General features: G+C 67.1%; 51 protein-coding genes and 1 tRNA gene. 25 read left to right on the plus strand and 27 right to left on the minus strand.

Going from position 1 to position 55,330, the window contains the following annotated elements; all coding sequences use genetic code 11:
- The first annotated feature begins 158 nt into the window (after nucleotides 1–158).
- On the plus strand, nucleotides 159–875 hold the full coding sequence (locus ACE3SL_RS10570; RefSeq protein WP_374525700.1) for a hypothetical protein: 717 nt from the start codon (nucleotides 159–161) through the stop codon (nucleotides 873–875).
- A 157-nt stretch (nucleotides 876–1,032) separates the two neighbouring features.
- Nucleotides 1,033–2,199, plus strand: a complete 1,167-nt coding sequence (locus tag ACE3SL_RS10575; RefSeq protein WP_374525701.1) for an iron-containing alcohol dehydrogenase — start codon at nucleotides 1,033–1,035, stop codon at nucleotides 2,197–2,199.
- Nucleotides 2,200–2,400: 201 nt separating this feature from the next.
- On the opposite strand, the gene ACE3SL_RS10580 is transcribed toward ACE3SL_RS10575, so the two are convergent.
- The 3 genes from ACE3SL_RS10580 to ACE3SL_RS10590 all read right to left on the minus strand — a co-directional run bounded on the left by ACE3SL_RS10580 (nucleotide 2,401) and on the right by ACE3SL_RS10590 (nucleotide 4,697).
- Nucleotides 2,401–2,580 carry a hypothetical protein gene (locus tag ACE3SL_RS10580; protein WP_374525702.1) on the minus strand — a complete coding sequence of 60 codons (180 nt, stop codon included), beginning with the start codon at nucleotides 2,578–2,580 and terminating at the stop codon, nucleotides 2,401–2,403.
- Between the two features lie 186 nt (nucleotides 2,581–2,766).
- Entirely contained in the window at nucleotides 2,767–3,684 is a 918-nt protein-coding gene (locus ACE3SL_RS10585) for a formylglycine-generating enzyme family protein (protein ID WP_374525703.1), read from the minus strand.
- A gap of 248 nt (nucleotides 3,685–3,932) precedes the next feature.
- Nucleotides 3,933–4,697, minus strand: coding sequence for a helix-turn-helix domain-containing protein (locus ACE3SL_RS10590; protein ID WP_374525704.1), 765 nt, complete (start codon nucleotides 4,695–4,697; stop codon nucleotides 3,933–3,935).
- Nucleotides 4,698–4,793: 96 nt separating this feature from the next.
- Here ACE3SL_RS10590 and ACE3SL_RS10595 point away from each other — a divergent pair, with 96 nt between their 5' ends.
- Both ACE3SL_RS10595 and ACE3SL_RS10600 read left to right on the plus strand, forming a co-directional pair.
- A complete protein-coding gene (locus ACE3SL_RS10595) occupies nucleotides 4,794–6,032 on the plus strand; it encodes an MFS transporter (protein ID WP_374525705.1) in 1,239 nt (412 codons plus the stop codon).
- 110 nt (nucleotides 6,033–6,142) lie between these two features.
- On the plus strand, nucleotides 6,143–6,679 hold the full coding sequence (locus tag ACE3SL_RS10600; RefSeq protein WP_374525706.1) for a peroxiredoxin: 537 nt from the start codon (nucleotides 6,143–6,145) through the stop codon (nucleotides 6,677–6,679).
- Nucleotides 6,680–6,706: 27 nt separating this feature from the next.
- On the opposite strand, the gene ACE3SL_RS10605 is transcribed toward ACE3SL_RS10600, so the two are convergent.
- Nucleotides 6,707–7,339, minus strand: a complete 633-nt coding sequence (locus ACE3SL_RS10605; RefSeq protein WP_374525707.1) for a TetR/AcrR family transcriptional regulator — start codon at nucleotides 7,337–7,339, stop codon at nucleotides 6,707–6,709.
- 119 nt (nucleotides 7,340–7,458) lie between these two features.
- Here ACE3SL_RS10605 and ACE3SL_RS10610 point away from each other — a divergent pair, with 119 nt between their 5' ends.
- Together ACE3SL_RS10610 and ACE3SL_RS10615 are read left to right on the plus strand one after the other, a co-directional pair.
- Entirely contained in the window at nucleotides 7,459–9,705 is a 2,247-nt protein-coding gene (locus ACE3SL_RS10610) for a TonB-dependent receptor (RefSeq protein ID WP_374525708.1), read from the plus strand.
- 56 nt (nucleotides 9,706–9,761) lie between these two features.
- Nucleotides 9,762–10,619, plus strand: a complete 858-nt coding sequence (locus ACE3SL_RS10615; protein WP_374525709.1) for a tyrosine-protein phosphatase — start codon at nucleotides 9,762–9,764, stop codon at nucleotides 10,617–10,619.
- Between the two features lie 114 nt (nucleotides 10,620–10,733).
- Here the strand turns inward: ACE3SL_RS10615 and ACE3SL_RS10620 are convergent, their stop codons facing one another.
- Nucleotides 10,734–11,504, minus strand: a complete 771-nt coding sequence (locus tag ACE3SL_RS10620; RefSeq protein WP_374525710.1) for an SDR family oxidoreductase — start codon at nucleotides 11,502–11,504, stop codon at nucleotides 10,734–10,736.
- A gap of 151 nt (nucleotides 11,505–11,655) precedes the next feature.
- Between ACE3SL_RS10620 and ACE3SL_RS10625 the strand changes: the two genes are divergently transcribed.
- The 13 genes from ACE3SL_RS10625 to ACE3SL_RS10685 are packed head-to-tail and all read left to right on the plus strand — an operon-like array spanning nucleotide 11,656 to nucleotide 23,835.
- Nucleotides 11,656–12,531: a CoA transferase subunit A gene (locus tag ACE3SL_RS10625; protein ID WP_374525711.1), complete on the plus strand. Its 876-nt coding sequence runs from the start codon at nucleotides 11,656–11,658 to the stop codon at nucleotides 12,529–12,531.
- Nucleotides 12,532–12,541: 10 nt separating this feature from the next.
- Nucleotides 12,542–13,342, plus strand: coding sequence for a CoA-transferase subunit beta (locus ACE3SL_RS10630; protein WP_374525712.1), 801 nt, complete (start codon nucleotides 12,542–12,544; stop codon nucleotides 13,340–13,342).
- A gap of 3 nt (nucleotides 13,343–13,345) precedes the next feature.
- Nucleotides 13,346–14,254 carry an enoyl-CoA hydratase gene (locus ACE3SL_RS10635; RefSeq protein WP_374525713.1) on the plus strand — a complete coding sequence of 303 codons (909 nt, stop codon included), beginning with the start codon at nucleotides 13,346–13,348 and terminating at the stop codon, nucleotides 14,252–14,254.
- The gene (locus ACE3SL_RS10640) at nucleotides 14,254–15,333 is read left to right on the plus strand and encodes an NAD(P)H-dependent flavin oxidoreductase (RefSeq protein ID WP_374525714.1); all 1,080 of its coding nucleotides are present in this window, start codon (nucleotides 14,254–14,256) and stop codon (nucleotides 15,331–15,333) included. Before ACE3SL_RS10635 ends, ACE3SL_RS10640 begins: the two co-directional genes overlap by 1 nt.
- Before the next feature lie 3 nt (nucleotides 15,334–15,336).
- Complete coding sequence (locus tag ACE3SL_RS10645; protein WP_374525715.1) at nucleotides 15,337–16,092, plus strand: enoyl-CoA hydratase family protein; 756 nt, start codon at nucleotides 15,337–15,339, stop codon at nucleotides 16,090–16,092.
- Nucleotides 16,092–17,243 carry an acyl-CoA dehydrogenase family protein gene (locus ACE3SL_RS10650; RefSeq protein ID WP_374525716.1) on the plus strand — a complete coding sequence of 384 codons (1,152 nt, stop codon included), beginning with the start codon at nucleotides 16,092–16,094 and terminating at the stop codon, nucleotides 17,241–17,243. The genes ACE3SL_RS10645 and ACE3SL_RS10650 overlap by 1 nt, the downstream gene beginning before the upstream one ends.
- A 6-nt stretch (nucleotides 17,244–17,249) precedes the next feature.
- Nucleotides 17,250–18,263 carry an acyl-CoA dehydrogenase family protein gene (locus ACE3SL_RS10655; protein WP_374525717.1) on the plus strand — a complete coding sequence of 338 codons (1,014 nt, stop codon included), beginning with the start codon at nucleotides 17,250–17,252 and terminating at the stop codon, nucleotides 18,261–18,263.
- An 11-nt stretch (nucleotides 18,264–18,274) separates the two neighbouring features.
- Nucleotides 18,275–19,426, plus strand: coding sequence for an acetyl-CoA C-acetyltransferase (locus ACE3SL_RS10660; protein WP_374525718.1), 1,152 nt, complete (start codon nucleotides 18,275–18,277; stop codon nucleotides 19,424–19,426).
- 5 nt (nucleotides 19,427–19,431) lie between these two features.
- Complete coding sequence (locus ACE3SL_RS10665) at nucleotides 19,432–20,334, plus strand: SDR family oxidoreductase (RefSeq protein WP_374525719.1); 903 nt, start codon at nucleotides 19,432–19,434, stop codon at nucleotides 20,332–20,334.
- 1 nt (nucleotide 20,335) lies between these two features.
- A complete protein-coding gene (locus ACE3SL_RS10670) occupies nucleotides 20,336–21,400 on the plus strand; it encodes an acyl-CoA dehydrogenase family protein (protein WP_374525720.1) in 1,065 nt (354 codons plus the stop codon).
- Nucleotides 21,397–22,578: an acyl-CoA dehydrogenase family protein gene (locus ACE3SL_RS10675; RefSeq protein ID WP_374525721.1), complete on the plus strand. Its 1,182-nt coding sequence runs from the start codon at nucleotides 21,397–21,399 to the stop codon at nucleotides 22,576–22,578. The genes ACE3SL_RS10670 and ACE3SL_RS10675 overlap by 4 nt, the downstream gene beginning before the upstream one ends.
- Before the next feature lie 13 nt (nucleotides 22,579–22,591).
- Nucleotides 22,592–23,374, plus strand: coding sequence for an SDR family oxidoreductase (locus ACE3SL_RS10680; protein WP_374525722.1), 783 nt, complete (start codon nucleotides 22,592–22,594; stop codon nucleotides 23,372–23,374).
- Nucleotides 23,371–23,835: a MaoC family dehydratase gene (locus ACE3SL_RS10685; protein WP_374525723.1), complete on the plus strand. Its 465-nt coding sequence runs from the start codon at nucleotides 23,371–23,373 to the stop codon at nucleotides 23,833–23,835. The genes ACE3SL_RS10680 and ACE3SL_RS10685 overlap by 4 nt, the downstream gene beginning before the upstream one ends.
- Before the next feature lie 161 nt (nucleotides 23,836–23,996).
- Here ACE3SL_RS10685 and ACE3SL_RS10690 read toward each other — a convergent pair whose 3' ends face one another.
- Entirely contained in the window at nucleotides 23,997–24,227 is a 231-nt protein-coding gene (locus tag ACE3SL_RS10690) for an AMP-binding protein (RefSeq protein ID WP_374525724.1), read from the minus strand.
- Nucleotides 24,224–24,820 carry a GTP cyclohydrolase I FolE gene (gene folE / locus ACE3SL_RS10695; RefSeq protein WP_374525725.1) on the minus strand — a complete coding sequence of 199 codons (597 nt, stop codon included), beginning with the start codon at nucleotides 24,818–24,820 and terminating at the stop codon, nucleotides 24,224–24,226. The genes ACE3SL_RS10690 and folE overlap by 4 nt, the downstream gene beginning before the upstream one ends.
- A gap of 435 nt (nucleotides 24,821–25,255) precedes the next feature.
- Here folE and ACE3SL_RS10700 point away from each other — a divergent pair, with 435 nt between their 5' ends.
- Nucleotides 25,256–28,303: a TonB-dependent receptor gene (locus tag ACE3SL_RS10700; protein ID WP_374525726.1), complete on the plus strand. Its 3,048-nt coding sequence runs from the start codon at nucleotides 25,256–25,258 to the stop codon at nucleotides 28,301–28,303.
- 113 nt (nucleotides 28,304–28,416) lie between these two features.
- Here ACE3SL_RS10700 and ACE3SL_RS10705 read toward each other — a convergent pair whose 3' ends face one another.
- Nucleotides 28,417–31,026, minus strand: coding sequence for a TonB-dependent receptor (locus ACE3SL_RS10705; RefSeq protein WP_374525727.1), 2,610 nt, complete (start codon nucleotides 31,024–31,026; stop codon nucleotides 28,417–28,419).
- 267 nt (nucleotides 31,027–31,293) lie between these two features.
- Here ACE3SL_RS10705 and ACE3SL_RS10710 point away from each other — a divergent pair, with 267 nt between their 5' ends.
- Nucleotides 31,294–31,830: a septal ring lytic transglycosylase RlpA family protein gene (locus ACE3SL_RS10710; RefSeq protein WP_374525728.1), complete on the plus strand. Its 537-nt coding sequence runs from the start codon at nucleotides 31,294–31,296 to the stop codon at nucleotides 31,828–31,830.
- 20 nt (nucleotides 31,831–31,850) lie between these two features.
- Here the strand turns inward: ACE3SL_RS10710 and ACE3SL_RS10715 are convergent.
- From ACE3SL_RS10715 to ACE3SL_RS10805, 19 genes are all read right to left on the minus strand, one after another.
- Nucleotides 31,851–31,926, minus strand: a tRNA-Phe gene (locus ACE3SL_RS10715).
- A gap of 96 nt (nucleotides 31,927–32,022) precedes the next feature.
- Nucleotides 32,023–32,217: a DNA gyrase inhibitor YacG gene (locus ACE3SL_RS10720; protein WP_374525729.1), complete on the minus strand. Its 195-nt coding sequence runs from the start codon at nucleotides 32,215–32,217 to the stop codon at nucleotides 32,023–32,025.
- The gene (locus ACE3SL_RS10725) at nucleotides 32,207–33,184 is read right to left on the minus strand and encodes a ribonuclease (protein WP_374525730.1); all 978 of its coding nucleotides are present in this window, start codon (nucleotides 33,182–33,184) and stop codon (nucleotides 32,207–32,209) included. Before ACE3SL_RS10725 ends, ACE3SL_RS10720 begins: the two co-directional genes overlap by 11 nt.
- The gene (locus tag ACE3SL_RS10730; protein WP_374525731.1) at nucleotides 33,177–33,749 is read right to left on the minus strand and encodes a nucleoside triphosphate pyrophosphatase; all 573 of its coding nucleotides are present in this window, start codon (nucleotides 33,747–33,749) and stop codon (nucleotides 33,177–33,179) included. The genes ACE3SL_RS10725 and ACE3SL_RS10730 overlap by 8 nt, the downstream gene beginning before the upstream one ends.
- Nucleotides 33,750–33,775: 26 nt before the next feature.
- Nucleotides 33,776–33,994, minus strand: a complete 219-nt coding sequence (gene infA, locus ACE3SL_RS10735) for a translation initiation factor IF-1 (protein WP_010162480.1) — start codon at nucleotides 33,992–33,994, stop codon at nucleotides 33,776–33,778.
- 255 nt (nucleotides 33,995–34,249) lie between these two features.
- Entirely contained in the window at nucleotides 34,250–35,116 is an 867-nt protein-coding gene (locus ACE3SL_RS10740; protein ID WP_374525732.1) for a cupin-like domain-containing protein, read from the minus strand.
- Nucleotides 35,113–36,294 carry a GNAT family N-acetyltransferase gene (locus tag ACE3SL_RS10745; RefSeq protein WP_374525733.1) on the minus strand — a complete coding sequence of 394 codons (1,182 nt, stop codon included), beginning with the start codon at nucleotides 36,292–36,294 and terminating at the stop codon, nucleotides 35,113–35,115. The genes ACE3SL_RS10740 and ACE3SL_RS10745 overlap by 4 nt, the downstream gene beginning before the upstream one ends.
- 248 nt (nucleotides 36,295–36,542) lie before the next feature.
- Nucleotides 36,543–38,438 (minus strand): XrtA/PEP-CTERM system amidotransferase, encoded by a 1,896-nt coding sequence (locus ACE3SL_RS10750; protein ID WP_374525734.1) that lies wholly within the window; start codon nucleotides 38,436–38,438, stop codon nucleotides 36,543–36,545.
- Between the two features lie 13 nt (nucleotides 38,439–38,451).
- The gene (gene xrtA / locus ACE3SL_RS10755; RefSeq protein WP_374525735.1) at nucleotides 38,452–39,930 is read right to left on the minus strand and encodes an exosortase A; all 1,479 of its coding nucleotides are present in this window, start codon (nucleotides 39,928–39,930) and stop codon (nucleotides 38,452–38,454) included.
- Entirely contained in the window at nucleotides 39,927–41,132 is a 1,206-nt protein-coding gene (locus ACE3SL_RS10760; protein WP_374525736.1) for a TIGR03087 family PEP-CTERM/XrtA system glycosyltransferase, read from the minus strand. Before ACE3SL_RS10760 ends, xrtA begins: the two co-directional genes overlap by 4 nt.
- 122 nt (nucleotides 41,133–41,254) lie before the next feature.
- The gene (locus tag ACE3SL_RS10765) at nucleotides 41,255–42,322 is read right to left on the minus strand and encodes a FemAB family XrtA/PEP-CTERM system-associated protein (RefSeq protein WP_374525749.1); all 1,068 of its coding nucleotides are present in this window, start codon (nucleotides 42,320–42,322) and stop codon (nucleotides 41,255–41,257) included.
- Entirely contained in the window at nucleotides 42,319–43,179 is an 861-nt protein-coding gene (locus ACE3SL_RS10770) for an XrtA system polysaccharide deacetylase (RefSeq protein WP_374525737.1), read from the minus strand. Before ACE3SL_RS10770 ends, ACE3SL_RS10765 begins: the two co-directional genes overlap by 4 nt.
- A 45-nt stretch (nucleotides 43,180–43,224) precedes the next feature.
- Nucleotides 43,225–44,406, minus strand: coding sequence for an XrtA/PEP-CTERM system-associated ATPase (locus tag ACE3SL_RS10775; RefSeq protein WP_374525738.1), 1,182 nt, complete (start codon nucleotides 44,404–44,406; stop codon nucleotides 43,225–43,227).
- A 13-nt stretch (nucleotides 44,407–44,419) separates the two neighbouring features.
- Nucleotides 44,420–46,138, minus strand: coding sequence for a hypothetical protein (locus ACE3SL_RS10780; protein ID WP_374525739.1), 1,719 nt, complete (start codon nucleotides 46,136–46,138; stop codon nucleotides 44,420–44,422).
- Nucleotides 46,135–47,166: an AAA family ATPase gene (locus ACE3SL_RS10785; protein ID WP_374525740.1), complete on the minus strand. Its 1,032-nt coding sequence runs from the start codon at nucleotides 47,164–47,166 to the stop codon at nucleotides 46,135–46,137. The genes ACE3SL_RS10780 and ACE3SL_RS10785 overlap by 4 nt, the downstream gene beginning before the upstream one ends.
- 14 nt (nucleotides 47,167–47,180) lie before the next feature.
- Nucleotides 47,181–48,719, minus strand: a complete 1,539-nt coding sequence (locus tag ACE3SL_RS10790; RefSeq protein ID WP_374525741.1) for an XrtA system polysaccharide chain length determinant — start codon at nucleotides 48,717–48,719, stop codon at nucleotides 47,181–47,183.
- 67 nt (nucleotides 48,720–48,786) lie between these two features.
- A complete protein-coding gene (locus tag ACE3SL_RS10795) occupies nucleotides 48,787–49,446 on the minus strand; it encodes an XrtA/PEP-CTERM system exopolysaccharide export protein (protein ID WP_374525742.1) in 660 nt (219 codons plus the stop codon).
- Between the two features lie 186 nt (nucleotides 49,447–49,632).
- Complete coding sequence (locus tag ACE3SL_RS10800) at nucleotides 49,633–50,862, minus strand: pyridoxal-dependent decarboxylase, exosortase A system-associated (RefSeq protein WP_374525743.1); 1,230 nt, start codon at nucleotides 50,860–50,862, stop codon at nucleotides 49,633–49,635.
- Nucleotides 50,859–52,382 carry an acyl-CoA ligase (AMP-forming), exosortase A system-associated gene (locus ACE3SL_RS10805; RefSeq protein ID WP_374525744.1) on the minus strand — a complete coding sequence of 508 codons (1,524 nt, stop codon included), beginning with the start codon at nucleotides 52,380–52,382 and terminating at the stop codon, nucleotides 50,859–50,861. The genes ACE3SL_RS10800 and ACE3SL_RS10805 overlap by 4 nt, the downstream gene beginning before the upstream one ends.
- Nucleotides 52,383–52,417: 35 nt before the next feature.
- Here ACE3SL_RS10805 and ACE3SL_RS10810 point away from each other — a divergent pair, with 35 nt between their 5' ends.
- The 4 genes from ACE3SL_RS10810 to ACE3SL_RS10825 all read left to right on the plus strand — a co-directional run bounded on the left by ACE3SL_RS10810 (nucleotide 52,418) and on the right by ACE3SL_RS10825 (nucleotide 55,228).
- Complete coding sequence (locus ACE3SL_RS10810) at nucleotides 52,418–53,404, plus strand: GNAT family N-acetyltransferase (protein ID WP_374525745.1); 987 nt, start codon at nucleotides 52,418–52,420, stop codon at nucleotides 53,402–53,404.
- Nucleotides 53,401–53,661, plus strand: coding sequence for an acyl carrier protein (locus tag ACE3SL_RS10815; protein WP_374525746.1), 261 nt, complete (start codon nucleotides 53,401–53,403; stop codon nucleotides 53,659–53,661). The genes ACE3SL_RS10810 and ACE3SL_RS10815 overlap by 4 nt, the downstream gene beginning before the upstream one ends.
- A 125-nt stretch (nucleotides 53,662–53,786) precedes the next feature.
- Complete coding sequence (locus tag ACE3SL_RS10820; protein WP_374525747.1) at nucleotides 53,787–54,455, plus strand: hypothetical protein; 669 nt, start codon at nucleotides 53,787–53,789, stop codon at nucleotides 54,453–54,455.
- Entirely contained in the window at nucleotides 54,440–55,228 is a 789-nt protein-coding gene (locus tag ACE3SL_RS10825; RefSeq protein ID WP_374525748.1) for a hydrolase 1, exosortase A system-associated, read from the plus strand. The genes ACE3SL_RS10820 and ACE3SL_RS10825 overlap by 16 nt, the downstream gene beginning before the upstream one ends.
- The last annotated feature ends 102 nt before the right edge of the window (nucleotides 55,229–55,330 follow it).

The raw sequence follows: 55,330 nt of genomic DNA on the forward strand, positions 1-55,330 counted from the left end.
GAACCACTGTCTCCACAATCAACATCCCGTTCTCGCCAACTGATCAAAACCAGTCGGCCGACTATATCCCCGGGATGAAGGGGTCCTTTTTGCACGCCGATCACCCCACGAAGGGGGTGCCTATTGCACGCTGATCCTCACACAAGAGCCGCACCAATTTGTTCGCGCAGCGGCAGGAAGACCCCGCGCCGAACCTCGACGCGAACGGCAATCTCAACGTCTCGATCGACCCGTCGTGCCCCGGCGGCGGCATCTACAATCCGGTCGCGAACCGCAACATCAACAACCCGATTCAGGGCGTCGGCATCTGCGTGCCCAAAAGCTCGACCTTCAACGTTCCGGGATCGACGACGCAGACCGGCGTCGAAATCGCCTTCCAGCACGATCTCTCAGCATGGGAGGACGTCCTCGGCTTCGCCTCGGGCTTCGGCTTCATCGGCAATTTCACCTATCAGAAGACCGGGGGCTCGGCGCATGAATATCGCACCGCCGACGGCCCGCGCACCGTCTTCACGCAGCTCGGCTATCCGAACTCGCAGGACCTGATCTCGCTGACGAATCTGTCAAAATATGCCTATAATGCGACGCTGTTCTACGACAAATACGGGCTGAACGCGCGGCTGCGCTATACGTGGCGATCGAGCTATGTGTCGAACGACCCGTTCTTCTTCGGTCTGCCGCTGATCAACGGTGCGCGCGGGCAGCTCAATGCCAGCATCAACTACGACATCAACGACCACATCAACATCGGGGTCGAAGGCATCAACCTGCTCCGCGCCGACCAGAACCAATATTGCGTGAACAACAAGGCGCTGCTCTGCTTCCAGGGGCTCACCGACCGCCGCCTGACCGCGGGGGTAAGCGTGAAGTTCTAAGCGGACGAGCCGTGTGTCCTCGCGAAAGCGGGGGCACGCGAGCTTTTGAAAGCGGTTCAATCGAGGATCGTCATGCCCTAGGGTCGCCCGCGAGCGGGCGCCGATGATCGTCATCCGGCCCGGCGCCCTCGCCTCGATCCCGTGAGGAGATGGTCCGTTGAGTATCGCCAGCATCGCCCTGCCCCGCATCTTCCGCATCGGCGGCGGCGCGTCGAAAGAACTGCCCGACGTGCTGGCGACGCTGGGGCTGTCGCGGCCGCTGATCGTCACCGACGGCTGGCTGGTGAGCAGCGGGCGCGTGGCCGAACTGGAGGGCGGGCTGGCCGCTGCGGGGATCGCGGCGCGCGTCTTTGCCGACACGGTGCCCGACCCGACGGTCGCGTCGATCGATGCGGGCGTCGCCTTTCTCCGCGAAGGCGCGCATGACTGCGTCGTCGGCTTCGGCGGCGGCAGCCCGCTCGACAGCGCGAAGGCGATCGCCTTGCTCGCCGAACACGGCGGCGCGATGGCCGATTACAAGGCGCCGCATGTGCAGGACGTGCCTGGGCTGCCGGTGATCGCGATCCCGACCACCGCGGGCACGGGGTCGGAGGCGACGCGCTTCACGATCATCACCGACGAGACGACCGACGAGAAGATGCTCTGCCCCGGCCTTGCCTATCTGCCGGTCGCGGCGCTGGTCGATCATGAACTGACCTTCACCAAGCCGGTGCGGCTGACCGCCGACACGGGGATCGACTCCCTGACCCACGCGATCGAAGCCTATGTGTCGAAGCGCGCGAACCCGTTCAGCGACGGCATGGCCTTGCTCGCGATGCGCGCAATCGCGCCCAATCTTCGCCGCGTGTGCCGCGACCCGATGGACGCGGCGGCGCGCGAGGCGATGATGCTCGGCGCGATGCAGGCAGGGATCGCTTTCTCGAACAGTTCGGTCGCGCTGGTGCACGGGATGAGCCGGCCGATCGGCGCGCATTTCCATGTCCCGCATGGGCTGTCGAACGCGATGCTGCTGCCCGCGGTGACCGCCTGGTCGGCGCCCGCGGCGCTGCACCGCTACGCCGACTGCGCGCGGGCGATGGGGGTGGCGGACGAGGCCGAGGGCGACCAGTCGGCGGTGGCGCGACTGCTCGACGAACTGGCCGCGCTCAACCGCGAGCTTGAGGTTCCGGGACCGGCCGCCTGGGGCATCGACGCCGCGCGCTGGGATGCGCTCGTCCCGACGATGTGCGCGCAGGCGGCGGCATCGGGATCGCCCGCGAACAATCCGCGCGTGCCCGACGTGGAGGAGATGGCGGCACTTTATGCCGAGGTGTGGGCGTCATAGCCTGTTCACTGTTCCGGATTGATTCGAGGACATCGCAAGCCGTTCATCCTCCCGCAATCCGCACCCTGCATAAGCGCGCCCGCCCCGCCTTCCTCTCTCCTACGTCTCGATGTGGAGGCGGGGCATCCAGCACCCACGCAGAAGAAAGGCCGGCCCGCGCGTGCGGACCGGCCCCTCCGGACGGAAACAGGATGCGGCCGATTACTTGGCCTTCGTTTCGGCCTTCTTCGCGGCGTGGGTCGCGGTCTTCTTGACCGGAGCCTTCTTGGTGGTCGCGGCCTTCGCCGGCTGGGCGGCCGGGGCGGTCGCGGCGAAAGCCGATCCGCTGACGATCGCGAGCGACAGGGCACCGGCGGCGGCGAGTTTGGCAAAGTTACGCATGGATTCACTCCTAGTCAGTTGATCCGCCGCATCGTCGCGGACGAAGCCAGGGCGAGCCGGTCCATTGCCAGGGTCAGGGGGATGGAGCGGACCGGCTCAACCCGACGAACATGGGATAGACCGCCGCCCCTGCCCGGCGGATGACCGCCGCATTACACTTTGGTCATTTTGCTCCCGGCGGCGCCGTCAAGCCTTCGGCGCGCGATCGTAGACGAGACGGAAACCGACATTGCTCGTCCCCATGCCCGGATCGCGCCCCTGCCGCGACGCGGGGCGGTAGCGCTGGCAATAGTTGGGTGCGCAGAGATAGCTGCCGCCCTTCACGGTGCGCGAAGGCGTGTCCGGGCTGAACGGATCATAGGCATGGCCCTCGTCCGGTCCCCTGGGGTTATCCTGCTCGGCGGGATCGTGCCCCGGCCGGAAAAAGTCCGAGGTCACTTCCCAGACATTGCCGACCATGTCGTAGAGGCCATTGGCGTTGGGCTTGTAGCAGCCGACCGGGGCGACGCCCTTGAAGCCGTCGGTTTCGGCATTGTAGTTCGGGAAAGCGCCTTGCCAGCTATTCGCCTCCTCGGGCTGGACATTCTTCGACCGCTGGCCGGCGCTGGCCGCATATTCCCACTCGGCCTCGGTCGGGATGCGCCCGCCGGCCCATTTCGCGTAGGCGACCATATCGTCCCACGCGAGATGCACGACCGGCTCGTTTGCCACCGCGTCGGGGCCGTTCGGACCATAGGGCTTTTTCCAGTTCGCGCCGGGGACATATTTCCACCAGTCGGTGTAGCGGTTCGAGGGGAAATCGGGCGGGGTGAACACCGCCGATCCAGGCTTCAGCATGTCGGGCGGGATCTGGTCTGCGGGAACCTTGAACTGCTTTGGATCGACGGGTTTCTCCGCGATGGTCACATAGTGCGTCGCCTTCACGAAGGCGGCGAACTGGCGGTTGGTCACTTCATGCGGGTCGATCCAGAAACCGTGGACTGTCGTCTTCCGCACCGGCCCTTCCTCGTCATAAACGTCGTCCTCGCCCATGTCGAAGGTGCCGCCTGCAAGCTTCACCGGCGTGTCGGCGATGCCGGGGCATTTGCGGGGGGTAGCAGCCACGGCCTGCTTGTCGCCGGACTGGGCGGCTCCACAAGCAGCCAAAGCCAGCAAGGCCGCAGCGCCGACGATCGGAAACAGCAAGAACAGCGGCGAACGGCTCATCATCGTCTCCCGTCGCGCAGGCTTGGACTGCGCCTCGCAGCCGGGGCTGAACGCCTTTGGGGTCGCGGTCAATGCACGATCCGCGCCGGAACGGCTTAGGGCGGATCGACATTTGGGAGATGGCGGGCTGCAAATGGTGATCCGCCCTAGGGCATCCGGTAGCGGCTGGGAGGTACGCCGAGCACCCGCTTGAACATCGTCGAGAAATTGCCCGGGCCATCATAGCCGAGATCATAGGCGATCGAGGTCACCGCCTCCCCCGCCGCGAGTTTCGGCAGCGCAGCCGAGAGGCAGGCCTGCTGCCGCCATTCGGCGAAGCTCATTCCCGTTTCGCGGCGAAAAAGGCGCGTAAAGCTGCGCCGGTTCATCGCCAGCGCATCCGCCCATTCGTCGATGGTCGCGCTGGCGCGCGGCCGCTCGAGGAAAGCGTGACAGCGCTTCGCAAGCGCGGCGTGCGAAGGAAAGGGCACCGCCAGCGGAATCATCGGGGCGCTGTCGATTTCCGCCATCAGCAACCGCATGGCCAGCCCGTCGCGTCCCGACACATCATATTCGGGCGGAACCTCGGCCGCGGCACCGAGCAGGTGGCGCAGCAGCGACGAGACGCCGACCACCTGGCACTCGGTCCCGCGTCCGGGACATTCGCCCGGCTCGATCAGGACGCTGCGCGTCTGCACCGCGCCGACCATGCGGACCGAATGCGGCGTGCCTCCGGGAATCCAGACCGCGCGTTCGGGTGGCGCGACCCAGGCCCCCGACGGTGTGCTCACCGCCATCACCCCGGTCGCCGCATAGAGAAATTGGCTGCGGCGGTGCCAATGCTCCGCCAGTTCGAACGAATCGGGATAATCGTGCCCGATCGCGATGACGGGACGGGCGATGCGATCATTCTCGTCGGGATAATAAGGCATATTGTCCCAATCGCAGAAATGATTGGCTCATACAACGAAGCGGGAAAGATATGCGACGGTTAGGGGCTCCCTTCCGAAAAATCGAAAGAGCCGATCATGACCAGTTCCGCCAGCCTGGCCGCCTCCCCCGACACACTGCCGCCGACCGCGCCGCGCCACGATGGACCGCGCTTCGTCATCCAGATCGTCGGCGCGGTCGCGGTCGCCCATCTGCTGAACGACCTGATCCAGGCCGTGCTTCCGGCCATCTATCCGATGCTCAAGGAAAAATACCGGCTGAGCTTCGGCCAGATCGGCTGGATCGCGCTCGTCTATCAATTCACCGCCTCGCTGCTCCAGCCGTGGGTCGGGCTCTACACCGACAAGCGCCCCCTGCCCTATCTGCTGCCGCTCGGCATGTTCGTCACGCTGTTCGGGATCGTCGGGCTCGCCGGCGCCACCAGCTATCCCGCGCTGATCGTCGCGGCCGCGGTCATCGGGGTCGGATCGGCGACCTTCCACCCCGAGGCCTCGCGCGTCGCGCGCATGGCGTCGGGCGGACGCTTCGGCACGGCACAGTCGGCGTTCCAGGTCGGCGGGAACACGGGCTCCGCGCTGGGCCCTATCATCGCCTCGGCCTTCATCCTGCCGTTCGGCCAGACCGCGGTCGGCTGGCTCGCCTTTGCGGCGATTGCCGCGATCTGGGTGCTGTTCGCCGTCACCAGATGGCGGATGACGAAGGCCGTGACGCAAGCAGTTCCGGCCGGTACGTCGCAGGCCTCGCCGCACAGCCGGCGCGACATCGTCCGTGCGCTGTCGGCGATCGGCATCCTGATGTTCGCCAAGTTCATCTATATCGGCGCCTTCACCAACTATTTCACCTTCTACCTGATCGAGCGCTTCGATCTCAGCGTCCGCGAATCGCAATTCTACCTCTTCTGCTTCCTCGCGGCGGTGGCCGCCGGGACCTTCGCAGGCGGCCCGGTCGGCGACCGCATCGGGCGCAAGGCGGTGATCTGGGTGTCCTTCCTGGGCGTTGCGCCCTTCGCGATGATTCTGCCGCACGCCAATCTTTTCTGGACCGCGATCTTCGCGATTTCGATCGGCCTCATCATGTCGTCGGCCTTTGCAGCGCTCGTCGTCTATGCGCAGGAGCTGGTCCCGGGCCGCGTCGGCCTCGTGTCGGGGCTGATGTTCGGTCTGATGTTCGGCATCAGCGGAATCGGCGCGGCGGCGCTGGGACAGCTCGCGGATATTTACGGGATCGTCTGGGTCTATAAATTTTGTGCCTATCTGCCGCTGCTCGGCGTCGCGACGATGCTGTTGCCGACTTCCGGGCGGCCCCGCGCGGAATGAGCAGAGGTAATTCTGGACGCCACCCCGATTTTTCCTCATCCTGAACCTTGCCGGGTGCGGATGAAGAGCAAGATGGGAGACAGCCGATGAATGGCCGGAAGATATTTGCGATGGCGCTTGGCCTTGGCGTCGCACTGGCGACCCTGCCCGTCCCGGGAATCGCGGCGCTCCAGCAGGGCGCGAAGGCGCCCGACTTCACGCTGAACGCCGCGCTGGCGGGCAAGCCGTTCAGCCTGTCGCTGAAGCAGGCGCTGCGAAAGGGGCCGGTCGTCCTCTATTTCTTCCCCGCCGCCTTCACCCCCGGCTGCACGGTCGAAGCGCATCTGTTCGCCGAAGCGAGCGGCGACTTCAACAAGCTGGGCGCGCGCATCATCGGCGTCACCGCCGGCAACATCGATCGGGTCGCCGAATTTTCGCGCTCGGAATGCCGCGACAAATTCGCCGTCGCGGCCGATCCGGGCGCCAAGGTCGCGGCACGATATGACACCAGCATGCCGGTTCCGGGCCGGGGGACGATCTCCAACCGGACGTCGTTCGTCATCGCACCGAACGGGTCCATCCTGCTGAGCTACACCGACCCCAAGCCGCAGGCCCATATCGAAAAGACGATGGCGGCGGTCCGGGCGTGGAAGGCCCGCCACCGCTGATCCGCACCGCAGGCGAAAAGCGGAGTATCAGACCAGCACAGCGGTGCGGGCGAGCTTGTGCAACAGGGTGCGGAAGGTCGCCAGATCCGCCGGGTCGGTCGGCTCGTAATTGCGCTGCTCGCCGACCTGGCGGCTGTTGCAGATGAAGAAGAGGATGCCAGCGCCGACGCCGTTGACGAACATCATCGTCGAGATGGGGGCGAAGGCGCCTTCCTCGATCCCATAAGCCAGCGTGCGGTCCATATCCTCCAGCACGCGATAGGAAAATTGAACCGGATTGCCCCGCCGCACCGCGGTATCGGCGACCAGTCGCTGAAGAATCCGCGCGGCTGACGGCCGAACGAGGAAAAAATCGAGCCATGCGTCGAGGTGCGCGATGAGCCGCTCCATCGGGTCCGCGACGCCCGCGACCCGCGACTCGCTCGCTGCGCTCATATCGGCGAAGAGACGCTCCTCGACGGCGTCGTAGAGCATCTGCTTGGTCGCGAAATGGTGGAGCAGCGAGGGCCGGCGGATGCCGACGGCATCGGCGATGTCCTCGAGCCGCGACGCCCGGAACCCCATGATCGCAAAGACATGCTCGGCCTCGCGCAGGATCGCCTCGCGGGTCGCATCGGCGCGCTCCTTGCGCGTCGCCGGCATCGAAATGGTCATTTCCATCGGCCTTCTGTGGCCGATTCCCTTTGCTCTTGCAATTCGCCGACTCGCGGTTAGACATTCACCTACTCGTCAGTAGGCGAGTCAAAATGCGGACAAACCGCGATAATGGGAGGGTGTTTATGGTCAGGGAAAAGACGGGTCTGACGCGCGTGGCTTTGGCGGCCTCGGCTGCCATGGGAGTCATGGGGCTGGCGGCAACGCCGGCGAGCGCGCAGGAAAGCCAGCCGGCGCAGGACGTCGGCGTCGCCGACATCGTGGTGACGGCACAAAAGCGCGAAGAAAATCTGCAGGACACGCCGATCTCGATGGTCGCGCTCGGGTCCGAGGCGCTCGAGCAGAAGGGCATCGGCTCGCTGTCCGATCTGTTCACGGGCACGGTGCCGTCGATCCGCATCGCCCCCTTCGTCGGCCGTGTATCGGCGGTCAGCATCGGCATGCGCGGTCTTGTCCCGGTCGACGCGACGCAAGTCACGCGCGACCCGACGGTCGGCATCTATGTCGACAGCGTCTACCTCGGTCGCGTGTCGGGGCTCGGCATGGAGCTCGCCGATATCGAACGGATCGAGGTGCTGCGCGGCCCGCAGGGCACGCTGTTCGGGCGGAACACGATCGGCGGCGCGATCAGCATCGTGTCGAAGAAACCGACCGGCGAGCTCGGCTTCGACATGAAGGCCGGAATCGGCAATTATCGCGGCCGGTCCTTCGCCACCCACATCAACCTGCCCGAGGCGGCGGGGTTCAGCGTCAAGATCGACGGCGTCTTCGAAGGGCGCGACGGGATCGTGCAGAATCCGCTCGGCGGCGATGCGCGCGATTATGGCGAGATCAAGAAATACGGGTTCAAGATCTCGGCGCTCTGGCGTCCGGCCGACAATGTCTCGCTGCTCTATTCCTATGATCTCTCGCGCGACAAATCGACGGGCCTCTACCATTATATCACCGCGTCGAGCCAGCCGGCGGCGAACACCCCGACCTTCATCAAGCTCGACACCGGCCGCGTCAAAACCGGGCGGATCGGCCTCCCGCTCTACCGCAATCCGCAGGAAGCGAAAGGGCATAGCCTGACCGCCGAATGGGAGGTCAGCGACGCGCTGACGCTCCGCTCCATCTCCGCGTGGCGGCGGCTCGATTCGACACAGATGGACGGCGACGAGGGGTCGAACACGACCTGGGGACCGAACCGCCGCTTCGGCCGCGTCAGCTATGCCAATGTGAAGCAGAACCAGTTCAGCCAGGAAGTGCAGCTCGTCGGCGATCTCGGCGAACTCAACTTCGTTCTCGGCGGCTATTATTTCAAGGAAAACGGCCGCGACGAGGCGATCGTCTATTCGCTGGGGACGCTCAATCCGGCGCTGACGGGGGTCAATTTCTTCCCCGCGCTGTCGCCCGACGGCGGGGCGACCCGCCTTCCCGACCGCGCCGCCGAGGTCCACGTCCGTTCGAAAGCCCTGTTCGGACAGGCGACCTGGTCGCCCGAAGCGATCCGCGGACTGCACATCACCGCGGGCGCGCGCTACACCGACGATCACAAGGACGGCCGCCTGCTGTTCATCGCGGGCGCCGATCCGAAGCTGTCGTTCGTCTTCAATTCGAAGCGCGTCGATCCGATGGCAACGGTCGCCTATGACGTCAGCGACGACATCAACGCCTATGTGAAATGGAGCCGCGCCTATCGCGCCGGCGGCGCCAACACGCGCTCGACCATCCTGCGGACCTTCGGCGAGGAAGAACTGACGGCGTGGGAGGCGGGCGTGAAGGCCGACCTCTTCGACCGCCACCTGCGCGTCAATCTGGCCGCTTATGCCAGCCGGCTGTCCAACCAGCAGGTCGATTTCCTGAACCCGGCCTTCATTTCGAACACCGAAACGGTGAACGCCCCCGAAAAGCGGCACATCAAGGGGATCGAGGCCGACATCACGCTGGTGCCGGTGCGCGGCCTGTCGCTGGCGGTCAACTATGTCTACACCGACGCCCCGCCGACGCCGGTGCGGAATATCTTCACCGGCGTGATCGAGGAGACGTTCTCGGCCTTCACGCCGAAGCATTCGGGCTCCTTCTCGGTCGATTATGCGTTCCCGGCCTTTTCCTTCGGCCAGCTTCGCGCGCATGTCGGGCTCGACACCGCGGGCGATTATATTCCCAACGGCACTGTGACGACCAAGGCGGAAAAGGCCCTGCTGCTGAACGGCCGCCTGTCGCTCGGCGAGATCGCACTCGGCGGCGGCGAGATGGAAATCGCCGTGTGGGGCAAAAATCTGACCAACACGACCTACAATCTGCTCGATTTCCGCATTCCGGGCCGGACGACCGCGACATTCTATAACGAACCGCGTACCTATGGCCTCGAAGCTCGCGTGAAGTTCTGAGGGGGGAGCCGCCCGGCGGGGTGGTTGCCGCCGGGCGGTTTTGAAAGGAAGAGGATATGAAGAAGGCATTTTTCGCGCTGCTGCTGCTCTCGCCCGCAATGGCGATGGCCCAAGCTGCGCCGGTCGCCGCGGCGGCCGATCCCGCGACGGCGGTGACGCGCGAATTCACGCTCAGCGGCGGCGACAATTTCCGCGACATCGGCGGCTATCGCGCCGCGGACGGCCGCAAGGTGGTGTGGGGCAAGCTCTATCGATCGGCGTCGGTCGGGCGTTACACCGCCGAGGATCAGGCGCTGATCCGCGCGCTGTCGGTCGGATCGATCATCGACCTGCGCTCGACACGCGAGCGGCAGGCGGACAAGTCGCCGTGGATGCAGAACGCCGGCGTCGGTTACTGGACGCGCGACTACGACCTGTCGGGCGGCAACCTCGGCGCGCTGTTCGCCAAGGGCGCCAAGATCGACGCCGCGACGATGCGCGGCGCGATGATCGAGGGCTATCGCGGCTTTCCGAAGGAGCAGGCGGCCTCCTACCGCATGCTGTTCGACCGGCTGCTCCATTCCGACAAGGCGGTGATCGTCAATTGCACCGCGGGCAAGGACCGCACCGGCCTCGCCACCGCGCTCGTGCTGAGCGCGCTCGGCGTTCCGCGCGAGACGATCATGAGCGACTATCTGCTGAGCAACAGTGCGCTCGACATGGACAAGCTGCGTGCCGATGCGGGGCTGAAAGCCGCGGCAGCGGCGCTGCCCGCCGACGTCATCCAGCCGTTGCTCGACGTCGAGCCCGCCTACCTTAACGCGGCCTTCGATCAGATCGACAAGGATTATGGCAGCGTCGAAAATTATCTGAAGCGCGAACTCGGGGTCGATCGCGTGGCGATCCAGCGCTTGCGCAAGCGGATGCTGCGCTGATCCGTCACCCTTCCCGTTCGTGCTGAGCTTGTCGAAGCACCGTTCTTTTCTGCGACGAGGGCAGAAAGGACGGCCCTTCGACAAGCTCAGGGCAAGCGGTTCTTATTATTGCGCTTATCCTTGGCCGCCGCTCGCCAGCGTCAAAAACACCGGCCGCTCGCCGCCGCCGTGCGCGGCGATGCGCGCGCCGCTGACATAGGCGGCGTCGGACGAGGCGAGGAAACTCACTACCCCCGCAATGTCCGCGCCCGTTGCCATCCGGCCGAGCGGCAGCATCGCGTCGATGCGCTTCATCCCCTCTTCGCCGCCATAATGATCGGCCGCCGCTTCGGTCGCGACGAGCCCGACGACGACCGCGTTGACGCGCACCTTCGGCCCCCATTCCATCGCGAGCGATTCGGTGAGGCTGAGTAGTCCCGCCTTCGCCGCGCCATAGACCGCGGTCCCCGGCGAGGGCCGCACCCCCGACACGCTGGCGATGTTGACGATGCTGCCGCCTTCCGCCTGCGCCTGCATGATCCGGTTCGCCGCCTGTGCGACGTGCAGCGGGCCGAGCAGGTTGAGCGCGAGGACGCGCTCCGAAAAGCGCGGCGAAGCGGTCGCGGCGTCGGCCTCGGGCGAGCCGCCGGCGTTGTTGACGGCAAGATCGAGCCGGCCGTGGCGCGCGAAGATGCGCTCGGCCATCGCCTGCACCGCGTCGGCGTCGCGCACGTCGCACGCCTCGAACTCGGCGACGGCGCCATTGTGCGACGGCAGATTCTCCGGCGCATTGCGGCCGCAGATCACGACTGCGAAGCCGTCGGCGAGCAAACGCTGCGCAATCGCGCGGCCGATGCCCTTGCCGCCCCCGGTAACGAGCGCCACGCGCCGATTTCCGTCCATCATCTCCGCCTCCATCGTTCGGCCGACCTCTTCGCTCCGGGCGCAAGAAAGTCTCCCCCCATATGGCGGTATCGAACCCGCCGCCAGAGTCCCTAATCATCCAGGCAATGGTGGAGGCACGCGCAGCGTCGCCGCACGAGCGCTGGAGAGGGAATTGAACAAGCAGTTGACCATCGAGCAGTTCGTCGCCTCGCTGAAGAGCGGGATGACGATCGGAATCGCCGGCTGGGGGCCGCGGCGCAAGCCGATGGCGCTCGTCCGCGCGATCCTGCGTTCGGACCTCACCGACCTGACCATCGTCGCCTATGGCGGCCCCGACGTCGGGATGCTGTGCGCCGCGGGCAAGGTAAAGAAGGTCGTCTTCGGCTTCGTCTCGATGGACGCGATCCCGCTCGAACCCTATTTCCGCAAGGCGCGAGAGGCCGGCGGGCTCGACATCCTCGAACTCGACGAAGGCATGCTGCAATGGGGGCTCAAGGCCGCGGCGTTCCGCCTGCCTTTCCTGCCGACGCACGTCGGGCTCGGCACCGACGTGATGACGCATGGCGGCTTCAAGACCGTGCAGTCGCCTTATGCCGACGGCGAAGTGCTGCTCGCGATGCCCGCGATCAAGCTGGACGCGGCGTTGATCCACGTTCAGCGCGCCGACAGGCTCGGCAATATCCAGGCGCTCGGGCCCGACACTTACTATGACGAATGGTTCGCGCGCGCCGCCGACCGGACCTTCGTCTCGGCCGAGGAAGTGGTGGACCGGATGGACCACAGCTACCCCGAGGATGCGCGCGCCAACATCGTCGAGCGCTGCTTCGTCCACGCCGTGATCGAGGCGCCGCTCGGCGCGCATCCGACCTCGATGCCGCCAGCCTATGGCTGGGATATGAAACAGCTCAAGGCCTATGCCGCGAGCGCGCGCGAGGATGGCGGCTGGGACGCCTATGCCGCCGACGTCATCGGCGCCGACGAGGCGGGCTATCTCGAGCGCGTCGGCGGCAAGGACGCCGTCGCCGCCCTTCCCCTTCCCATCTTCTGAGGCGGACGACATGACCACCGCACCCGATTTCACCCTTTGCGAACAGCTCATCGTCGCCGCGTCCGAGGCGTGGCGCGGCAATGGCGAACTCGTCGCGACCGGCATCGGCCCCGCGCCGCGCCTCGCCGCCGGCCTCGCCAAGCTCACGCACACCCCCGAGTTGATGATGACCGATGGCGAGGCCTTTCTGGTCGAGGACCCCGTGCCGCTCGGCCCGCGCGGCTATGACGACCGCAAGGCGGCGGGCTATCTGCCCTTCTCGCGCTTCTTCGACGCCGCGGTCTGGTCGGGCAAGCGCCACGCGATGGTGACGCCCAGCCAGATCGACCGCTTCGGCCAGACGAACATCTCCTATCTCGGCGGCACTTACGCGCAGCCCAAGGTCCAGATGCTCGGCGCGCGCGGCTTTCCGGGCAACAGCATCTGCCACATCAATTCGATGTTCATTCCCGCCCACTCGAAGCGCGTCTTCGTCGAGGGCGAGGTCGATATGGTGTCGAGCGTCGGCTACAACCCGGCGCGCCGCACGCCGGGCGTGAATTTCAGCCGCGTCGATCTGCGCCTGATCGTCACCGATCTCTGCGTCATGGACTTCGGCGGCAAGGACAATGCGATCCGCGTCGTCATGCTGCATCCCGGCGTGACTTTCGATCAGGTGCAGGACGCGACCGGCTTCGCGCTCGAAGCCGCGGACGAGATCAGGACGACCCCCGCCCCCACGCCAGAGCAGCTTGCGATCATCGCGCAGCTCGACCCGCACAATCTGCGCGCCACGGTGATCAAGGACAATCCCGCGGGCAAGAGGAGCTGAGCCATGAGCGATCAGAATGACGGACTGGTCCCGCCGGTCGATGAAGCGCCGGTTTACGAGACCGACACCCCGATCCTCTATGAGGCGGCGGACGGCATTGCGTGGATCACGCTCAACCGCCCGCAATATCACAATGTCCAGAACAGCCAGATGACCTATGCGCTCGACGACGCCTTCTTCCGCGCCGTCGACGACGATGCGGTCAAGGTCATCGTCCTGAAATCGGACGCCAAGCATTTCAGCGCCGGCCACGACATCGGCACGCCGGGGCGCGATTTTCATTCGCGCGTCGAGCGCCGGCTGATGTGGTACGATCACTCGACCAAAGCGGGCGCCGAAAAGGCCTATGCCCGCGAGCATGAGCAATATCTCGGCATGTGCAAGAGGTGGCGGGACATTCCCAAGCCGACCATCGCGCAGGTCCACGGCGGCTGCATCGCCGGGGGGCTGATGCTTGCCTGGGTGTGCGACCTGATCATCGCATCGGACGACGCCTTCTTTCAGGACCCGGTGCTCCAGATGGGCTTCCCCGGCCTCGAATATTTCGCGCATTGCCATGAACTCAATGTCCGGCTGGCGAAGGAATTCCTGTTCCTCGGCGAACGAATGAGCGCTGAACGCGCGCGCGAAGCCGGGATGGTCAACCGCGTCGTGCCGCGCGCCGAGCTCGCGGACGAGGTGAAGCGCGTCGCCGAACGGATCGCGACGCAGCCGCGTCTCGCGCTCCAGCTCGCGAAGCAGGCGTGCAACCATATGGAGACGCTGGCGGGCAAGAACGCCGGGATCGACGCGGCGTTCGGCTATCACCATTTCGCCCACGCCAACAACAGCCTCGTCAAGGGCGACTATATCGCCGGGTTCGACGGCAAGAAGATGGCCGCGGCGAACAAGAAGGACGCCGGGGACAAGTGATGGCCGACGCGCTCGCCACCATCCTGACCGAACGGCTCGGCTGCCGCCTGCCGGTGATCCAGACCGCGATGGGCTGGATCGCGACGCCGGGGCTCGTGATCGCGTCGAGTGAGGCGGGCGCCTTCGGTTTCCTCGCGGGCGCGGTGATGCAGCCCGCCGAGCTCGAAGCCGCGATCCTCGCGGTCAAGGCGGGCACGAAACAGCCCTTCGGCGTCAATTTCCACATGTTCCAGCCGGGCGCGGCGGAGATCGTCGAGATCATCCTGAAGCACCGCGACCAGATCCGCGCGGTCAGCTTCGGGCGCGGCCCCGATGCGAAAATGATCGGGCGCTTCAAGGATGCAGGCATCCTGTGCGTACCGACCGTCGGCGCGGTCAAACACGCCCAGAAGATGGTACAACTCGGCGTCGATATGGTCACCGTGCAGGGCGGCGAAGGCGGCGGGCATACCGGGTCGGTCGCCTCGACGATCCTGCTGCCGCAGGTGCTCGACGCGGTGAAGGTGCCGGTGATCGCCGCGGGCGGCTTCGGCGACGGGCGCGGGCTCGCGGCGGCGCTGGCGTTCGGCGCGGTCGGCATCGCGATGGGCACGCGCTTCCTGATGACCCGCGAAAGCCCGATTCCCGACGTGACCAAGGCGCGCTATGTCGGCGCGGGCACCGACGACATCCTCGTCTCGACCAAGGTTGACGGCCTGCCGCAGCGGATGATCAAGAATGCGCTGCTGGGTCGCATCGAGCGCTCGACCGGGCTCGGTATCTGGCGCCGCGCGGTCGAAAGCGGGCTCGCGATGAAACGCCAGACGGGCGCCTCGTTCGGCGAGTTGCTGCGCGCCGCCAAGGGCATGACGAGCCACGGCGGGCTCACCCTGCCGCAGGCGATGATGGCCGCCTCGGCGCCGATGCTGATCCAGAAGGCGGTGGTCGAGGGCGATCCAGACCACGGGCTGATGGCGACGGGCCTCGTCGCCGGGCGGCTCGACGATCTGCCGAGCTGCGCCGAGCTGCTCGGCGATATCGAACGCGACGCGCGCGCGCGCCTCGCCGCCCTCTCCTCTTCCTCGTCAACAGGGGTCTGACCCATGCCGATCCATACCGAGATCAAGGACCGCATCGCCGAGATCGTCTTCGACGTCCCGCCGGTCAATGCGTTCGACAGCGAAACGTGGAACAGCCTGCCCGCGATCATCCGCGAGGCGGGCAGCAATCCCGAGGTCAACGTCGTGCTGATCCGCGCCGCCGAAAGCGCGCGCGGCTTCTGCGGCGGCGTCGACATCAAGGAGATGCAGGCGCATCCCGAGCGCATCACCCTGCTCAACCGCGGCAATTACCTGACCTTCAAGGCGGTGCGCGACTGCGAGGTTCCGGTGGTCGTCGCGGTCCACAAATTCGTGATCGGCGGCGGCATCGGCATCTGCGGCGCGAGCGACACGATCATCGCTGCCGACGACGCCTTCTTCTCGCTGCCCGAGGTCGATCGCGGCGCGATGGGCGGTGCGTCGCACCTCTCGCGGATGCTGCCGCTGCACAAGGTGCGCGCGGCCTTCTTCACCGGCGGCAACATCCCGGTCGAGGAGGCGTATCGGCTAGGCGCGGTCGAGAAGATCGTCCCGCGCGCCGCGCTCGTCGAGGAAGCGCGCGCCTTTGCCGCCGTCATCGCGGGCAAGTCGCGCAAGGCGCTGGTGATCGCCAAGGAAGCGCTCAACGGCCTCGAAGAACGCGATGTCGACCGCGGCTATCGCTGGGAACAGGGCTTCACGCTCGAAATGTATATGCACGAAGACAGCCAGAAATCGCGCGACGCCTTCGTCGAGACCGGCAAGGCGGCGAAATTCTGATGGACCTCGCCTACACACCCGAGCAACAGGATTTCCGCGCCGAAGTGCGCGCGTGGATGGAAGCGAACGTTCCGAAGGAGCCGCTCGTCACCCTCGAGCGCGAGGACGGCTATCACCAGCATGTCGAATGGGAGCGCAAGCTCGCGAGCGGCAACTGGGGCATGGTGACATGGCCCGAGGCCTATGGCGGGCGCGGGCTCGACCTCATCCAGTGGCTGATCTTCGAGGAGGAATATTATCGCGCCGGGGCGCCGCTGCGCGTCAACCAGAACGGCATCTTCCTGCTCGGCCCGACCGTCATGGAATTCGGCACCGACGAGCAGAAAGCGCGCTTCCTGACCCCGATGGCAAAGGGCGAGGTGATCTGGGCGCAGGCCTGGTCCGAACCCAACGCCGGGTCGGACATGGCGGCGATTACTTCCAAGGCGATCCGCGATGGCGACCATTATGTGATCAGCGGCCAGAAGACCTGGTCGAGCCGCGCAAGCTTCGCCGACTGGGGTTTCGGCCTGTTCCGCACCGACCCCGAATCGAAGCGGCACAAGGGGCTGAGCTTCATCCTGTTCGACCTCAATGCACCCGGCGTCACGCGCCGCCCGATCCGTCAGCTTCACGGCGATCCGGGCTTTGCGGAACTCTTCTTCGACGAAGTGCGCGTGCCGGTCGAAAACAGGATCGCGGGCGAAGGTGAAGGCTGGAACGTCGCGATGGCGACCGCGGGCTTCGAACGCGGGCTGATGCTGCGCTCGCCCGCACGCTTCCAGGCGGCGGCCGAGCGGCTCGTCAAGCTGTTCCGCCAGCATGAGGACAAGGCCGCACCCGCCGCGCGCGAGCAGGTGATGCAGGCGTGGATGGACGCGCAGGCCTATGCCTATAACACCTATGCGGTCGCGTCGAAGATCATGGCGGGCGGGCATATCGGCGCCGAGGCGAGCCTCAACAAGATCTTCTGGTCCGAACTCGACCGTGCCGCGCACCGCACCGCGATGCAGATATTGGGCGCGTCGGCCGAGCTGCGGCACCTCGACGGCGGCGCGCTCAACATGTGGCTCGAAGGCTATATCTTCTCACTCTCGGGCCCGATCTATGCTGGGTCGAACGAGATCCAGCGCAACATCATCGCCGAGCGCCTGCTCGGCCTGCCGAGGTAAGCGGCCATGGATTTCACCATCACCGAAGATCAGGCGACGCTGACGCAGGGCGTGCGCGACTATCTGACGGGCGTCCACGCGCCCGAACTGCTGCGCGCACTCGACGCCAGCGACAGCCGCCGCTCGGCGGACGTCTGGCAAGGTCTCGTCCAAATGGGCCTGCCCGGCCTGCTCATCCCGGAAGCGCAAGGCGGGCTCGGCCTGTCGTTGCTCGACGCGGTGCTGATCGCCGCCGAGCTGGGCCGCGCAGGGGTTGCCGAACCGCTCGCCGAAACCGCGCTCGTCGCTGCGCCTTTGCTCGCGAAAGCGGGTGGACAGGAAGCGCTGCTTGCCGCGATTGCCGGCGGCGACGCGAAAGTCGCGCTCCAGCATCCGGTCAATCCATGGGTCGCCGACTTGGGCGGCGCGAGCCATGTCCTGTCGGTCAGGGACGGCACGCTGCTCCTCGCCGGGCATGGCGGCGATGCCGAACAGCTCGACAGCGTCGATCCGCTCCGCCGTCTCTATGTCCCCATCGAAGCTGCGGGCACCGCGGTCGGTTCGGCCGACGCCCTTCTCGACCATGCCGCGCTGATCGCCGCCGCGCAGCTTGTCGGCGTCGCCGACGCGATGCTCGGACAGGCAACCGAATATGCCAAGAACCGCAGCCAGTTCGGCCAGCCGATCGGCAGCTTTCAGGCGGTCAAGCATCACCTCGCGACCGCGGTCGTGAAGATCGAGTTCGCCAAGCCGGTGATCCAGCGCGCCGCAGTGGCGCTCGCCGAAGGGTCGGCCAGCGCGCCCGTCCACGTCAGCCACGCCAAGCTCGCCGCCACCGACGCCGCCTGGGCGATGAGCGAGACCGCGATCCAGACGCATGGCGCGATGGGCTATACCTACGAGGTCGACCTCCATTTCTGGATGAAGCGCGCCTGGGCGCTGTCCGGCGCATGGGGCGACCGCGCCTTCCACCTCGCGCGCATCGACGCCGCCGTCCTCGGCGGCGCGCTGCCGATCGGCCCCGGCCACAGCTTCGCATAAGGAACGACACCATGGCTGAAGCCTATATCATCGACGCCGTCCGCACCCCCATCGGGCGCAAGAAGGGCAGCCTCGCCGCCGTCCACCCCGCCGACCTCGCGGCGCATCCGATCAAGGCGCTCGTCGCGCGCACCGGCATCGACGCGGGGCTGGTCGACGATGTCGTCTGGGGCTGCTGCGACACGATCGGCCCGCAGGCGGGCGACATCGGGCGCACCGCATGGCTCGTCGCCGGAATGCCCGAGCATGTCCCCGGGACGACGATCGACCGCCAGTGTGGATCGTCGCAGCAAGCGGTGCATTTCGCCGCGCAGGGGGTGATGAGCGGCACGCAGGACCTCGTCGTCGCGGGCGGCAGTCAGGCGATGAACGCGATCCCGATTTCGGCGGCGATGTTCGCGGGCCAGCCCTATGGCTTCGACAGCCCCTTCATCGGCGCCAAGGGCTGGAACGCGCGCTATGGCACCGAGGAAGTCAACCAGATCAAATCGGCCGAGATGATCGCCAATAAGTGGCAGATCAGCCGCGAAGCGATGGAAGCCTTCGCCACCGAATCGCACCGCCGCGCGCAGGCCGCAATCGACAACGGCTGGTTCAAGGCCGAGATCGCGCCGCTCGAAGGGCTGGAGCAGGACGAGACCGTCCGCCCGCAGACGACCCCCGAGGGTCTCGCGACGCTGCGCACCGTCAACGAGGGCGGCGTGATCACCGCAGGGATAGCCAGCCAGAATTGCGACGGCGCCGCGGCGCTGCTGATCGCGAGCGAGTCGGCGGTGAAGGCGCACGGGCTGAAGCCGCGCGCGCGCATCCATCATATGTCGGTGCGCGCCGACAATCCGGTGTGGATGCTCACCGGCCCGATCCCCGCGACGAAATATGCGCTCGAAAAGGCGGGGATGAGCGTGAACGACATCGACCTGTTCGAATGCAACGAAGCCTTCGCCAGCGTGCCGATGGCGTGGATGCAGGAACTCGGCGTCAGCCATGAAAAGGTCAATGTGCAGGGCGGCGCGATCGCGCTCGGCCATCCGATCGGCGCGACCGGCGCACGGCTGATGACCACCCTGCTCGGCGCGCTCGAACGCACCGGCGGCCGCTATGGCCTGCAGACCATGTGCGAAGGCGGCGGTCAGGCCAACGTCACCATCATCGAAAGGCTGTAAGCATCATGGGTATCTGCGAAGGACGCACCGTCATCATCACCGGCGCAGCGCGCGGGCTCGGGCGTTCCTATGCGCTCGCCTTCGCCGCCGAGGGCGCGAATGTCGTCGTCAACGACATCGGGACGAGTTTGTCGGGCGAAGGCCGCGACACCTCGGCCGCCGACGGCGTGGTGGCGGAGATCAAGGCGGCGGGCGGCAACGCCATCGCCAATTATGAGGACATCACCGACTGGGACGCCGCGAAGCGCATCGTCGACGCCGCGGTCGCGGCGTTCGGCGACCTGCATGTCGTCGTCAACAATGCGGGCATCGTGCGCGACCGCATGTTCGTGTCGGCGACGCCCGAGGAGTGGGACGCGACGATGCACGTCCATCTGCGCGGCCATTTTTGCATCGCCCGCCACGCGGTCGATTATTGGCGCGCACAGCAAAAGGCAGGCAATGCCGTCGATGCGCGGATCATCAACACGACGAGCGGCGCGGGGCTGCAAGGCTCGATCGCGCAGGCGGCCTATTCGACCGCGAAGGGCGGCATCGCGGCGCTGACCTTGGTGCAGGCCGCCGAGCTCGGCCGCTATGGCATCACCGCCAACGCCCTCGCCCCGGCGGCGCGGACGCGGATGACCGAACAGGCCTTCGCCGACAAGATGGCGGCGGTCGAAACCGGCTTCGACGTACAGGACCCCGACAATATCGCGCCGACCGTCGTGTGGCTCGGCTCCGCGGCGTCGAAGCATGTCACCGGCTGCGTCTTCGAGCTCGAAGGCGGACGGATCACGATCGAAGACGGCTGGAACCTCGGCCCGACGGTCGATCAAAACGCCAAGTGGAACCCCGCCGATGTCGGCGCGGCCGTCGACAAGCTGCTCGGCGAACGCCGCGAGCCGCGCAAGGTTTGGGGCAGCTAGGATGCATTTCGCCTTCACCGACGAACAGGCGATGATCGCCGAAACGGCGAAGGCCTTCTTTGCCGAGCAGGCGACGAGCGAGCGCACCCGCACCGCGATGGCCGCGACCGGCGTCGATGAGGCCCTGTGGCAGGCCTTCACCGCCGAACTCGGCCTCGCCGGGGTCGCGGTGCCCGAGGCCGAGGGTGGCGTCGGGCTCGGCATGATCGAACTCGCCATCCTCGCCGAGGAGGCGGGGCGGCATGTCGCTGCGCTGCCGCTGCTCGCGAGCGTCGGCCTCGCCATCCCCGCGATCCTCGCCGGCGGCAGCGCCGAGCAGAAGGCACGCCTCCTTCCCCGCCTCGCCGCGGGCCAACTGGTCGCGAGCTTCGCCGAGGCCGATCCGGACGCAAGCTGGAGCGACGGCGCCTTGACCGGCGCCGCGCTGCACGTCCCGCACGGCGCGCGCGCCGACCTGTTCGTGGTCGCAGTCGGCGAGGCCGTTCTCCTCATCGAACGCGAAGCCCCCGGCCTGACCGTCACGCCCCTCACCAGCATGGATCAGACCCGCCCCTATGCGCGGCTCGATTTCGGCGCGGTCGCGGCCGAACCCCTCGCCGACCCCGCCGCGGCGCTCGCCGCCGCACGGCGCACCGGCGCGCTCACCATCGCCGCCGATGCGCTCGGCGGCGCGCAGGCGTGCCTCGACCGCACCGTCGCCTATGCGCAGGAGCGCGTTCAGTTCGGCCGCGCGATCGGCAGCTTCCAGGCGGTCAAGCACCGTCTCGCCGACATGATGGTGGCGATCGAGCAGGCGCGCTCAGCGGTCTATTGGGCCGCCTGCGCGATCGACGAAGGGTCCGACGAGGCCGGGTTCGCGGTTCACGCCGCCAAGGCCTTCGCCTGCGACACCTATAGCGACGCGGCGGGCGAGATGATCCAGCTTCACGGCGGCATCGGCTTCACCTGGGAGCATGACGCGCATCTCTATTTCAAGCGCGCGCGCAGCAACCGCGGCCTGCTCGGCACCCCCGACTGGCACCGCGAGCGGATCGCGCAAATGGCCGGACTGGACGACGCCGCATGAAGCTGGGATTCTCACCCGACGAAGAAGCCTTCCGTGCCGAGGCCGCGGCCTGGCTGAAAGTCGAACTCGACGGCCCCTTCGCCGATGTGCGCGGGCTCACCAGCCTGACCGACGCGCCCGAACGCCGCCGCGACTGGGAAAAGCGGCTCGGTGAAGCAGGGTGGAGCTGCGTCGGCTGGCCGAAAGCCTATGGCGGACGCGACGCGACGCTGGCCGAGCAGGTCATTTTCGCCGAAGAATATGCGCGTGCGGGCGCGCCGCCGCGGCTCAACCATATCGGCATCGAGCTCGCCGGCCCGACGATCCTCGCCTTCGGCACCGACGAACAGAAAGCGCGCTTCCTCCCCGCCATCGCCAAGGGCGAGGAAATCTGGTGCCAGGGCTATTCGGAGCCCGGCGCGGGCTCCGACCTCGCCAATGTCCGCACCCGCGCGTGGCGCGAGGGCGACGATTGGGTGATCGAGGGGCAGAAGGTCTGGACCAGCCTCGCGCAATTTTCCGACTGGATTTTCGTCATCGCGCGCAGCGAGGACGGATCGAAGGGACCGAAGGGCCTGTCCTTCCTGCTCGTGCCCGTCGATCAGCCGGGCGTGACCGTCCGCCCGATCCACCAGATCACCGGCGAGGCCGAGTTCAACGAAACCTTCTTCGACGGCGCCCGCACCGATGCGGCGAATATCCTTGGGCAACCCGGCGACGGCTGGAAGGTCGCGATGGGGCTGCTCGGCTTCGAGCGCGGCGTCTCGACCCTCGCGCAGCAAATGGGCTTTCGCAACGAGCTGAATGCGGTGATCGCCGCGGCGCGCGCCAATTGCGCCGCGCAGGACCCGCTGACCCGCCAGCGGATCGCCAAGGCCGAGATCGGTCTCAAGCTGATGCGCTATGGCGCGTTGCGGATGCTCACCGACGCCGAAGGCGGCAAGCTCGATCCCGCCGCGCTCACCTACAAGATTCAGTGGGCGACATGGCGCCGCGACCTCGGCGAGCTCGCGATGGACGTGCTCGGCCAGGCGGGCGAGACCGTGCTTGGCGGCGACTATGCCTTCCCCGCGCTCCCCAACCTGTTTCTCTACAGCCGCGCCGACACCATCTATGGCGGCACCAACGAGATCCAGCGCAACATCATCGCCGAGCGCGCGCTCGGCCTCCCGCGCGAGCCGCGCGGCGACCTCAAGTAAAGGAGACGACCGCGTGGCCCGACCCGCACCCGACTATCCCACCCCGACCGGCCTCCTCAAGGGCAAGACCGTGCTGATCACCGCCGCCGCGGGCAGCGGCATCGGCGGCGCGGTCGCGCAGCGCGCGGCCGAGGAAGGCGCGACCGTGTTCCTCTCCGACATGCACGAACGGCGGCTGGGCGAGACCGCCGACCGGATCGCGGCGCTCGGCTTCGCCCGCCCCGGCACGCTCGCCTGCGACGTCACCGACGAGGCGCAGGTGCAGGCGCTGGTACAGGGCGCGATCGGCGCGATGGGACATGTCGATGTGCTGATCAACAATGCCGGGCTCGGCGGCGCCGCGCCGGTCGTCGAGATGACCGACGAGCAATGGCACAAGGTGCTCGACGTGACCTTGACCAGCGTCTTTCGCATGACGCGCGCGATGCTGCCGCACATGTACGAGCGCCAGAAGGGCGCGATCGTCAACAACGCCTCGGTACTCGGCTGGCGCGCGCAAAAATTGCAGGCGCATTATGCCGCGGCCAAGGCCGGGGTGATGGCCTTCACCCGCTGCTCGGCGCTCGAAGCCGCCGAACAGGGCGTACGAATCAATGCGGTCTCGCCCAGCCTTGCGATGCACGCCTCGCTGTCGAAGGTGACGCCGCCGGGCCTGCTCGAGGAACTGACCGAAAAGGAGGCTTTCGGCCGCTATGCCGAGCCGTGGGAGGTGGCGAACGTCATGCTGTTCCTTGCCAGCGACCTTTCGTCCTACATGGCCGGCGAAGTCGTCGCCGTGTCGAGCCAGCAGGCATGAGCGCGCGCATCTTCGATACGCCCGCGGCCTTGCTGGACGCGGTCGGCGAACGCTTCGAGCCGACCGAATGGGTCACGATCGAACAGGATCGCATCGACCTGTTCGCGCGGGCGACCGACGATCATCAGTGGATTCACGTCGACCCCGAGCGCGCCAAGGACGGCCCCTTCGGCGGCACGATCGCGCACGGCTACCTGACGATGAGCCTCGTCAACCGCTTCCTCCCCGATCTCGTCGAGGTGCGCGGCGTGGCGATGGGGATCAACATCGGCACCGACACCCTCCGCTTCCTGAACCCCGTGCGTTCGGGCAGCCGCATCCGCGGCGTCGGCGAACTGGTCAAGGCCGAAGAAGCCAAGGGCGGCGTCCAGGCGGTTGTGCGCGTGACGGTGGAGATCGAGGGCGAGGCAAAGCCCGCGTGCGTCGTCGATACGATCAGCCGCTTTTACCCGCAGGGATGACCTGGCCGCTTTGGGGTGGGAAGCGGACGCTGCCCTTTCTTTACTTCGTCATCCCCGCGAAAGCGGGGACCCAGAGCGTCCGTCCGCTTACCCATCCCTGGGTTCCCGCTTTCGCGGGAATGACGAAGGGAGAGAGGGCGGCAACTCCCGGTCGCAAACGGTCACTTCCTGAGCAAAAACTTCTGCACCTTGCCCGCCGAGATGTCGCCCGTGCGCAGCCAGCCGTCGGCGTCGATTGCCGCCGCGGTCGCGTCGGGATCGTTGAAATAGCCCTGCATGACGTTCGGCCCGCGCACCAGCAGTTCACCTGCCTGCCCGACCGCCACGTCGCGTCCGTCGGCGTCGACGAACCGGACCTCGATGCCGCCGTGCCGGGATGTTGCGCCCCTCAATATCCCATCAGGGCCAGCACTTCCTTGCGGCTGCGTTCGTCGTCGAGGAAGCAGCCGAGCAGGCGGCTCGTCACCATGCCGACGCCGGGGGTTCGGACGCCGCGGCCGGTCATGCAGCCGTGCTGCGCGTCGATCACCACCGCGACTCCTTGCGGATGCAGATTGTCCCAGATGCATTTGGCGACCTCGGCGGTCAGCCGTTCCTGCACCTGCAAGCGCCGCGCGAAGCCGTTGAGCACGCGCGCGAGCTTCGAGATGCCGACGACGCGGTCGCGCGGCAGATAGGCGATCGACGCCTTGCCGGTGATCGGCGCCATATGATGTTCGCAGTGCGACTGAAACGGAATGTCGCGCAAAAGGACGATCTCGTCATAACCGCCGACCTCCTCGAACGTCCGTGACAGGTGGATCGCCGGGTCTTCGCCATAGCCTTGACAATATTCGAGCCACGCCCGCGCGACCCGCCGCGGCGTATCGACCAGTCCTTCGCGCGACGGGTCGTCGCCCGCCCATTCGATCAGCGTCCGGACCGCGCCCAGCACTTCCGCCGGAACGACCGGCTTGCCGTCGGGGCCCAGTTCCACCTTTGTCATCGCCCTGCCTTCACTGTTGCATCGATGCCGCACATTTCGACGCGAAAAGCGCGATACGCAACCCCGCGGACGCAAGAAATTCGAGGCTCCGGCCAAGTTTACGTTGCGGAATCTGGGCTTTTCCAGCTTTGGGACTCGCCTGATTTTCCGCGACTTTTAGCCACCAACAAGTGACTTGACGCTTTCGTCAACTCGGCGCACCTTGAGGCCATTACAGAGCCCGCCCAAGCGGGCCGTAATCCGGAGATGCCGGCGTATTCCCCGACGCCGGTGGGAGAGGACGATGACCAGCACGGCTGGCAAGAGGGATTACCGCAGGCATCCAGCCGTTTCGGTACGGCGCCCTTTGCCACGTCTGGTTACTGCCCCTCCCCTTTGAGCACAAAAGCGATTTGGGCGGCCCGTAGATGCGGGTTCGAAAAAGGGAGGATGTAGATGAAGTTCAACGGACTGATCGGGTCGTCGGTTCTGGCGATGGCGGTGGCGACACCGGCCTATGCGCAGAATGCGAATGCCGAAAACGAAGGCTATGGCACCGAAATCGTCGTGACCGCACAGCGTCAATCCGAACGCCTGCAGGACGTGCCGATCGCGGTCAGCGCCTTTTCCGCCGAATCCTTGGAAAAGCAGCAGATCGTCAACCCCTCGGCGCTGCAGCAGACGCTCCCCAACGTCACCTTCACCAAGACGAACTTCACGTCATCCAGCTTCACCATCCGCGGCATCGGCGACCTTTGCGTCGGCACCACCTGCGACAGCGCGACCGCGATTCACGTCAACGACATGCCCCTGCTCGGCACCCGCCTGTTCGAAAGCGAATTCTTCGACCTGGAACGCGTCGAAGTGCTGCGCGGCCCGCAGGGGACGCTCTTCGGCCGCAACGCGACATCGGGCGTGGTCAATTTCATCACGGCCAAACCCGACCTTTCGGGTTTCCATGCGGCGGGCGAGTTCGAATATGGCAATTATGATTCGAAGCGCGTGAAGGCGATGGTCAATGTGCCGCTCGGCGACACATTGGGTATTCGCGTTGCCGGCACCTGGCTGAACCGCGATGGTTATACGAAGAACATCTACAACAACACGCGCATCGACGACCGCGATCTCTACGCCGTTCGCGGTTCGCTGACGTGGGAGCCGACCGACGACACGCGCATCGACCTGATCGGCTATTATTTCCACGAAAAGGACAATCGCAGCCGCATCCAGAAACAGCTCTGCCATCGCGACCCGACCGGCGTTCTCGGCTGCCTGCCCGACAAGCTCGCCTATGAGACGCTCAACGGCGACGCCACGCTGGCTGGCCTTCTCACCAGTCGCGAATTCCTGACGGCGGCGGGCCTCGGCGCGCTCGCACCGATCGCGCTCAACAGCATCTATTCCACCGACGGAGACAGCTTCACGGGCGTCGTCAATCCGGCGGACGTCCGAACCGTCCGCATCGACGCTACGCCGACCTATTTTACCGAAGAACAGCAATATACGATGAAGCTGTACCACAACTTCGGCCCGGTGAGCCTGAACCTGACCGGCGGCTATATGAAGAACAGCGTCGATTCGACGTCGGACTACAACCTCGCGGTTCAAAACTCCTATGCCAACAACCCGGGGCTCGCGGTGCTGAACGCCGCCGCCGTTCCGGGCGGCCCGCTGGCAGTGCTCAATAATATGCGCAAGGCTCTCATTCCCAACGGGCCGGGGACGCTGTGCCAGTCGCAGGCGGACCCGAACGGCGTGGGCGTCTATGGCGGCAACACCATCTGCGCCCCGACCAGCCTCGATTTCGACCGCTCACGCGTCGACGTCCGTCAATATTCGGCCGAAGCCCATATCGACAGCTCGTTCGACGGGATGTTCAACTTCCTGCTCGGCGGCATCTATTTCGACAGCAAAGCCACCAATAACGACTATTTCGTCAACAGCTTCGGGCTGGATTATGCCTCGGGCGTTCTGGGCAGCGCGCTCAGCGGCGGAACGGCGTTTGCGGCAACGCCCTTCTACGGCAACAACACCCCGGAATTCCGCCTGAAATCCTACGGCATCTTCGGCGAAACCTATTTCGAGTTCAACGACAAGCTGAAGCTGACGGTCGGCCTCCGCTACAACCATGACAAGAAGACCGTTACCGCACGCACCACCCTGTTCCAGGACACCAAGAGCCGCGTCCTGCTCGGGGCAGGCGGCGCACCGCTGCTGGATCGCGAAGGCAATCAGATCATCACGACGTCGGGCGCCAGCACCAATATCCTGGTTCCCTATGGCTCGACGGATGCCAGCAGCTATCTCAACGACCCCGCTTTCGATTTCGACTCGTCGCGGGCCGGCAATCAGCCGTTCGCGGTCAATACGGTCAGCTTCGGCAAGGTAACCGGCCGCGCGGTGCTGGACTACAAGATCACCGACGACAATCTGATCTATGCTTCCTATTCGCGGGGCTATAAATCGGGCGGTATCAATCCGCCACTGTCGCCGATCTTCGCGGTGCCGACCAGCTTCGCGCCGGAAAAGGTCGATGCCTTCGAAATCGGTTCCAAGAACACCTTCGGCAACGGGCAACTGCGGCTGAATCTCACGGGCTTCTATTATAAATACAAGGGCCTGCAGCTCAGCCGAATCGTCGCCCGCACCTCGGTGAACGACAATATCAATGCCGATATCTATGGCATCGAGGCCGAAGCCGTGATCAGCCCGATCCGGGCGTTCGTCGTCAACGCGAACTTCAGCTATCTGAAGTCGAAGGTGTCGGACGATCGCTTCCTCGCCAATCCGCGCGATCCGTCGGGCGGCCGGTCGGATGCGGTGATCATCAAGGATCTGTTCAACGCCTCCAACTGCGCGATCCGGCCCGCCGCCGGATCGAACGCCACCGCGGCGCAGGTCAATGCCTTCGTCGGCGCGGTCAACGGCGCCCTGGGCCTCCAGGCGCCGACCGCGGTCCCGGGCACCAATACCACCGGCGCGTATTCGGTCTGCTCGATCCTGGCGGCGGCTGCGGCGGGTTCGGTCGGCAGCTTCAACCCGGCCCTCGCTCCGCTGCAAGGACCGCTGCAGGCCGCCTTCAACGGCGGCGCCGCCGGTTCGCTGCCCTTCGTGGTCGATGCCAGCGGGGTGCCGGTCAATGTTCGCGGCAATCGCCTGCCCAATGCGCCGACCTTCAAATGGGCGGTCGGGGCGCAATATACGATCGATGCGGGTGACTGGACGATCGTACCGCGCGCCGATCTCAACTATACCGGCTCGAGCTGGGGGACGATCTTCAACCGGAGCCCGATCGATCGCATCAAGGGCTATGCCGTGATCAACGCGCAGATTCAGGTGAACGCCCCCGACGACCGCTTCTATATCCGCGGTTTCGTCCAGAACCTCGGCAATACCAATGCGACCACCGGCATGTATGTGACCGACCAGTCCTCCGGTCTGTTCACCAACATCTTCACGGTCGAACCGCGGCGCTACGGTGTCGCGGTGGGCGCCAAATTCTAAAAGCCGCCACGGCGGCAACGCCAGAAAACACCCCGGCCTCTCCATCGAGAGGCCGGGGTTTCTTTTATCCGCAAACCGGCGGGCGGAGCGGCAAGCCGCCCCGCCCTGGGTCATCAGAACTTGAAACGGCCGGTCACGCCATAGGTGCGCGGCTGGCTGGGATAGCCCGACACGCTGCCCGACTGGGCGACCGCGTTGAAGATCGTCGTAAGGTACTGCGCGTTGGTGAGGTTGCGGCCCCACACGCCGAGTTCGAAGCCGTTCGTCAGCGCGATGGTGAACGAGGCGTTGAGCTGGTTCACTTCGCGCTTCAGATTCTGCGCGACCGTCGCGGGAAGGCCGAGCAGGCCGTCGACGATCTGCGTCGGGCTTTCATACTGATAGTCGATGTGCGCGATCGCCTTGGTCCCGCCCGCGAATTCGTGCGTATACGTGCCGCCCATCGAGACCGACAGGTCGGGGATGCCCGCGGGCTTCTTGCCCGACAGGTCACCGAACGACGAATTGACGAAACTGTCATACTTCGGATCGAGATAGGTGACCGCCAGCGTCAGGTTCAACCCGCGCGCCGGACGCACCGACCCGTCGAATTCGACACCCCAGGTCGACTGCTTCTCGGCATTGACCAGGTTGAAGCCGGTGCCGCTGAACACGTTCGACTGGAATCCCTTGATCGACTGCTTGAACACCGCAAGATTCAGCGCCGCGACCGACCACTGCGCCTTCAGGCCTGCTTCGTAGACCGTCGATTCCTCGGGCTTCGCGAAGCGCGTGCCCGACACGAGGTTTGGCGTGCCGAGACCGCCCGCGATGATCGCCGGCAGGTCGCTGGCGAGCGGACGGCTGTCGCGCGACAGGTTGACCGAGCTCGCCTTGAAGCCGGTCGCGTAGGTGGCATAAACGTTGACCGTGTCGGTCAGCTTGTACGCGAGACGCGCGCTGTAGCTGAAATCGCCGTCGTTGGTCTTGCCGGGTTCGACGCTGTTCGGAACGTCGAGGAACGGCGGCAGGAACTGGAACGCCTTCAGCGGATTGAGCGGGTTCGCCGCCGGGTTGTTCTGGTTGGCGTTCGCGAAGGCCTGGAACTGCGCGAAGGTCGCTGCGGTTGCCGGGTTGGTCGCGAATGCGAAGACAGCCGCAGGATCGTTCGGATTGACGCCCGCCTGTTGCAGCGCGCCGCCGAGCAGCAGCTGGTTGCGGAACGGCGCATAGGCCGGCGCGTCGAGGTTGATGCCCGAGAAGACGTCGGTGCTCGTCACGTCGGTCGAGAAACGCTTCTTGTCCTTGGTGTAGTTACCGCCAAGCGTCAGCGTCAGGCGATCGGTCACCTCGAAGTCGAGCGTGCCGAAGATCGACCAGGCGGTGTTCTTCATACGATAATATTCATCCATGCCGTCGCCAGCGCGGAAGAAGGAGCCGGCATATTTCGCCGGGTTGCCTTCATAGGCGCCGAGCGCTCCCTCGAGCGTCGGAACACTCAGCGCTCCGCCGCTCGCCGCCTGGATCAGCGCATTGCCATAGGAACGGAAGTCGTCGCCGAAATAGATCTGGCTGTGCTGCTTGATCTTCTCGTTGAAATAATAGCCGCCGACGAGGAAGTTGATCGGGCCGTCAAAATCCGACGCCAGACGCAGTTCCTGCGTGAAGGTGTTGATCGCGGTATCGTCCGACTTCTGCCCGATCAGGTCGGCGCTGGTGAAGTCCGAATCCTGGTTGGTGTTGGCGCGAACCTCGCGATAGGCGCTGATCGAGGTCAGCGACATATTGCCGAGGTCATAGTCGATCTGGCCCGACCCGCCGTAATTCTTGATCAGGTTCGACGACAGGAAATTATTGTAGACGCGGTACGAGAAGGGATTGTTCGCATCGACGCTGGTGCCGCCCGCGAGCGCATTGGTGATCGCGACGGTCGGACCAGCGATGACGTTGCCGGCGATGCAGCAATTCTCGTCGATCTTGTCATAATCGCCGATCAGGCGGATCGAGAGCGCGTCGGTCGGCTCGATGAGCAGCTGGCCGCGCACGCCCCAGCGGTTGCGGTCGTTGACGTCGGTGCCGAGGTTGATGTCCTTGGCATAGCCGTCGCGGCGGTTGTAGTTGCCGCCGAGCGAGAAGGCGATCTTGTCGCTGATCGGGCCGGTGATGTCGCCCTTGATCACGAAGGCGTCGTAATTGCCGTAGCTCGCCTCGACCGAGCCGCCGAATTCATACTGCGGCTTCTGCGTGACGATGCTGATGACGCCCGCCGAGGCGTTCTTGCCGAACAGGGTCGACTGCGGACCGCGCAGCACTTCGATGCGCTCGACGTTCGGAAGGTCGCCGATCTGGGCGGCCGAACGCGAACGATAGACGCCGTCGATGAAGACGCCGACCGAGGGCTCGATGCCGGGGTTGTTCGCGCCGTTGCCGAAGCCGCGGATGATGAAGTTGGTGTTCGCGCTCGACTGGAGCTGCGAGACGCGGAGGCTCGGCACCGCCGACTGCAGGTCGATGAGGTCGCGGATCTGCGCATTCTGAATGTCGGCGGCCGAGGTTACCGAAACCGCGATCGGCGTGTCCTGCAGCGTCTGCGACCGCTTCGACGCGGTGACGATGATGTCGTTGCCATATTCGATGGCATCCGGCGCCGCGGCCGCATCGTCGGCGGGGGCTGCTTCCTGAGCAAAGGCGGGGGTAGCGGCGCACAGCATGGTGGCGCCCAACAATATGTTGCGCAAGGTCATGGTCTCTCTCTCCAAACCGCCGGAACGCGGCCCACTGGGCCTGAGGAGGGAGATGCTCCGGCAGTGACCGGTCGCTCTATCGCCCCGCCCCGCCGCGTCAACGCGCGCGGCGACAAAAGCCCGATTTTCCGTCGCTTAGTGGCCAAAAAGCAACAGTTGACGCTACGGCGCAGCGCGCGAAATCGCCGCAGCGAAGGGGCCTTTATTTCGGGCCGCCCGGTCCCTACAGCTTGGGGCATGAAGGGATTGCCGATCCGTTCGACAGCCATGGCGGCTGTCATGGCGATGCTCTCGGCCTGCGCCGGCGGCAATTTCCGCCCCGTCAGCGACGCGCCGGTCCGCATCGGCCCGCCCTATACGGTGCGCGGGACGACCTATGTCCCCGCCGCCGCGCCGGCCTATGACGCGCTCGGCTATGCAAGCTGGTACGGCAACGAATCCGGCAACCGCACCGCAAACGGCGAACAGTTTCGCCCCGGCTGGATCACCGCCGCGCACACGACGCTGCCGCTGCCGACCTATGTCGAGGTGACCGCACTCGACACCGGCCGCCGGATCCTCGTGCGGGTCAACGACCGCGGCCCGTTCGCGCGGAACGGGCGGATCATCGACCTGTCGCGCGGCGCCGCCGAACAGCTCGGGGTACGCGCGCAAGGCCATGCGCCGGTGCGCGTGCGCCGGGTCGAACCGAACGAAAAGGACCGCAAGCGCCTGCGCGAAGGGAAACCCGCCGCGGCGCTCACCCCGGTCGCGCCCGCGGAACTGCAGCGGCTTCGCACGCGGCTCGCCGCCAACGGTCAATAGAATATCGTATGACGAGGAAGTGGTGCCCGGGGACGGAGTCGAACCGCCGACACTGCGATTTTCAGTCGCATGCTCTACCAACTGAGCTACCCGGGCACGGGCTTCGCAAGGCCGGTCGGCCTGCTGGCGAGCGGCGGCTATAGGCAGGGCTTTCGGTCCTGTCCAGAGCCTTTGTCGCGCTAATTTCGCGCGTCAGCCGCCCGCAAAACGATCGTCGTCGGTGCCGCCGTCGGGGCCTTCGTGCGCGGGCACACGATAGCCTTCGTCGAACCACTGGTTGAGATCGCGGTCACGGCAGCCGCGGCTGCAGAAGGGGCGATATGCCTGCACGCGCGGCTTGCCGCAGAGCGGGCATTTCGCGGGCTTGGCGGGGATTTCACTGGGCATGGCCCGCTCCTTTCACCTGGCCGTCGCGGATCATCTCGACGGGCCGGCCGGTGCGTCTTTCCAGCGCGGCGATCCAGCCGGGATACGCGGCGATATGATCGGCAACGGCCGGGCGCGCGACGAGTTGCAACGCGCCCGCGCCGACCGCGCGCCCGGCCCGACGAAGCAGCAGCGCGGCATCGGTCGCAATCGCATCGAATCGCACCTGCTCGATCAGCGACGGCCGCTCGCGGCGGCGGATGATCTGGAGGAAGCCGAAGCCGTTGATCGCGGTGCGCTCGAACGGCGGCGGCAGCAATTCGTCGATCAGCGCATCGACCGACTGCCGCTCGGCGCGGCCGGGCAGCGAGGGAAAGTCGATCCCGATCGACCCGCCGATGCCGCAGCAGCGGATGACATCCACAGCCGCCGCGCCGCCCGCCCTGGCAAGTGCGAGCGCATCCCCTTCGCCATCGATGTCGATCAGCGTCATCGCCGGGGTGGTATCGACCCACAGCGCGCCGCCGGCGAAGGGGAAATATCCGGTGCGGACTTGGTCGATCAGTTCGGACCAGCCGGCTTCCTCGAGCCGATCCGGGCCTGTGGGCGCAAGCTCGACCAGCGGCAGGCCCGTCGCCGCTATGCGCGCGCGCAGGTCCGAACCGTCCGAAAGCGGTGCATCGACGGCCCGCGCCCGCGCGGGCTTGTCGCGCCCGCGTTCGCGCAGCGCCATGCGGACGATCTCGACGGTCAGCGTCGCGCCGATCGAGGTTCCCGGCGGCACCGAAGAAATCGCCGCCACCGGCTCACCCGGCAGGTCGAGCGTCACGAGCGCTCCCTTCCCCGCCTCGACGAGCCGCGCCGCGACGACCGCGCCGACGCGCGACCCCTCACCGTCGCGTTCGATCCGCGCCTCGACGATGCGACCGTCCTCGACGAGCGCGGCGCGACGCTCGCCGATGCCCGCCTCGTAAAGCCATTCAGCCAAGCGGCACCCCGGCGGCGCTCAGCAGTGCGCGCGTCTCGAACAAAGGCAGGCCGACGACGTTCGAATGGCTGCCCGACAGGAAGCGGACGAACACCTCGGCGCGGCCCTGGATCGCATAGCCGCCCGCCTTGCCCATCCCCTCGCCGCTTTCGACATACCAGTCGATCTCGGCGGCGCTCAGCGGCTTGAAGGCGACGATCGTGTCGGCAACGCGCACGCGCGGCTTGCCGTCGGCGCCGACGACGCAAACCCCCGACCAGACGTGATGACGCCGCCCCGACAGCAGCCCGAGCATCCGGCGGAGGTCCACCTCGTCGATGGGCTTTTCGAGGATGCGGCGGCCGACCGCGACCGTGGTGTCGCCCGCGAGAACGACCTCGCCCGGCGCGCGCTCGACCGCGAGCGCCTTGGTCTCGGCCAGCCGCGCGACATAAGCGCGCGGCAGTTCGCCTTTCAGCGGCGTTTCATCGATGTCGGGAGCCGCGACGCGTGCCGGCGCCAGGCCGATCCGCGCCAGCAATTCACGCCGGCGCGGCGAGGTCGAAGCGAGAACCAGTTTTCGCATGGGCGCGGGATGTTTTACCGCGCCGCTCACTTGAAGCGATAGGTGATCCGACCCTTGGTCAGGTCATAGGGGGTGAGCTCGACGAGCACTTCGTCGCCCACCAGCACGCGGATGCGGTTCTTGCGCATCTTGCCGGCCGTATGGCCCAGAATCTCGTGGTCGTTTTCCAGCTTCACGCGGAACATCGCGTTGGGGAGCAGTTCGACCACCTGGCCGCGCATTTCCAGAAGTTCTTCTTTGGCCATCTATCCTCTAGGAGCTCATAATATCAGGATGCGCGCCCATAACGCCAATCGGCGCCAATTGAAAGCAATCTGTCACAGGAGCGCTCCGAGACATTTGAATGAAAAGATTCGCGCGGAGACGCGGAGGCGCGGAGGGGTTTGCGTGGGCCGGCATGCCCCTTATCCTTTCGACGATGCGGCATGACGCGATACGAAAAAAGAATGCCGCCGCGCGGCTGGCGCGACCGCTCCGCGCCTCCGCGTCTCCGCGCGAACCTATGACACCAGCCGCAACTTCCGCGCCACCCGCCAGCCCACCGTCTTCGCCCAGGCATAGCTTGGCCAGCGCGGCGGCATCGCGGGGTTCATCCCCATGCGGCGAAGCGCGGCGTTGGCGGCGTGGGCTTCGGACTCGCGATAGCTCCACTCGCTGCGCCAGGTGATCGACAGCGAGATCGACGGCGCATCGCCGTTGGCAACGAAATGCGGCGCCATCACCGGCATCAGCACCGCGTCGCCGGGTCCCAGCGGCACCTGCTCAGCGCCCTCGCGATAGCTTTCCTCCCACGGCAGGTTGCGGTGCCCGCCGGTGTGATAGCGCTCGTGCTCGATGCGATGCGCGAAGCGCTCGTCGCCCGCGGGCCAGACGTTCATCGTCTTCGTGCCGCGCAGCTGCAGCAGGATATTATGCTCGGGGTCGAAGTGGAACGGCGTGATCGACCCCGGCGAGGAAATGAAGACGAACCCCTGCGGCGTCAGCATCGCCCCGGTGCGCGGCTCGACCACCGATTGAAGTTCACCGAGCAGGTTCATCAGCAGCGCGCGATAGGCAGGCTCGCTCTCGATATTCTTGAGCACCGCCCAGCTGCGATTGCTGTCGATCGTGCGGATCGTCTCGCCGATCGACAGGCCGTTCGAGGGCACATCCTCGGGCCGGATCCCGATCGGCACGTCGCCGGGATTATATTCGACCTGTCCCTCCGGCAGCCTCTCGCCGAGCGTCGCGAGCGCTTCGAGCGACAGCAAGGGATGGTCGGGAAGCCGGTGGTGGAGCAGCCCCGCCGCCGCGGGATAGAGCGCCGCCATCCGCGCGAGCGTTTCGGCCGGAAAGACGCGCTGCTCGATGGTCGGTTCGGCCGTCATGGCGTTTGCAATTCCTCATGCTCCACGGGCGCGGGACGTTTCCAGCGCCGCCAGAGTTTCTCCGCCCCGGCCAGCGCCCGGAAACGCAGCCGGTCGGCGCCGCGCGCGAGCGGGACGTTGACCCAGACGAGGCGCCGGCGCTCGCGCCAGACGCTGTCGATCATCGGATGCCCCGGCGCGGCGCAACTGTCGACCCACTCGATGCGCGGATCGCCCAGCAGGTCGAGGTTCGCCTGCTGCAGCAGCACGCCGGGCGAGAAGCGCGCATAATCCTCGTCGAACGCGGTCTTGAACGAAAAGCCGCCCGGCGGGCAGAGGAAGCTGACGAGCATCGCGAGCGGCCGGTCGTTGAGCGCAAGCACGCGCATGTCGAGCTTCCCCGCCGCCGCGGCGCCCGCGACGATCGCGCGGAACCAGGCCTCGGTATCGCCATGGCTCGCGAGCGCCGATCCCGCGCGCCCCTTCCAGCCGCGCGCCTCGAGGTCGAGAAAGGCATCGATCCACGGCTCGACCGCCTCGCTCGCCTGCCAGCGGCGAAACGACACGCGCCCTTCTTCGGACAGCCGGTTCGCCTGGCGGCGAAGCTCCTTGCGCTTCTTGCCGCGCACCGCCGCCTCCCAATAGGCGTCGGGCGACAGGTCGCTTTCGAGCAGCGCGCGTTCCTCGCGGTGGACGATTTCGGCCGCGCCGCCGCGCAGCCGCGCGACCTCGGCGAGCGCCTTGTGCAGCGGTCCGTCCTCGGTCAGCCGCGCCGTCTGGAGCAGCGTATGCGCCCAGCCCGCCGCGTCGCACCAGCCGAGCAGGATCGACCAGAACAGCGGTTCCATTTCCGCGCGCACCAGCGGCGCGCCGTGGAAATGATTGGGATGCGCCCAGCCGGTCACGTGCCGCAACGGCAGGCGGCCATATTTCGCCGCGGGCGCCAGCGGCATCACTCCGATCAGCGGCCCGTCGCTATCGGCCTGCACCATCACCAGCCGCGCCTGCCGCTCGGGGTCGAGCAGGTGCAGCGCCGATTGCAGGCACCAGCGCTCGGCAAACGGATTGGGCTCGCTCGCCTCATGCGCGAGCCCGTCCCACGCCGCGGCGAGGCCGTCGGAGAGCGCCAGCGGATCGGCGATCCGCACGGTCAGCGGCGCGGCGCCGGATTGGACCGGAAAGGCTGGATGAACCGTCATCGGCAGCGAGCCTAGCAGCGAAGCGTTAAGAGGGCGTGGCGATTCGTCTAAGCCTTCCATCATCCTCCGCATACCGAAATGGCCGGTTCCGGCCGGGAGTTGCCGCACTCTCTCCCTTCGTCATTCCCGCGAAAGCGGGAACCCAGTGTGGGGTCGGCCGACGCATGCTCTGGGTCCCCGCTTTCGCGGGGATGACGAAGTAAAGAAAGGGCAGCGTCCGCTTCCCACCCCAAGCCAGCCATCAGGCCTCAAATCCCGAACAGCTTCGCCAGCGACTTTTCGAGCATGAAGAATTGCCAGATCAGCCGCCCGTGATCCCGGCGGCCCGACTGGTGTGCGGCGACGATGCGCTCGATCTCGGCCATGTCGAACCAGCCCGAGCGCGCGAGCGTCGAGGAGGTCGCGAGCGCCTTCGCCTGCTCCACCAGCGGCCCGCGGAACCACGCCGACACCGGCGTCACGAACCCCATCTTGGGGCGATAGAGGATGTCGTGCGGCAAATAGCGTTCCATCGCCTTCTTGAGGATCGCCTTGCCCGTCCCGCCGTGGACGCGCATCGACGCGGGCAGGCTCGCGGCGAATTCGATCAGGCGATAGTCGAGCAGCGGCTCGCGCGCCTCGAGGCTGACCGCCATGCTCATCCGGTCGGTCTTGGTCAGAATGTCGCCGGGCAGCCAGATTTTGAGGTCGGCATATTGCGCGCGGTCGAGCGGCTCGGCGGCAGGCGCCTCGGCCATCGCCTTCCAGTAGCGCGCCTCGCCGACATGGTCGCCGAGCGCATGGACCGCGGCATCGTTGAACAGCCGCGCGCGCTGCGCCGGCCCGGTCACCCCGACCGCCTCGGCATAGCCTTCCGCCCCGCTCTTCGACAGGCTCGCCAGCGTCGCGCGCGCGCGCAAGGGACGCGGCGCCCAGTCCATCTGCGGCCAGACGCGCGCCAGCGGCCCGAACAGCCCCTTGCGCAGGAAACGCGGGATCATCCCGCGCAGCCGTTCCTCCTGATGCTGGAAGACGAGGCGGCGGTATCCGGCGAACGCTTCGTCGGCACCGTCGCCCGAGAGCGCGACGGTCACTTGCTCGCGCGCGAGTTCGCAGACGCGGTAGGTCGGGAGCGCGCTCGCGTCGGCGAAGGGCTCGTCGAACATGTCGGCGATCCGGTCGATCAGCGCGAAATCGCCCGCGGCGACGGTGCGGGTGCGATGGTCGGTCGCGAAGCGCTCGGCGATCTGCTGCGCATAGGCCGTCTCGTCGAGCGCCGCCTGGTCGAAGCCGATCGTGCAGGTCTTGACCGCCTTCGCGCTCGCTTCGGCCATCAAGGCGACGACCGCGCTGCTGTCCACTCCGCCCGACAGGAAGGCGCCGAGCGGCACGTCGGCAACCATCCGGTCGGTGACGGCAGCGCGCATCAGGTGGATCAGATGCTCGGCCGCCTCGCCTTCGCTCGCGCGGACCCGCTTCGAGAAATCGGGCGCCCACCAGCGCGTCGGCGCGGGAACGGGCTTGCCGCGTTCGAGGAGCAGATAATGGCCCGCGGGCAATTTCTCGACCCCCGCGACGATGCAATTATCGTCGGGGACGTAACCGAGCGCGAGGAAGTCCTCGACCGCCGCCAGATTGGCCTCCTGCCGGAGCAGCGGGTGGCGGAGCAGCCCCTTCAGTTCCGACGCGAAGGCGATCGAGCCGTCCGACAGGCGGACATGATGAAGCGGCTTCACCCCCAGCCGGTCGCGCGCGAGGAACAGGCAGCCGCGCGCATGATCGTGGATCGCAAAGGCGAACATGCCGTTGAGACGCGACAGGCATTCGACGCCCCATTGCCGCCACGCCGCGATGATCACCTCGGTATCGCCGTTGGTGCGAAAGCGGTGGCCGCGGTCCTCGAGCTCGGCGCGCAGTTCGCGGAAATTATAGATTTCGCCATTGTAGGTAAGCGTCACCGCTTCGTCGTCGCTCGCCATCGGCTGCGGGCTTCCCGCGATGTCGATGATCGAGAGACGGAGATGGCCGAGCCCGACCCCCGGCGCGATCCAGTCGCCCGACCCGTCGGGACCGCGATGGCTCATCGGATGGAGCATCGCGCGAACCCGCGCGGGATCGACCGGCTTCGCCGTTTCGAGATGATAAATTCCGGCGATCCCACACATATAGGAAACGTTCCTAGCGTAGTTTCAGAGCGCGGTCAGCCATTGCCTGCGCTCCGCCCGACGCGGAAACGAAAGCGGTGATCGCATCGCGGCCGCCCGCGCCCTCCTCGCTCGACACGATCAGCGACAGCGCGCGAGGGTCGCCGCCGAACAGCCGCGCCTTCAAGCCGGCAAGCTTGGCTCCCCGTGCACTCCCTGTCGCGCGGCCATCGACGACATACCAGCTCGCCGCGTCGCGCAGCACCGGGCCCGGATGGAGCAGCCGGTCGGTCTTGCCGCCATCGACCGGCGGCAGCGCCGCACTCCACGCCCATTTGCTGTCGGGATCGACCGCGCCCTGCCCGTAAGCGACGACCTCGCGACCCTCGTCCTGCCGTTCATAACCGCCGATCGCGACGGTAACGCGGCGCCCCTTCGCATCGGTGAAATCGCGCGCGAGCCGCTGGTCGGCGCCGTCGAAGCGCGGCATCCACCCCCGCTGCTCCGACGAGGCGGCGCTCCATCCCGCCGGGGCCGCGACCGCCATCGTCGCGGGCAGCGGCGCCGCGCGCCCGCCGATGAGCCAGCCCCACGCGGCGAAGAGCAAGGGCAGCGCGAGTGCCGCGGGCAGGACGAGCTTCGCAGCCCCCCCGTGCCGCGGCAGTCCGTCGAGCCCCGCCACATCGACCGCAGCGTCGTTCGCGGGCCGGTCGAACCAGCGCCGCGCGACGAGCATGATGAGCAGGATGACGAGCCCGAAGAAGATCCAGCCGTAAAAGACATGGTCGATCCCGCTCGCGCGCTCGATCCCCCAAATTTCGGCGGCGGCCATCGTGCCATAAGCGCGCAGCGCGTTGGCGAGCACCGTCGTCGCGAGCGCGAGCGCCACGAAGGCGATCCGCCGCGTCCAGCTTCGGAAACAGAGGTGCGCCGCAAACACCGAATAAGCGAGCATCGCAATCAGGAAATTGACCCCCGAACAGGCCTCGGCGACCTCGAAGAAGCCCGCGCGGGTGGTGATGAACACCCCCTCGATCTCGGCGGCGATTCCCGACAGATGGAGCAGGACGATGCTGATCCTCGCGGTGATCGTCTGGAGCAAAGGCACCAGTTCCTCGCCGAACGGCACGAGCAGCAGCGCATAGCCGAGCGGAAAGAGCAGCCCGCGCACGAGCTTTTCGCCGAGCGCGACGCCGACCGCCCCTTGCAGCATCAGCACGAGTCCGAACTGCCGGAACAGCCCGACCCCCGCCGCCTCGCCGACCAGCCAGACCAGCCCCGCCCCCGCCATCCAGACCAGCGCGGGCCACCAATATGCCGGCGTCAGCGGCTTCAGCAGCGCGGTCCGCTGCGACACCAGCCAGCCGATCATCGGCACCATCAGCAGGCAGTGGGTGAAGGTCGAGCTGTGCCACCAGATGCCGGCCATGTCAGCGGCATCGGCGTGAAAGATCGCAAGGATCGCCGCCCACAGGCCCGCTAGTGCCGAAAGATGCCGCTGCCAGCGCGTCACCCGTCCAGCCCCAGCAGTTCGGCAAGCGGCGCGAGCCGCGCGTCCCAGCCGTAGCGCGCGATCATCCGCCCGCGCGCCGCCTTGCCCATCACGGCGGCGGCAGCGGGATCGTCGAACAGCCGGACGACCGCCGCGGCCATCGCCTCGGCACCGTCGGCAACGAGCAGATGCTCGCCGTCCGCCGCGTCGATTCCGGTCGCGGCGGCGGCGCTCGCGACCACGGGGCGCGCCATCGCCATCGCTTCGAGCAGCTTGTTCTGCACCCCGCGCGCGAGCAGCAGCGGCGCGACGACGGCTTCCGCCGCGGCAAGCCAGGGCCGCACATCGGGCACCTCGCCGGTGACGGTGACGCCGGGCAGCGCGCCGAGCGCGCGCACCTCCTCGGTCGGCGCGCGCCCCACGATCGCGAAGCGCGCAGTCGGATGCTGCTTGCGGATCAACGGAAAAATGTCGGCGACGAACCAGTGCACCGCATCGATGTTCGGGCGATAGTCCATCTGGCCGGTGAACACCGCAAGCGGTCCCTCGCCCTCGCCTGCCCTGTCGAACGACAGGGCAGGATCGAAGCGATCGGTGTCGATGCCATTCTCGACCGCAAAGACGATATCGCCGCCGAGCCCGCTCCGTTCGCGGAACAAGGCCGCCTCGGCCTCGCTGACGAAGAGGCTCGCATCGACCTTGCGCGCGACCTCGGCCTCGAACGCCGCCAGCTTTTTCGCCTCACGCGCATGAACCCAGTTCAGCGGCTGGCGCTTGTCCTGCTCAGCATAGGTGGCGAACTTCGCCGAATCGACATCGACGAAATCCATGATCACCGGCCCGTCGAAGCGCGCCGGCAGATATTGCGCCATCTGGCCCGAAAAGGCGACGATATGGGTGACGGTCCCCAGCGCGAGCAGCGCGCCGACATGTTCGGCCAGTGCGGCATTGCGGAACAGCCGGTTCGACACCGGCTCACCGCGCAGCACCGCCTGCACCAGCGCGGCGGAACGCGAAACCTTGCGCACTTCGATGCACAGACTCTTGCAAAGCGGGCCCATCTTGGCGCGCGCCGCCGCCGCATCGGCCGCATTGTCGGCGAGCGCCGCGACATGCACCGGCGCGAGCTTCGCCAACGCCTCGAACATGTGCCAGCTGCGGATGCGGTCGCCGCGGTCGGGCGGCCATGGCGCACGGTGGGCGAGGAAGAGGATTTCCGCCATCGCTTTACCCCGTCATTGCGGCCCCGGACTTGATCCGGGGGGAAGCAATCCAGAGCGGTTTACGCCACTCTGGATTGCTTCGCTTCGCTCGCAATGACGATTGTCTGGAAGCCACCGGCGCGTTACCCCAATCCGCGCGCGATCAGCGGCCCGAGGCGGTTCGCCGCCCACAGCGGCAGCTTCTTCCAGAGATCGACCTGCAGCCGGTATTTGGCGCTATTGGGGTTGGTGTCGCGCGGCGTCTCGCCCGGCGCGAGCCAGCGCGCATAGGTGAGCGGGCGCGGCTCGAACCCCCAATTCTTCTTGTAGGCAAAGGGTCCGGTGCCGACCTTCGAGCGCCCGAAGTCGAAGCGCGTGCAGCCCTTCGCCCGCGCATGAAGCATCAGCGCGAAATACATCCGCTCGTTGGCGCGCAGCCCCCGCGCCTCGGCGGTTCCCCCGCCCCAATAGGGCATCACCGCGCCGCGCCAGTAGAGGCTGAGCACGCTCGCGACCGGCCTCCCGCCGTCGCGCACGGTCAGGATATCGGCATCGTCGCCGAACGCATCGAGCACCGCGTCGAACAGCGCCTTCGGAAAGACCGGCGTCCCGAGGTTGCGAACGCTCGTCGCATAGATGCGGTAATGGTCGCGGCGCCCGGCGGCATCGCGGCCCGTCGTCACAGTCAACCCGCTGTCGATCGCCTTGCGCACCTCGGCGCGCTGCTTGCGCGGCACCGCGAGCAATTCGGCCTCGTCATCGGCGGCCAGATCGCGCGCGAAACCGGCGTAGACGCCCGCCTCGCATCGCCAGCCTTCGCCCGCGGGCAACGGACCGCCGCGCAGTTCGACCGACGGCACGCCGAGCGATCCGGCAAGCCCCGCCGCCGCGTCGGCCAGCGCATCCGCTGCCGCATCATGATCGGCGAGCAGCCCGCCATCGACCGCAAAGCCGCTCGCGACGAGCGCCTGCCCGAACAAGGGCGAGCGGATATGGTGGAGCGGCAACAGGCCGATGATCGCCCCCGCTCCATCATAAGCCGCAAGCACATGCCCCCTATGCCCGGTCGCCTTGGTGATCGCCTCGCACCATGCCCGGCTATGAAACGGCGTCGCCAGCGGATTCCCCGCGACATAGGCGTCCCACGCCGCCGCATCGTCCAGCGGCGCGACCGAAAGCCCCTGCCTCACCGGATGCACCGGCGCATTCACGCCGCGGCGCGCCACGGCACCGCGCGTTCCTGTTGTGCAGGAAGCAGCGCGTCGGCGCGGGTCCACGCGAAATCGGCAAGCAGCTTCCGGAGCTTGCCCGCCATCGCCGACAGCCCGCTGTAGTGCCGGACCTTCGACTTGAGCGGCGCATCGGTGACGCGCGGCTGGCCGGGATCGATCTCCCACGGATGGAAATAGAGGATCGCCGGATGCCCCTCTTCATTCATCCGCGCGATCGCCCAGCGCGTGAAAGCATAAGGGAGCAGCCGCATGAACCCGCCGCCGCCCGCCGCGAGCGTGCGCCCCGCGACCCGCGCGGTCGTCACCGGCCATTCGACGAGATCGCTGTCGGGGAGCGGCCGCCACGCATGGCGCGGGCTCTGCGGCCAGCCATAATGGTCGTGCACCACCGGCGCGACGCTCGACGAATAGGCATAGCCCTGCTCCGCCAGCACGGCATGCACCCATGGCGTGCGCGTATCGACCGAAAAGCTCGGCGCGCGATAGCCGCGGATCGCGACACCGCCCAGATCCTCGAGGATCGCCTGCGTCTTCCTGAGGTCCGCCGCGAACTCGTCGGCCGTCATCTGGAACACGCGCTGGTGATCGTAACCGTGGCTCGCGAGTTCATGCCCCGCCGCAACGATCCGTTTGATCAGCGCCGGATAGCGTTCGGCCACCCAGCCCAGCGTGAAGAAAGTGCCCCTGGCGCCCGCGTCGGCGAAAAGCTGCAGCACCGCGTCGCAATTCGCCTCGACCCGGCATTCGAGCGCCGGCCAGTCGGCACGGTCGATCGTGCGCTCAAAGGCGCCGACCTGAAACCAGTCCTCGACGTCGACCGACAGGCCGTTCTGCATTTTCCCTCACCTTCATCAGCATCTTAGCCGATGATGTTCAGCACGTCACGCGGCCCAGACCTGCGATTTCGCGGGATTGGGCGAATTTTCGGGATCGCGCTCGACCCATTCGATGAGCAGGTCGAGCACGCGGCGCAGCGCGGCGTCCTGTTCGACGAGCCGCGCCTCGAGGCTCGCGATCTGCGCCTTCAGCGCGTCGATCTGCTCCTCATCAACCACCGGCTGCGGCGGCGCGAGTTCGAGGACATCCTCATTCGCGGGCGCGGGCGCGGGCGCAGCGGCCTGCACCGGCGGTGCAGCGAAGGGCGGACGGCCGTCCGGCGCAGCGGCCGGCCATTCGGGCGCGACCGCCGCGGCCGCATGCGCGACGACCTCCTCGACCGGCAGCGGCGCAAGGCTCGCCTCGTCGATGCCGCGATCGGCCTCGACCTCGGCGATGACGTTGCGGACATGCTGCGCCGAGATTCGGTGCAGTTCCTCGACCGCGCCGAACAGCAGCAGGCGGCTCACCAGCACGTTCAATTTGCGCGGCACGCCGTCGCTATAGTCGAAGATCAGCTCGAACGCCTCGGGCGCGAAGCTCGGGTTGCCGGTCCAGCCGACCTTTTTCAGCCGGTGGAGGATATAGGGTTCGACCTCCTCGGGCTCCATCGGGTCGAGATGGTGCGTCGCGATCACCCGCTGGCGGAGCTGTTCGAGCGCGGGCGTATGGAACAGGGTCTGACGGAATTCGGGCTGGCCGAGCAGGAAAATCTGCAGCAGCGAATGGTCGCCGAGCTGGAAGTTCGACAGCATCCTGAGTTCTTCGAGCGCCGAGATCGCGAGATTCTGCCCCTCATCGACGATCAGCAAGGTGCGGCGGCCGGCGCGCGCCTGTTCACGCAGATATTGCTCGATCGAACGGAGCAGCTCGGCCTTGCTCTGCCCTTCCCACTCGATCCCGAACTGTTCGGCGACGAGGCGGAGCAAATCGTCGCCCTCGACCTGCGTCGACACCAGCTTGACCGCGGTCAGGCGGTTGGGGTCGATCGTGTTCATCAGATGCCCGACGAGCGTCGTCTTGCCCGCGCCCACGTCGCCGGTAATCACGATGAAGCCCTCGCCCTGCGCGAGGCCGTAGCCGAGGTAGGACATCGCCTTGCGGTGGGTGCCGCTCTCGAAATAAAAGGCCGGGTCGGGCGTCAGCTGGAACGGACGGCCGGTGAAACCATAATATTGATCGTACATCGAAAATCCCCGATCAGAAGTTGTAACGCAGTCCCACCAAGGCTGAACCGATAAGCTGGCTGTTGAAGCCGTCCTGATCGAAGGCATTGATCGACGCCGCGGCAGTGCCGGTCAGGCTGCGCCAGAACCGCCGCGAATAGGAGGCCGAAAGTCCCGCCGACTGGACGTCGCCGACCCCGGGCGCGCCATTGTCGAAATAGCTGAGATAGCCCGAGACGGTGAGGTCCGAATCGGCGTCGAGCTGCCGCCCCGCGCTCAGGAACAGATAATAGCTCTCGTCGGTGATGCCATTGAGATTGGCGAGCACCGAACCGCGCGGCACGAGCAGGCGCCGCCGGTCGTACCCGGCCCCGACGCCATAATGCCAACGGCCGTAGCTCGACGACAGCACCGCCTGAACGCCGCGGTTGCGATACTGGAACGCGCCGACATTGCCGATCTGGTTGTTGAGGCAACCGCCCGTTCCCTGCCCGAAGACGCAGCTGTCGACGTCGCCGCTGATCGGGTTGCGCGTCGGGTCGAACTGGGTCGGCAGCGCCGACAGCCCGCCCGACAGCCCGCGGCCGAGGCTCGACAGCCCGTCATAGACGCCGACCTGGAACAGGGTCGCATGGTCGGGGCGATAGGCGAAGCTGCCGGTATAGATGGTGTCGCCATAGCGGCGGCCGACCTTCGCGGTCAGCGAGGTGCGGCGGCTCGGCTGCCACATCACGCCCGCGTCCCAGATCAGCCCGTCGGTGTCGAAAGCGAGCTGGCGCGGCTTCGACTTGTCGGTGACATAACGCCCCGCCGCGTCGCGGACCGGAACGCCATTGGTGTCGAGCAGCGGGTCGCGCTGCCCGATCTCGATATCCTCATATCCGACGCCGCCGAGCAGTGCGACCGTCGGCGAGATCGGCACCGTCACGTCGGCGCGCGCGAACTTGCCTTCGTAACGCTGGTCGAACTGGCGGGCATCCTCGCGCTCATAGCCGCCCGAAACCTGCCAGCCGAACGGCAGGTCGCCGGGCCGCTGGCCGACGCTCGCCCAGGCGACATGGTTGGTCGAACTGTCGAACGCCCCCGTCGGCCGGACACCGGCAACCGGCCCCGTGTCGATGTCGGCCTTTGTATAGCCGAAGCGATAGCCCGCACCGACATCGAGTCCGGCGAGGCGCTGGGTCAGCGTCGGACCGGCATAGACCGAATAAAGATTGGCGGTGCTGCCATCATTTCGGAACAGAAGGTCGCCCCCGCGGCCCTGCCCGTCGATGCGCGTCCGCGTCGCGAGCGCGCCCGCTTCCAGATTGAACCCGCGCGACACCTCGACCCGGCCGCGCACGAGGCCGCTGACGATATCCTGATCGCTCTGGCGTCCCCAGCCGAATTGATGCTCGTAGCGGAGCGTACCGGCCAGCTCGACGCGGCGCGTGACGATCGCGGCATCGACCCCGGCGGCGACGGTCGTATAGGTCAGCACATCGTCGCCGTTGCCGCCCTTCAGATTGACGCCGACGACCTGCCCGACTTCCAGATAGGGTGCGACGTCGATCTGGCGCTGCTTCCGCTGGCGCTCGCCGCGCCGGCCCTGACGGTCGGCACCCGGCTCGGACGACGAGGCGCTGCCCGCGGCGGGCCCGTCGCCCGAAGCGGGATCGCCCGAAAATTGTGCATGCGCGCCGGTCGCCGTTCCGGCGAGAAGCAGCGCGGCGAGCGCCGCCCCGCGGCGCAAACCGATGGCGGTGCGTGTCATGACGCGCCTCCTTGTCCATAATAGGTGCCGAAGCGGCGGCCGCCGGGCGAGAATTTCACGCCGTTGAGCAGCAGCTGGATATGCGGGCAGGCGCCCATCAGCCCGATCGCGTCGCGCAGCGCGCTTTCGAGCGTTTCGTCGGCGCGCACGACCATGATAAGCTGGCCGACATGCCCCGCGAGCACGGCGGCGGGCGAGGCGGCGAGCACCGGCGGCGAATCGAGAATGACGATGCGCCCCGGCGCCCCCGCCTCGAGCTGCGCGAGCAACGCCTCGGTGCGCGCCGAGGCAAGCAACTCGGTATCGTTCAGATGCTGCGTACCAGCCGGCATCACCTTCAGCCCCGGGATGTCGGTCTGGATCAGGCAGTCGCCGAGGGGCAGATGCGGGTCGGAGAGCGCGTCCATCAGGCCGGGGCCGTTTTCGAGCCCCAGCGTATCGAGCACGCTCGGCTTCGCGATGTCGGCGTCGATCAGCAGCACGTCGTGATCGGCCTCGACCGCGAGGCTGAGCGCCAGATTGACCGCGGTGAAGGTCTTGCCCTCGCCCGGATTGGCCGAGGCGATCAGCACACGGTGGCCGCGCGGCACGACCGGGCGGTTCGCGGTGCCCGCGAAGTTGCGGATGATCTCGCGCTTCACGATGCGATATTCCTCGGCGATGCCGGTGACGGGAGCGCCGGGAACGACCATCCCGCGCGCGGCGAGGCGCTCGCGGTCGATGGTGCCCTGCCGGGCCGGAACGATCGCGGGCGCGGCCTTGGCGACATGCTTGCGCGGCGAGGGCTTCGCTGCCGCTTCCACCGCCGGTGCGGCTTCGACGACCGGCGGCTCGGGCGGCAGCACCTCGGCCACAGGGGACCGGGCCGGCGCCTCCTCGGCCCTCGCCTTCTTCGCCTTCTTCTCGGGTTCGGGCGGCAGTTTGGAGACGTCGATCGTCGCCGCATTCTTGGCGGGATCGAGGCCGAACATGTCGGCGGCGCGTTCGAGCAGCGAGGGCGGGCGCTTGACGGGGCGTTGGTCGTTCATGTCGTCTTCCCCGTTCACGCGACCATGCCGCGCTGGACAAATTCGGCGATCAGCAGCAGCGCGTAGAGTCCCACCAGCGCCGCGGCGCCGCCGCCGAGCCAGACGAGCCGCTTGCGGCGCTCGACATGACGGTCGGGCGTCACCACCTCGGTGATCGATCCGATCACCGGCAACCCGCTCGCGCGTTCGAGCTTCGCGGCGGTCGAGTAGCTGGTCCGCACCTGGCTGAGCGCGAAGGCCGCGCCGATCCCGCCGCCGATCCCGGCGAGCAGGACGAGCGTCAGGAACAGCGGCCGGTTCGGCGCCGCCGGGCTCGTCGGCTTCGTCGGCGGATCGAGCAGTTCGATCTTGATCGCGTCGGTCTCGGTCTGCACCTCGCCGCGCAACCGCACCTGCTCGCGCTGCGACAGCAGCTTGTCATATTGCGCCTTCAGCGCCGTATATTCGCCGTTGATCCGGTCATACTCGGCCGCGATGCCGGGGTTCTGAATCTGCTGCGAGGTGATCTTCGCGATGTCGCCCGTCAACTGCGCCTTGCGCGACGACAGTGCGCTGACCGTCGCCTGGCGCTCGGCGCGCATCGCGGCGAGCGAGGCATAGGCCGGGTTCTGCATTCCGCCGCCACCGCCGCCGCTTCCCTCACGGTCGGCCATGGCCTTCAGCGAGGCGATCTGGCTCTTGAGCGCGATCACATCGGGGTGCGCGTCGGTCAGGCCGCGCGCGCGCATCGCCGCAAGTTCGTTCTGCGCACCGGCAAGCTGCTGGCGCGCAACGCCGCCGCCGACCCCGCCAGCGACCGGCACGGTCGCGGGGGTCGAGGAAAGCTGGCCGTTTGCCGCGGCGAGCTGCGCCTGCGCCGACACGAGCTGCGAATCGATCTGGCTGAGTTCGGCGCGCGCCGCCTCGACGCGCTGCGCGGGCGAACCGCTGCCGCCGGGGATCAGGCCGATGTTCTGCGCCTCAAACGCGCCGCGCCGTGCTTCGACCTCGCGCAGCGCCTTTTCGCGGTCGGCGATTTGCGATTCGAGGAATTTCAGGCTCTCGCGCGCGTTCATCCGCCCGCCGCGCAGCTGGTCGTCGCGGAAGACGGTGATCAGGCTGTCGAGCACACCCGAGGCGAGCTTGGCATTGTCGGCATCCGACAGGCTGCCGATCCCGACCGATGAGCTGATCTCGAAGATATTCTGCTGCTGCGGCACGACCTTGATGCTGTTCTGCAGCATCCCGACCGCGCCCGCCTTGTCGCGCTCGCCGGCATCGGCGCCGATCAGCCCGGTAGTCAGCGCGACCTTTTCGAGGTTGCGCGCGCTGGTCAGCGTCTCGCGAATCTGGTCGATCTGCGGTCCGCCCGCATAGGGCCCGCCATTGCCGTCGTCGGGCAGGATCTGGTTGGCATCGACGAGCAGCCGCGCACGGCTGTCATAGCGGTTCGGGATCGATGCGACCGCCAGCCAGCCGAGGATGCAGATGCCCCAGGCGACCGCGAGCACGATCCACCGCCGCGTCCACACGCTGTGCACCGCCACCCGGAATTCGTCGTAAAGGCCGTTCATCGTCTGCTTTCAATCCTTGGCAACCGGCATTCTATCGCATTTCGCCCCGCGCGTCAGACCATGCGCCTCAGAACATGCTCTCGGGAATGATGATCACGTCGCCCGGCTGCAGCCGGACGTTCGCCTTGATGTCGCCGCGCTTGATCAGGTCGTTGAGCCGCAGGCCGAATTCCTGCTGTTTGCCCGTCCCCTTGTCGAAGCGGACGAGGCGCGCCTTGTTGCCCGCGGCATATTCGCCGAGGCCGCCGACCGCGATCATCGCGTCGAGCACGGTCATGTTGGCGCGGAACGGGATCGACGCGGGCTTTTCGGTCGCGCCGACCACCCGCACCTGCTGCGAGAAGGTGCTGTTGAAGCTGGTGACGATCACGCTGACGATCGGGTCGGTGATATATTGGCTGAGCTGCAGCTTGATGTCCTGCTGCAGCATCGTCGGCGTCTTGCCGACCGCGGGCATGTCGGTGATCAGCGGCGTCGTGATGCGGCCGTCGGGGCGCACCTGCACCTTGCCGCCGAGTTCGGGGTTGCGCCAGACGAAGATCTGCAATTCGTCGAGCGGGCCGATGATATATTCCTCGCCCGGCCCTTCCTGGTTCGCGACGAAATTGGCGCTCGGCAGCTGCGGCGCGGGACCGCCGCCGGAGCCCACGCAGCCCGTCAGCGCGGTCGCGGCGATGCCCGAAACGAGCGCGGCCCTGGCGGTGCGGAACGAGGGGAAGGACGTCATGTTCAAATCACCTTTCGAGCGGCCCGGATGCGCGCGCGTTTTCCGGATATTCGCGCGGACAGCCTTTGGGTCAGGGTCAGCCATTGCTCGAAAAGGGTGAACATACCGTTAGTCTTGGGATAAGTTCGCACCGCGTTTGCCGAACCTTGTGCCGATCCGGCACAGAAATTAACCCTGTCCGGTGATTCAGACGAGCATTTCGCGGGCTGGCCCCTGGCCCAGAAAGGCCGACGGACTCGCCGTCGCTCCATAGGCGCCTGCCTGAAAAATCGCAACAAGATCACCGACATCGGCGTGCGGAAGCGCCACCTGATCGCCGAGCCGGTCGAGTGGGGTACAGAGGCAGCCGACCACCGTCACCGTCTCGGCCGGCTCCGCGCCGAAGCGGTTCGCGACCGCTATCGGATAGTTGCGGCGGATCACGGTGCCGAAATTGCCGCTCGCGGCAAGCTGGTGGTGGAGCCCGCCGTCGGTGACGAGGAAGGTCTCGCCATGGCTCGTCTTGCGGTCGATGACGCGGGTCAGATAGACCCCCGCCTCGGCGACGAGCCAGCGGCCGAGTTCCATCGCGAAGCGGCTGCCCGCCAGCCCCGCGTCGCGCGCCGCGAGCGTCTCGCCGAGCGCGGCGCCGACCGCCGCGACATCGACCCCCGTATCGCCCGGGAAATAGGGCACCCCCATCCCGCCGCCCAGATTGACGAGCGGCGGCGTCACCCCGATCGCGTTTGCCAGCCGCGCCGCGAGGGCGACCGTCTGCGCCTGCGTCTCGGCGATGGCGGCGGCATCAAGTGCCTGCGATCCCGCGAAAATATGAAAGCCCTGCCAGTCGGCCCCGGCATCGATCAGCCGCCGGACGAGCGACGGAACCTCGGCGGCATCGACCCCGAAAGGCTTGGCCCCGCCGCCCATTTTCATCCCCGACCCTTTGAGGTCGAAGTCGGGATTGACCCGCACCGCGAGCCGCGGCTTCGCTCCGAGCCGCGCCGCGATCGACAGCGCGCGCGCGGCCTCGCCGGCGGATTCGAGATTGAGCGTCGCGCCCGCCGTAATCGCCGCTTCGAGTTCGCGGTCGCGCTTGCCGGGTCCGGCGAAGCTGATGTGCTCCGCTGCCATCCCGCTCGCGGCCGCCATTTTGAGTTCGCCCCCCGACGCGACGTCGAACCCGTCGACCAGCTTCGCCATATAGGCGAGCAGCGGCGCATAGGGGTTCGCCTTCATCGCATAATGCAGTTGCACCTCGGCGGGCATCGCGGCGCGCCATTCGGCGACGCGCGCGTTCAGCATCGCACTGTCATAGACGAACAGCGGCGTATCGCCCGCGACATCGGCGAGCGCTTCGGCCCGGTCGCCGCCGATCAGCAGCATGCCGCTCGCATCGGCAGCGAAGCCGGGCGGGATCGGTCCATGCGGCTTCATGCCGTCACCTTCCAGTCGGCGGCGATCGCCACCCGGTCGAGCTTGCCGTTGGGGCTCCGCGGCAATTCGTCGCGCCACTCGATCGCCTGCGGCTGCATGAAATTGGGAAGATTCTGCTTAAGATACGCCGCAAGCCCTTCGGCGTCGCGCCCGCCCTTGCCGCGCACGATCAGCACGATCGCCGCGCCGAGCCGCGGATCGGGCACCCCGAATGCCACCGCCTCGAAGATCAGCCCCGACGCGACCGCGGCATCCTCGACCTCGGTCGGGCTGACGCGGTTGCCCGCGGTCTTGATCATCGCATCGTCGCGCCCGACGAAGAACAGCAGGCCCTCGCCATCGCGTCGCACCGTATCGCCCGACCAGACCGCGGTCCCGCCATAGCGCGACGCCGCGGGCGCGGGCCTGAAGCGCTCGGCCGTCCGCGCTTCGTCGCGCCAATAGCCCCTGGCGACGAGCGGCCCGGCATGGACCAGCTCGCCGGGCTCGCCATCGTCGGTAACGCTGCCATCCGCGCGGCAGACGAGAATCTCGGCGTGCGGAATCGCGCGCCCCATCGAGGTCGGATGCGCCGCGACGAGCGAGGGATCGAGATAGGTCGAGCGGAATGCCTCGGTCAGCCCGTACATCGGGTAGATGTCGGCCTTCGGAAAGGTCGCACGCATCGCGTCGATCAGCGACGGCGTCAGCGCCCCGCCGCTGTTGGTCAGCCGTTTCAGCAGCGCCGCACTCTCGACAGGCCAATCGCTCTCGACAAGCTGCACCCAGAGCGGCGGCACCCCGGCGAGCGTCGTGATGCCGTGCCGCGTCACCGCCTTCACGACGTCACGCGGCGTCAGATAGTCGAGGGGCGCGACCGCGGCGCCCGCGTGCCACGTCGAAAGCAGCTGATTCTGTCCATAATCGAAGCTCAGCGGCAGCACGCCCAGCACCCGGTCATCGGGGGTCAGCTTCAGATAGGACGCAACGCTCTCGGCGCCGAGCCACAAATTCGCATGGCTCAGCATCACGCCCTTGGGGCGCCCCGTCGAACCGCTGGTATAGAGGATCGCCGCCAGATCGTCGGGCTCGGCGAGCGACGGCGGCAGCCCCTCTCCGCCCGAATCGATCACCTCCTCGGCAACCTTCAGATCCTGCAACGCACAGTCGTCGGGACGCCCGTCGCCGAGCATGTCGGCGCGCGACGCGTTCGTGATCAGCAGCACCGCCCCGCTGTCGCTCAGGATATGCGCCACCTGCGGCGCCTTGAGCAGCGGGTTGACCGGCACATGGATCAGCCCTGCGCGCGCCGCCGCGAGCGGCATCAGGCACGCCGCACGCGTCTTCGCGCTCCAGCTCGCGACGCGCTCGCCGGGACCGCCCGCCTGATCGAGCAGCCACGCGGCCAATCGCCCGACCCCGGCGTCGAGATCCGCGAACGTCGTCACCCGGTCGCCGATCAGCAGCGCAGCCGCATCGGCGGCGCCATAGTGGACGAGATGGTCGATCGGACGCGACGGCGGATTTTGTATCATGGTCATCGGCTGTTAGGAGCTAGGTGATAGAGCGCCGGGTGATGCAAGGGAACGGTGAAGATCACGCTAATGATGATGCGGCGAACACCGCAGGCTTCGCCTCGCCCTTCGACCGGCCCGAATGGTTCGGCCTGCTGGCCGCGCACGGCTTCGCGGGCGAAGGCCGGTTCGACGCGCGCGGGACCGCCGGAAAGACAAGCGCGCTACTGCCGCTCCGCATCGACCGGCCCGGCCATTTCGCCGCCCTCGCCAACTGGTACAGCTTCGCGATCCGTCCCCTCTACACCGGCGCGGACCGCGCGGCGGCGCTGACCGACCTCTTCCGCAAGCTCCGCACAAAGGCGGCGCGCCTGTCGCTCTATCCGGTCCGCGACGAGGAGCAGCCGGCCATCGCCGCCGCGCTCCGCGCCGCCGGCTGGTGGGTGAAGGCTGTGCCCGCGGGCGACCGCCACTGGCTCGACCTCGGCGGCTCGACGTTCGACACATGGTGGGAAGGCCGCCCCGGCGCGCTCAAGAACACGGTCAGGCGCAAGGCGAAGAAGGGCATCGTCGAGATCGCGCTCTTCACCCGCTTCGACGCCGAAGCCTGGGCCGCCTACGAACAAATCTATGCCGCGAGCTGGAAACCCGAGGAAGGCGACCCCGCCCTCCTCCGCGCCTTCGCCGAATCCGAATCCGAACGCGGCACCTTCCGCATGGGCCTCGCCCGCATCGCGGGCGCGCCGGTCGCCGCGCAGTTCTGGACCGTCGAGGACGGCACCGCCTTCATCCACAAGCTCGCGCATGTCGAGGACAGCCTGAAGGCCTCGCCCGGCACCCTGCTCTCGGCCGCGCTGTTCCGCCATGTGATCGAGGTCGATCACGTCGCGCGTGTCGATTTCGGCACGGGCAACGACGCCTACAAGCGCGACTGGATGAACCGCCACGATCCCCTGTGGCGCATCGAGGCTTTCAATCCGTCGCGCATCGCGGCATGGGGACCGGCGTTCAAGGCCTTTGCCCGTTCGCTGCTCAGGAAAGACAGATGACCGATACCGTCGATGCCACCCTTCGCGCCCTGCTCGCCGACGTGCTCGGCCTCGGCGAGGACCGCGCCGCCGCGCTGACCGATGACAGCGGCCTGTTCGGCGAACTCCCCGAATTCGATTCGATGGCAGTCGCGACCGTGCTGACCGAAATGGAGGACCGCCTCGGCATCCTCATCGACGACGACGAAATCGACGGCGAGATTTTCGAGACCTACGGCAATCTGCTCGCTTTCTCGCAGCGCAAGGTCGCGGGTTGAGACTCAGTGCCAGCCTATCAATCATGTGCACCCGTGAAGGCGGGTGCCCATCTCCGGCTGGCGCAATTTTGAACCGGCAGATGATGGGTCCCCGCCTCCGCGGGGACACATGGTTGATGTAAGCAATGGTCGAACACCAGCTCCGCATCGCCCCCGCCGCCCCGCCGCGCGCCACCGTCCTGATCGTCCCGCCGCTGTTCGACGAAGCGAACCGCCTCCGCCGCACGCTGGTGCTCGCGATGCGCGCGCTCGCCGCGGACGGCTTTGCGGCGGTCCACCCCGACCTGCCCGGCCAGAATGAAAGCCTCGTCGCGCTCGAAGCCGTCGATCTCGAAAACTGGCAGCAGGCGCTGGCCGAGGTCGCCGCGGGCATCGACGGCCCGCTCGTCATCGCCTCGCTCCGCGGCGGCGCGCTCATCGACCATCGCGCCAAGGCGGCCGCTTGGTGGCGTCTCGCTCCCACCGGCGGCGCCTCGCTGCTCCGCACGATGATGCGCGCGCGCGTGAACGCCGACCGCGAGGCGGGGATCGAAACATCGCTGGACAGCCTCCACGAAGCGGCGAAGACCGCCCCGCTGCTCCTCGCCGGCAACGCCCTTTCGCCCGCGATGCTCGCCCAGCTCGGCCGCGCCGAGCCGCAACCCGTCGCGCCGCTCCGCAGCGTCGCCCTCGGCGCCGAGGGCATCGCCGGAACCCCGCTGTGGCTGCGCGCGGAGCCCGGCGAGGATGCCGCGATGGCCGCCACGATCGCCGCCGACATCATCGCATGGAGCCGGACATGCGGCATCAACTGAGCTTCGCCTGCGACGGCGCGACGCTCGCTGCGACCCTCGACGAGGCGCCCGGCACGACCGGATTGCTGATCGTCTCGGGCGGCAACGAGGTCCGCAGCGGCGCGCACCGCGGCATGGCGACGCTCGCGCAGCAGATCGCGGCCGCGGGCCACCCGGTGTTCCGCTTCGACCGCCGCGGCATCGGCGACAGCGAAGGCGCGAACGGCGGCTATGCCAGCAGCGGCCCCGACATCGCCGCCGCCATCGCAGCCTTCCGCCAGACCGCCCCGCACCTCACCCGCATCCTTGCCTTCGGCAATTGCGATGCGGCGAGCGCGCTGCTGCTGCATCAGCCGCTGCCGCTCGACGCGCTGATCCTCGCCAATCCCTGGTCCTATGAGGAGCGCGAAACCGAAACCGGCGAACCCGCGCTGCCCCCCGCCGCCGCGATCCGCGCCCGCTATCTCACGCGGCTCAAAGACCCCAAAAGCCTGCTGCGCCTCTTGAAGGGTGAGATTGATCTACGAAAATTGTTTCGAGGACTGTCGGCGCTCGGCAAGACGAAACCGCCCGCCGCCGGGGACAGCCTCGCGGCCCGGCTCGACACCGCACTCGCCGGGCTCGCCTGCCCCGCGACGATCCTGCTCGCGACCGGTGATCGCACCGCGCAGGCCTTTATCGAAAATTGCCGGCCGCACGGCGTGGCCGTCGAACGCCTCGACAGCGCCTCGCACAGCTTCGCGGGCGACGATGCCGCGTGGCTCGCGGCGCGGATAGTGGAGCGGCTGGGCTGACGGCGACGTCGGCATTGGCGTGGATTCCAGACCATCCTCTATTTCCATTCGTGTCGAGCGAAGTCGAGACACGCTTGGGAAGCGCCAGCCTTCGCGTGTCTC

The organism is Sphingopyxis sp. (assembly GCF_041916015.1).
Taxonomy (GTDB): Bacteria; Pseudomonadota; Alphaproteobacteria; order Sphingomonadales; family Sphingomonadaceae; genus Sphingopyxis.

What these genes read in the sequence shown, in the direction of transcription:
- ACE3SL_RS10805 (WP_374525744.1), bottom strand. Translation starts at nt 52,382, where the DNA reads ATGACCATGATACAAAATCCGCCGTCGCGTCCGATCGACCATCTCGTC.
- ACE3SL_RS10705 (WP_374525727.1), bottom strand. Translation starts at nt 31,026, where the DNA reads ATGACCTTGCGCAACATATTGTTGGGCGCCACCATGCTGTGCGCCGCT.
- ACE3SL_RS10640 (WP_374525714.1), top strand. Translation starts at nt 14,254, where the DNA reads ATGGCCGACGCGCTCGCCACCATCCTGACCGAACGGCTCGGCTGCCGC.
- ACE3SL_RS10605 (WP_374525707.1), bottom strand. Translation starts at nt 7,339, where the DNA reads ATGGAAATGACCATTTCGATGCCGGCGACGCGCAAGGAGCGCGCCGAT.
- ACE3SL_RS10700 (WP_374525726.1), top strand. Translation starts at nt 25,256, where the DNA reads ATGAAGTTCAACGGACTGATCGGGTCGTCGGTTCTGGCGATGGCGGTG.
- ACE3SL_RS10580 (WP_374525702.1), bottom strand. Translation starts at nt 2,580, where the DNA reads ATGCGTAACTTTGCCAAACTCGCCGCCGCCGGTGCCCTGTCGCTCGCG.
- ACE3SL_RS10825 (WP_374525748.1), top strand. Translation starts at nt 54,440, where the DNA reads ATGCGGCATCAACTGAGCTTCGCCTGCGACGGCGCGACGCTCGCTGCG.
- ACE3SL_RS10730 (WP_374525731.1), bottom strand. Translation starts at nt 33,749, where the DNA reads ATGCGAAAACTGGTTCTCGCTTCGACCTCGCCGCGCCGGCGTGAATTG.
- ACE3SL_RS10710 (WP_374525728.1), top strand. Translation starts at nt 31,294, where the DNA reads ATGGCGGCTGTCATGGCGATGCTCTCGGCCTGCGCCGGCGGCAATTTC.
- ACE3SL_RS10720 (WP_374525729.1), bottom strand. Translation starts at nt 32,217, where the DNA reads ATGCCCAGTGAAATCCCCGCCAAGCCCGCGAAATGCCCGCTCTGCGGC.
- ACE3SL_RS10815 (WP_374525746.1), top strand. Translation starts at nt 53,401, where the DNA reads ATGACCGATACCGTCGATGCCACCCTTCGCGCCCTGCTCGCCGACGTG.
- folE (WP_374525725.1), bottom strand. Translation starts at nt 24,820, where the DNA reads ATGACAAAGGTGGAACTGGGCCCCGACGGCAAGCCGGTCGTTCCGGCG.
- ACE3SL_RS10795 (WP_374525742.1), bottom strand. Translation starts at nt 49,446, where the DNA reads ATGACGTCCTTCCCCTCGTTCCGCACCGCCAGGGCCGCGCTCGTTTCG.
- ACE3SL_RS10670 (WP_374525720.1), top strand. Translation starts at nt 20,336, where the DNA reads ATGCATTTCGCCTTCACCGACGAACAGGCGATGATCGCCGAAACGGCG.
- ACE3SL_RS10685 (WP_374525723.1), top strand. Translation starts at nt 23,371, where the DNA reads ATGAGCGCGCGCATCTTCGATACGCCCGCGGCCTTGCTGGACGCGGTC.
- ACE3SL_RS10595 (WP_374525705.1), top strand. Translation starts at nt 4,794, where the DNA reads ATGACCAGTTCCGCCAGCCTGGCCGCCTCCCCCGACACACTGCCGCCG.
- ACE3SL_RS10635 (WP_374525713.1), top strand. Translation starts at nt 13,346, where the DNA reads ATGAGCGATCAGAATGACGGACTGGTCCCGCCGGTCGATGAAGCGCCG.
- ACE3SL_RS10600 (WP_374525706.1), top strand. Translation starts at nt 6,143, where the DNA reads ATGGCGCTTGGCCTTGGCGTCGCACTGGCGACCCTGCCCGTCCCGGGA.
- ACE3SL_RS10645 (WP_374525715.1), top strand. Translation starts at nt 15,337, where the DNA reads ATGCCGATCCATACCGAGATCAAGGACCGCATCGCCGAGATCGTCTTC.
- ACE3SL_RS10760 (WP_374525736.1), bottom strand. Translation starts at nt 41,132, where the DNA reads ATGGCGGAAATCCTCTTCCTCGCCCACCGTGCGCCATGGCCGCCCGAC.
- ACE3SL_RS10820 (WP_374525747.1), top strand. Translation starts at nt 53,787, where the DNA reads ATGGTCGAACACCAGCTCCGCATCGCCCCCGCCGCCCCGCCGCGCGCC.
- ACE3SL_RS10590 (WP_374525704.1), bottom strand. Translation starts at nt 4,697, where the DNA reads ATGCCTTATTATCCCGACGAGAATGATCGCATCGCCCGTCCCGTCATC.
- ACE3SL_RS10615 (WP_374525709.1), top strand. Translation starts at nt 9,762, where the DNA reads ATGAAGAAGGCATTTTTCGCGCTGCTGCTGCTCTCGCCCGCAATGGCG.
- ACE3SL_RS10620 (WP_374525710.1), bottom strand. Translation starts at nt 11,504, where the DNA reads ATGATGGACGGAAATCGGCGCGTGGCGCTCGTTACCGGGGGCGGCAAG.
- ACE3SL_RS10660 (WP_374525718.1), top strand. Translation starts at nt 18,275, where the DNA reads ATGGCTGAAGCCTATATCATCGACGCCGTCCGCACCCCCATCGGGCGC.
- ACE3SL_RS10785 (WP_374525740.1), bottom strand. Translation starts at nt 47,166, where the DNA reads ATGAACGACCAACGCCCCGTCAAGCGCCCGCCCTCGCTGCTCGAACGC.
- ACE3SL_RS10800 (WP_374525743.1), bottom strand. Translation starts at nt 50,862, where the DNA reads ATGAAGCCGCATGGACCGATCCCGCCCGGCTTCGCTGCCGATGCGAGC.
- ACE3SL_RS10790 (WP_374525741.1), bottom strand. Translation starts at nt 48,719, where the DNA reads ATGAACGGCCTTTACGACGAATTCCGGGTGGCGGTGCACAGCGTGTGG.
- ACE3SL_RS10630 (WP_374525712.1), top strand. Translation starts at nt 12,542, where the DNA reads ATGACCACCGCACCCGATTTCACCCTTTGCGAACAGCTCATCGTCGCC.
- ACE3SL_RS10745 (WP_374525733.1), bottom strand. Translation starts at nt 36,294, where the DNA reads ATGACGGTTCATCCAGCCTTTCCGGTCCAATCCGGCGCCGCGCCGCTG.
- ACE3SL_RS10770 (WP_374525737.1), bottom strand. Translation starts at nt 43,179, where the DNA reads ATGCAGAACGGCCTGTCGGTCGACGTCGAGGACTGGTTTCAGGTCGGC.
- ACE3SL_RS10610 (WP_374525708.1), top strand. Translation starts at nt 7,459, where the DNA reads ATGGTCAGGGAAAAGACGGGTCTGACGCGCGTGGCTTTGGCGGCCTCG.
- ACE3SL_RS10655 (WP_374525717.1), top strand. Translation starts at nt 17,250, where the DNA reads ATGGATTTCACCATCACCGAAGATCAGGCGACGCTGACGCAGGGCGTG.
- infA (WP_010162480.1), bottom strand. Translation starts at nt 33,994, where the DNA reads ATGGCCAAAGAAGAACTTCTGGAAATGCGCGGCCAGGTGGTCGAACTG.
- ACE3SL_RS10740 (WP_374525732.1), bottom strand. Translation starts at nt 35,116, where the DNA reads ATGACGGCCGAACCGACCATCGAGCAGCGCGTCTTTCCGGCCGAAACG.
- ACE3SL_RS10675 (WP_374525721.1), top strand. Translation starts at nt 21,397, where the DNA reads ATGAAGCTGGGATTCTCACCCGACGAAGAAGCCTTCCGTGCCGAGGCC.
- ACE3SL_RS10775 (WP_374525738.1), bottom strand. Translation starts at nt 44,406, where the DNA reads ATGTACGATCAATATTATGGTTTCACCGGCCGTCCGTTCCAGCTGACG.
- ACE3SL_RS10810 (WP_374525745.1), top strand. Translation starts at nt 52,418, where the DNA reads ATGCAAGGGAACGGTGAAGATCACGCTAATGATGATGCGGCGAACACC.
- ACE3SL_RS10665 (WP_374525719.1), top strand. Translation starts at nt 19,432, where the DNA reads ATGGGTATCTGCGAAGGACGCACCGTCATCATCACCGGCGCAGCGCGC.
- ACE3SL_RS10750 (WP_374525734.1), bottom strand. Translation starts at nt 38,438, where the DNA reads ATGTGTGGGATCGCCGGAATTTATCATCTCGAAACGGCGAAGCCGGTC.
- ACE3SL_RS10780 (WP_374525739.1), bottom strand. Translation starts at nt 46,138, where the DNA reads ATGACACGCACCGCCATCGGTTTGCGCCGCGGGGCGGCGCTCGCCGCG.
- ACE3SL_RS10650 (WP_374525716.1), top strand. Translation starts at nt 16,092, where the DNA reads ATGGACCTCGCCTACACACCCGAGCAACAGGATTTCCGCGCCGAAGTG.